The organism is Dehalobacter sp. MCB1, assembly GCF_003590275.1.
In the GTDB taxonomy this organism is placed as follows: Bacteria; Bacillota; Desulfitobacteriia; order Desulfitobacteriales; family Syntrophobotulaceae; genus Dehalobacter.
In genome coordinates this window covers 1-57671 of record NZ_LXPC01000006.1, presented here as the reverse complement: position 1 = coordinate 57671, position 57671 = coordinate 1, and the positions used below count along the sequence as shown (strand labels likewise).

Annotated in this window: 42 protein-coding genes, 1 tRNA gene, 2 rRNA genes and 2 riboswitches; of the genes, 14 read left to right on the top strand and 31 right to left on the bottom strand. The window is 44.5% G+C overall.

The window, feature by feature from the left end; all coding sequences use genetic code 11:
- Positions 1 to 186: 186 nt before the first annotated feature.
- The 7 genes from A7K50_RS03925 (at position 187) to A7K50_RS03895 (ending at position 8356) form a co-directional block, all read left to right on the top strand.
- Entirely contained in the window at positions 187 to 1557 is a 1371-nt protein-coding gene (locus A7K50_RS03925; protein ID WP_119774696.1) for a TrpB-like pyridoxal phosphate-dependent enzyme, read from the top strand.
- A gap of 152 nt (positions 1558 to 1709) precedes the next feature.
- Positions 1710 to 1842, top strand: a riboswitch (cyclic di-AMP (ydaO/yuaA leader).
- 3 nt (positions 1843 to 1845) lie between these two features.
- Complete coding sequence (locus tag A7K50_RS03920) at positions 1846 to 3042, top strand: NlpC/P60 family protein (protein WP_119774695.1); 1197 nt, start codon at positions 1846 to 1848, stop codon at positions 3040 to 3042.
- 116 nt (positions 3043 to 3158) lie between these two features.
- Positions 3159 to 3638 carry a DUF456 domain-containing protein gene (locus tag A7K50_RS03915; RefSeq protein ID WP_119774694.1) on the top strand — a complete coding sequence of 160 codons (480 nt, stop codon included), beginning with the start codon at positions 3159 to 3161 and terminating at the stop codon, positions 3636 to 3638.
- Between the two features lie 197 nt (positions 3639 to 3835).
- The gene (locus tag A7K50_RS03910; protein ID WP_119774693.1) at positions 3836 to 5584 is read left to right on the top strand and encodes an ABC transporter ATP-binding protein; all 1749 of its coding nucleotides are present in this window, start codon (positions 3836 to 3838) and stop codon (positions 5582 to 5584) included.
- 169 nt (positions 5585 to 5753) lie between these two features.
- The gene (locus A7K50_RS03905; protein WP_020492724.1) at positions 5754 to 6224 is read left to right on the top strand and encodes a hypothetical protein; all 471 of its coding nucleotides are present in this window, start codon (positions 5754 to 5756) and stop codon (positions 6222 to 6224) included.
- Between the two features lie 88 nt (positions 6225 to 6312).
- A complete protein-coding gene (locus A7K50_RS03900; protein WP_119774692.1) occupies positions 6313 to 7263 on the top strand; it encodes a DUF4474 domain-containing protein in 951 nt (316 codons plus the stop codon).
- A gap of 121 nt (positions 7264 to 7384) precedes the next feature.
- Positions 7385 to 8356 (top strand): DUF4474 domain-containing protein, encoded by a 972-nt coding sequence (locus A7K50_RS03895; RefSeq protein WP_119774691.1) that lies wholly within the window; start codon positions 7385 to 7387, stop codon positions 8354 to 8356.
- 68 nt (positions 8357 to 8424) lie between these two features.
- Here A7K50_RS03895 and A7K50_RS03890 read toward each other — a convergent pair whose 3' ends face one another.
- Together A7K50_RS03890 and A7K50_RS03885 are read right to left on the bottom strand one after the other, a co-directional pair.
- The gene (locus A7K50_RS03890) at positions 8425 to 9540 is read right to left on the bottom strand and encodes a DUF6765 family protein (protein ID WP_119774690.1); all 1116 of its coding nucleotides are present in this window, start codon (positions 9538 to 9540) and stop codon (positions 8425 to 8427) included.
- A 91-nt stretch (positions 9541 to 9631) separates the two neighbouring features.
- Entirely contained in the window at positions 9632 to 10396 is a 765-nt protein-coding gene (locus A7K50_RS03885; RefSeq protein ID WP_165904956.1) for a MerR family transcriptional regulator, read from the bottom strand.
- Between the two features lie 152 nt (positions 10397 to 10548).
- Here A7K50_RS03885 and A7K50_RS03880 point away from each other — a divergent pair, with 152 nt between their 5' ends.
- Positions 10549 to 11034, top strand: coding sequence for a rubrerythrin family protein (locus tag A7K50_RS03880; protein ID WP_119774688.1), 486 nt, complete (start codon positions 10549 to 10551; stop codon positions 11032 to 11034).
- 570 nt (positions 11035 to 11604) lie between these two features.
- Here A7K50_RS03880 and A7K50_RS03875 read toward each other — a convergent pair.
- The 18 genes from A7K50_RS03875 to A7K50_RS03790 form a co-directional block, all read right to left on the bottom strand.
- Positions 11605 to 13533, bottom strand: a complete 1929-nt coding sequence (locus A7K50_RS03875; protein ID WP_119774687.1) for an MFS transporter — start codon at positions 13531 to 13533, stop codon at positions 11605 to 11607.
- A gap of 36 nt (positions 13534 to 13569) precedes the next feature.
- Positions 13570 to 13995, bottom strand: coding sequence for a MarR family transcriptional regulator (locus tag A7K50_RS03870; protein ID WP_243103634.1), 426 nt, complete (start codon positions 13993 to 13995; stop codon positions 13570 to 13572).
- Positions 13996 to 14295: 300 nt separating this feature from the next.
- Positions 14296 to 15048, bottom strand: a complete 753-nt coding sequence (locus tag A7K50_RS03865) for an SDR family oxidoreductase (RefSeq protein WP_119774685.1) — start codon at positions 15046 to 15048, stop codon at positions 14296 to 14298.
- Between the two features lie 32 nt (positions 15049 to 15080).
- On the bottom strand, positions 15081 to 15959 hold the full coding sequence (hslO, locus tag A7K50_RS03860; protein WP_026156568.1) for an Hsp33 family molecular chaperone HslO: 879 nt from the start codon (positions 15957 to 15959) through the stop codon (positions 15081 to 15083).
- A gap of 145 nt (positions 15960 to 16104) precedes the next feature.
- The gene (locus tag A7K50_RS03855; RefSeq protein ID WP_020492734.1) at positions 16105 to 17673 is read right to left on the bottom strand and encodes a hypothetical protein; all 1569 of its coding nucleotides are present in this window, start codon (positions 17671 to 17673) and stop codon (positions 16105 to 16107) included.
- Complete coding sequence (locus tag A7K50_RS03850; protein ID WP_243103630.1) at positions 17673 to 19784, bottom strand: MMPL family transporter; 2112 nt, start codon at positions 19782 to 19784, stop codon at positions 17673 to 17675. Before A7K50_RS03850 ends, A7K50_RS03855 begins: the two co-directional genes overlap by 1 nt.
- A 4-nt stretch (positions 19785 to 19788) precedes the next feature.
- Positions 19789 to 20367 (bottom strand): TetR/AcrR family transcriptional regulator, encoded by a 579-nt coding sequence (locus A7K50_RS03845; protein ID WP_026156569.1) that lies wholly within the window; start codon positions 20365 to 20367, stop codon positions 19789 to 19791.
- 515 nt (positions 20368 to 20882) lie between these two features.
- Positions 20883 to 21848, bottom strand: coding sequence for a cytochrome b/b6 domain-containing protein (locus A7K50_RS03840; protein ID WP_020492737.1), 966 nt, complete (start codon positions 21846 to 21848; stop codon positions 20883 to 20885).
- 867 nt (positions 21849 to 22715) lie between these two features.
- On the bottom strand, positions 22716 to 23243 hold the full coding sequence (locus A7K50_RS03835; protein ID WP_020492738.1) for a cob(I)yrinic acid a,c-diamide adenosyltransferase: 528 nt from the start codon (positions 23241 to 23243) through the stop codon (positions 22716 to 22718).
- Between the two features lie 3 nt (positions 23244 to 23246).
- Positions 23247 to 24758: a cobyric acid synthase gene (locus A7K50_RS03830; RefSeq protein ID WP_020492739.1), complete on the bottom strand. Its 1512-nt coding sequence runs from the start codon at positions 24756 to 24758 to the stop codon at positions 23247 to 23249.
- A 37-nt stretch (positions 24759 to 24795) separates the two neighbouring features.
- Positions 24796 to 25917 carry an alkaline phosphatase family protein gene (locus A7K50_RS03825; protein WP_026156570.1) on the bottom strand — a complete coding sequence of 374 codons (1122 nt, stop codon included), beginning with the start codon at positions 25915 to 25917 and terminating at the stop codon, positions 24796 to 24798.
- The gene (cobD, locus tag A7K50_RS03820) at positions 25892 to 26977 is read right to left on the bottom strand and encodes a threonine-phosphate decarboxylase CobD (protein ID WP_119774684.1); all 1086 of its coding nucleotides are present in this window, start codon (positions 26975 to 26977) and stop codon (positions 25892 to 25894) included. The genes A7K50_RS03825 and cobD overlap by 26 nt, the downstream gene beginning before the upstream one ends.
- Before the next feature lie 732 nt (positions 26978 to 27709).
- Entirely contained in the window at positions 27710 to 28669 is a 960-nt protein-coding gene (cbiB, locus tag A7K50_RS03815) for an adenosylcobinamide-phosphate synthase CbiB (protein ID WP_020492742.1), read from the bottom strand.
- Positions 28670 to 28756: 87 nt separating this feature from the next.
- Entirely contained in the window at positions 28757 to 29359 is a 603-nt protein-coding gene (locus A7K50_RS03810; protein ID WP_020492743.1) for a histidine phosphatase family protein, read from the bottom strand.
- Complete coding sequence (locus tag A7K50_RS03805; protein ID WP_020492744.1) at positions 29352 to 29747, bottom strand: hypothetical protein; 396 nt, start codon at positions 29745 to 29747, stop codon at positions 29352 to 29354. The genes A7K50_RS03810 and A7K50_RS03805 overlap by 8 nt, the downstream gene beginning before the upstream one ends.
- Complete coding sequence (gene cobS / locus A7K50_RS03800; RefSeq protein WP_020492745.1) at positions 29744 to 30517, bottom strand: adenosylcobinamide-GDP ribazoletransferase; 774 nt, start codon at positions 30515 to 30517, stop codon at positions 29744 to 29746. The genes A7K50_RS03805 and cobS overlap by 4 nt, the downstream gene beginning before the upstream one ends.
- On the bottom strand, positions 30501 to 31055 hold the full coding sequence (locus A7K50_RS03795) for a bifunctional adenosylcobinamide kinase/adenosylcobinamide-phosphate guanylyltransferase (RefSeq protein WP_020492746.1): 555 nt from the start codon (positions 31053 to 31055) through the stop codon (positions 30501 to 30503). Before A7K50_RS03795 ends, cobS begins: the two co-directional genes overlap by 17 nt.
- 112 nt (positions 31056 to 31167) lie before the next feature.
- Positions 31168 to 32541 carry a cobyrinate a,c-diamide synthase gene (locus A7K50_RS03790; RefSeq protein WP_020492747.1) on the bottom strand — a complete coding sequence of 458 codons (1374 nt, stop codon included), beginning with the start codon at positions 32539 to 32541 and terminating at the stop codon, positions 31168 to 31170.
- Between the two features lie 147 nt (positions 32542 to 32688).
- Positions 32689 to 32865, bottom strand: a riboswitch (cobalamin riboswitch).
- Between the two features lie 162 nt (positions 32866 to 33027).
- Here A7K50_RS03790 and A7K50_RS03785 point away from each other — a divergent pair.
- Both A7K50_RS03785 and A7K50_RS03780 read left to right on the top strand, forming a co-directional pair.
- Positions 33028 to 33999 (top strand): ABC transporter ATP-binding protein, encoded by a 972-nt coding sequence (locus tag A7K50_RS03785; RefSeq protein WP_020492748.1) that lies wholly within the window; start codon positions 33028 to 33030, stop codon positions 33997 to 33999.
- Positions 34000 to 34033: 34 nt separating this feature from the next.
- The gene (locus A7K50_RS03780; protein WP_020492749.1) at positions 34034 to 34813 is read left to right on the top strand and encodes an ABC transporter permease; all 780 of its coding nucleotides are present in this window, start codon (positions 34034 to 34036) and stop codon (positions 34811 to 34813) included.
- A 25-nt stretch (positions 34814 to 34838) separates the two neighbouring features.
- Here the strand turns inward: A7K50_RS03780 and A7K50_RS03775 are convergent, their stop codons facing one another.
- Positions 34839 to 35738 (bottom strand): class I SAM-dependent methyltransferase, encoded by a 900-nt coding sequence (locus A7K50_RS03775; RefSeq protein WP_243103629.1) that lies wholly within the window; start codon positions 35736 to 35738, stop codon positions 34839 to 34841.
- A gap of 235 nt (positions 35739 to 35973) precedes the next feature.
- Between A7K50_RS03775 and A7K50_RS03770 the strand changes: the two genes are divergently transcribed.
- Entirely contained in the window at positions 35974 to 37530 is a 1557-nt protein-coding gene (locus A7K50_RS03770; RefSeq protein WP_020492751.1) for an ABC-F family ATP-binding cassette domain-containing protein, read from the top strand.
- A gap of 89 nt (positions 37531 to 37619) precedes the next feature.
- Here the strand turns inward: A7K50_RS03770 and A7K50_RS03765 are convergent, their stop codons facing one another.
- The 3 genes from A7K50_RS03765 to A7K50_RS03755 all read right to left on the bottom strand — a co-directional run bounded on the left by A7K50_RS03765 (position 37620) and on the right by A7K50_RS03755 (position 41023).
- Positions 37620 to 38504: an ion transporter gene (locus A7K50_RS03765; RefSeq protein ID WP_020492752.1), complete on the bottom strand. Its 885-nt coding sequence runs from the start codon at positions 38502 to 38504 to the stop codon at positions 37620 to 37622.
- 327 nt (positions 38505 to 38831) lie between these two features.
- Entirely contained in the window at positions 38832 to 40037 is a 1206-nt protein-coding gene (locus tag A7K50_RS03760; protein ID WP_020492753.1) for a lactate utilization protein B, read from the bottom strand.
- A complete protein-coding gene (locus tag A7K50_RS03755; protein ID WP_020492754.1) occupies positions 40037 to 41023 on the bottom strand; it encodes a (Fe-S)-binding protein in 987 nt (328 codons plus the stop codon). The genes A7K50_RS03760 and A7K50_RS03755 overlap by 1 nt, the downstream gene beginning before the upstream one ends.
- A gap of 237 nt (positions 41024 to 41260) precedes the next feature.
- Between A7K50_RS03755 and A7K50_RS03750 the strand changes: the two genes are divergently transcribed.
- Positions 41261 to 42103 (top strand): prohibitin family protein, encoded by an 843-nt coding sequence (locus tag A7K50_RS03750; RefSeq protein WP_020492755.1) that lies wholly within the window; start codon positions 41261 to 41263, stop codon positions 42101 to 42103.
- Between the two features lie 152 nt (positions 42104 to 42255).
- Here the strand turns inward: A7K50_RS03750 and A7K50_RS03745 are convergent, their stop codons facing one another.
- The 4 genes from A7K50_RS03745 to A7K50_RS03730 form a co-directional block, all read right to left on the bottom strand.
- The gene (locus A7K50_RS03745) at positions 42256 to 43059 is read right to left on the bottom strand and encodes a TIGR00266 family protein (RefSeq protein WP_020492756.1); all 804 of its coding nucleotides are present in this window, start codon (positions 43057 to 43059) and stop codon (positions 42256 to 42258) included.
- Between the two features lie 159 nt (positions 43060 to 43218).
- The gene (locus tag A7K50_RS03740) at positions 43219 to 51831 is read right to left on the bottom strand and encodes a glucoamylase family protein (RefSeq protein WP_020492757.1); all 8613 of its coding nucleotides are present in this window, start codon (positions 51829 to 51831) and stop codon (positions 43219 to 43221) included.
- Between the two features lie 286 nt (positions 51832 to 52117).
- Positions 52118 to 54388: a DNA translocase FtsK gene (locus A7K50_RS03735; protein ID WP_020492758.1), complete on the bottom strand. Its 2271-nt coding sequence runs from the start codon at positions 54386 to 54388 to the stop codon at positions 52118 to 52120.
- Positions 54389 to 54425: 37 nt separating this feature from the next.
- The gene (locus A7K50_RS03730) at positions 54426 to 55262 is read right to left on the bottom strand and encodes a PHP domain-containing protein (RefSeq protein ID WP_020492759.1); all 837 of its coding nucleotides are present in this window, start codon (positions 55260 to 55262) and stop codon (positions 54426 to 54428) included.
- A gap of 208 nt (positions 55263 to 55470) precedes the next feature.
- Here A7K50_RS03730 and A7K50_RS03725 point away from each other — a divergent pair.
- Positions 55471 to 55544: transfer RNA gene (locus A7K50_RS03725), tRNA-Trp, on the top strand.
- Positions 55545 to 55821: 277 nt separating this feature from the next.
- Here A7K50_RS03725 and A7K50_RS03720 read toward each other — a convergent pair.
- Positions 55822 to 56049: a DUF4405 domain-containing protein gene (locus tag A7K50_RS03720; RefSeq protein ID WP_083916809.1), complete on the bottom strand. Its 228-nt coding sequence runs from the start codon at positions 56047 to 56049 to the stop codon at positions 55822 to 55824.
- Positions 56050 to 56542: 493 nt separating this feature from the next.
- On the opposite strand from A7K50_RS03720, the gene A7K50_RS03710 reads away from it, so the two are divergent.
- Positions 56543 to 57055, top strand: coding sequence for a DoxX family membrane protein (locus A7K50_RS03710; RefSeq protein ID WP_026156572.1), 513 nt, complete (start codon positions 56543 to 56545; stop codon positions 57053 to 57055).
- Positions 57056 to 57282: 227 nt separating this feature from the next.
- On the opposite strand, the gene rrf is transcribed toward A7K50_RS03710, so the two are convergent.
- Positions 57283 to 57387, bottom strand: a 5S ribosomal RNA gene (rrf, locus tag A7K50_RS03705).
- Between the two features lie 159 nt (positions 57388 to 57546).
- Positions 57547 to 57671: ribosomal RNA gene (locus tag A7K50_RS03700) — 23S ribosomal RNA — on the bottom strand; the annotation flags it as partial.

The window sequence follows — 57671 nt, the reverse complement described above, 5'->3', positions numbered from 1 at the left end:
GCCCGTTATAAATGGAGCGTATGTCCATCATACGTTTTAAGCGGCGTGTAAACGCAAGTTGGGTGGTACCGCAGAGATCAAAGTCTTTGTCCGATAGTTTGGACAAGGCTTTTTTTATAGATTTTTGTTTATTCATCAAAGATTAATCAAAAAATAGTACGAATCATTTGGAAAGGAATGAAGACCATGACAAGCATACCTTACAAAATCTATTTACCTGAAGAAGAGATGCCCAAGTACTGGTATAATGTAAAAGCTGTTATGAAAGAGCTCCCGCCGCCCTTTATCCATCCAGGCACCATGAAGCCCTGCACCGCAGATGATCTTCGGCCGATCTTCTGTGACGAACTGATTGAACAGGAACTAAACAATACGGACGAATATATTGAAATTCCTGAGGAAGTTCGCGAATACTACAGGATGTACCGTCCTTCCCCGCTTGTAAGAGCCTATAATCTTGAAAAACTGCTGGGTACACCTGCCGAGATCTATTTCAAATTTGAAGGCACAAATACTTCTGGTTCCCACAAATTAAACTCCGCAGCTGCCCAGGTTTATTACGCCAAAAAACAGGGTTTGACTTCCCTGACAACGGAAACCGGTGCTGGGCAATGGGGTACGGCCTTATCGATGGCCTGTGCATTTTACAATATTCCATTAACCGTCTATATGGTAAAGGTGTCTTCAGAACAGAAGCCTTACAGGAAAGCCGTCATTGAAACTTATGGTGGAAAAGTTATTCCTTCTCCTTCCGATACGACCGAAATCGGACGGAGGATTCTGGCTGAAAACCCCGGCACCGGCGGCTCACTCGGCTGCGCGATTTCGGAAGCGATTGAAACAGCTGTCAAAACCCAAAACTGCCGTTATGTACTTGGCAGCGTACTCGACCATGTCCTGCTGCACCAGTCCGTGATCGGCGAAGAAACCAAGCTTGCTTGTGACAAGTACGGCATTGAGCCTGAAATGATCATCGGTTGTGTCGGCGGCGGATCGAACTTTGGCGGTCTGGTTGCACCCTTCATGGGTGACAAAATCCGCGGCAAGAACAATATCGAGTTTATTGGCGTTGAACCAGCTTCCTGTCCTTCTCTGACCCGCGGCAAATATGCATTTGATTTTGGGGATACCGGAAAAACAACGCCGCTGATCAAAATGTACACGCTCGGATCAGGGTTCATTCCCTCCCCGAACCACGCCGGAGGCCTCAGATATCACGGCATGAGCGGAATCATTTCCAAGCTGTACAATGACGGCTATATGACAGCCCGAGCAGTTGAACAGTCCAAAGTATTTGAAGCAGCTACAGCCTTCGCGCGCTGCGAAGGCATCCTGCCTGCTCCCGAATCCGCACACGCTTTGCGGGTTGCGATGGATGAAGCGCTCAAGTGCAAAGAAACTGGTCAAAAGAAGACCATCCTGTTCGGCCTGACCGGCACCGGATATTTTGATATGGCTGCTTATATGAGCTATAATGCCGGCACAATGACAGACTATATTCCGACCGATGATGATTTGGAAAAAGGCTTTGCTACACTGCCAACAGTGGATCTGTAGAACCACTGTTATAACAGATTTCGTAAAAAGCTGCTGATAATTTTGTCGGCAGCTTTTTACTTGACAGTCATCATAACCAAGAATTTTTCATTCCGCGGCAGGACATTTTAATTATGTGTCGAATTGTACTAGAATTGTGTATAATAATATAACTAAATGTACAGCTGAATCCAGGTTAGCCTGGAGCGGGGGAACTTTTTTTCTGGGGTGAATCGCATTTGCGTAGGGCCTATACCTTTGGTCCGAATCCGTCAACTAACCTCGTAAGCTAAGAAAGGTGAAAATTTGATGCATTTTAAGCAGATCATTTGCGTGACCTTGACCTGCCTTAAAAAAATATCATGGAAATCACCGCGCCTGCTCGGTGGTTTATTTATTACTATGATATTGATCGGGTCATTTGCCTGTTACCTTGCTGCCCCAATGAATGCCATCGCTGTCTCTGTCAACGGAAAACAACTTGGACTGGTCTTCAGCCAAAATACCGCAGATACACTTATGATGTCTGCGACCAAAGAAGAACCTTACACAGTTACTTATGCCCATGTTACCGTAAGTAATGCCGATTACCTTCGTTCTACGCTGCGGCCGAACAATATTGAAGAAAAAATTAATCAACCCTACGCTGCCTATCAGTTCACCATCAATGGTACTGTGATTGCCGTTTTACCGGATGCTGGAGATATTGATCAGGTCTTAAAAGAGTTTCAGGCCTATTACGTGAAACCCACGAAAGATAATGTTGTGATATCTGCGACGATCGCCGAAGATGTCACATCCTCCAAAACGACTACTCAACTGTCCCAAATTCAATCGCCTGAACAGGTTTTAAAATCTTTAATTGACAATCATTCCCTTACTGTCATCTGTCAGGGAACATATACGGAAACCCAGAAAATCCAATATGATACCATCACCAAGAAGGATTATTCGCTCGGCTTTGGCAAAAAAGAAGTGATTACGGCAGGAAGTGACGGATCAAAGTCCGTAACCTATTCTTATGTCCAGAGCAACGGTAAATATTTAAAAAAGCAGGTTGTGAAGGAAACAATCCTCCAGGCCGCTGTGACTAAAGTGATTGCCGAAGGACCGACTGCCAAGCCAATCCTGGTTGCTTCCAGATCCGGCAGCTATTCAAATGTCGTGGATTATGCACTGGGCTATGTCGGATGCCCATATGTTTATGGCGGAATAAGCCCCGGCGGGTTTGACTGTTCCGGATTTACCCGCTATGTATACGCTGCGGCCGGTGTCTCCCTTCCCCATTCCTCTTTCGCGCAGTATGCTTCCGGTACCCCGGTTGGTAGAAATGAGCTGCAGCCGGGAGACCTTGTCTTTTTCTCGACCTATGCCCGGGGCGCCTCACACGTCGGTATTTATATCGGCGGAGGACAATATGTGCACGCCTTTAATTATTCAGCCGGCGTCGTGGTATCCAATCTAAGCGCTCATTCTTCCAGTTATCTTGGTGCACGAAGATATTAAAGGCTTTGTATCAATGTTTTTTCTTTCAATCCAGTATATTTATACGAGTAAGCAGCAAACATATGATTATCAGATGACGTATGGATGATCCTATCGGAAAATGGAGGGAAGGAAGAATGGATACGCTTGCTTTAATCATCGCGATTATTCTCTTTATTGTTGGTATTGTTGGAACCATTCTTCCCGTTTTGCCCGGCATCATTTTGATCTACGCAGGTATGCTGGTCTATGGCTTTATGACAGGCTTCACAACGTTAAATGCCTACTTTTTTATCCTGCAGGCCCTGGTCGTAATCCTGCTGTTCTTTGTGGATTATTTTGCCTCGGCTATCGGAACGAAACGCTTCGGCGGAAGCAAGCAAGCAGCCTGGGGCGCAGTGATTGGTACTATTCTGGGTTTGATCGTTCTTGGACCGCTTGGTATTATTCTCGGTCCGTTTTTGGGGGCGATTGTAGCCGAACTGATCCGCGGTACGGAATTAAAGAAGACAATCCGAATTGGTTTAGGTACACTGCTCGGTGTCCTTGGCGGTACAGCTGTTAAGATCGGTGCTGAAATCATTATGATTATCTATTTTTTCGTGCGCATCTATTAATGACTTTGCATAAATATTCTATAGAAAGCGCATTTCCCCTTGATTTTCTGACAGAAATATTAATTTCATTGTTTCCGCAGAATGGAATTTATCCGCTGATTTTTTCTTTTAATGAAATATGATATACTGTCCAAGAAAAGAATGAGATTCCTGCAAGTATTTGCAGGCTTTATTTTTAGAAAGCGTGGCTCTGCAGCATGAATATCCTGAACCGTTTTATTCGTTATTATAAGCCTTACCGCCTGTTGTTTTATACGGATATGCTTTGTGCAGTGATTGTCTCCGTCGTCGATCTGTCCTTTCCTCAAATCCTAAATCACTTAAACAAAAATGTTTTTACTCAAGGCAGAGAGGTGATCCTGCACAGCATCGGCTTTTTCGGCGCAGCATTGCTGACACTCTACATAATCCGCTACTTTTGCCAGTATTTCATCACTTGCTGGGGCCATATCATGGGAGCCCGAATGGAAGCCGACATGCGCAGGGATTTATTCACGCAGTTTCAACGGCTGTCTTTCTCTTACTACGACCAGAACAATACCGGTGAGCTGATGTCCAGACTAGTTAACGACCTTTTTGACATTTCCGAACTGGCTCACCACGGACCCGAGAATATATTTATTTCCCTCCTGAAGATTATTGGGTCATTTGTTTTGCTGATGCTGCTGAATGTGCCAATGACTCTTATCCTGCTCGCTGTCACAGCAATTATGGTGATTTTCAGTATTCAGCGTAACCTCAAGATGAAAGCGGTCTTCTTGGATAACCGAGTCAAAATTGCCAAGGTCAACGCAAGCCTTCAGGATAGTCTGGCTGGAATCCGGGTGGTCAAGTCCTTTGCCAACGAAGAAGCAGAAAAAATGAAATTCCAGAAAAGCAACCAGGACTTTTTGGTATCCAAAGCTAGCAGTTATAAAATGATGGGAGGTTATCATGCCTGGAATTCCTTCTTTTCCGGGCTTCTTTATATCGTCGTCATTGTCTCCGGCGGTTTGTCCATTGCCAACGGATCACTAACACTAACGGAACTTGTCATTTACCTGCTTTACATCAATATCTTTGTTCAACCCCTGGAAGTCTTGATTAATTTTACCGAACAGTTTCAAAAGGGTTTTGCCGGGTTTAAACGCTTTGTGGAAATTATGGAGACAAAACCTGATATTATTGAAAAAACAAACGCCCTGCCGCTGGAAAACGTCAAAGGCGAAATAGAATTTTCCAATGTTTCTTTTCGATACAACCTGGGTGATGATGTCCTCCAGAATGTCAGCATCCGAATTTCTACCGGGAAAAAAGTTGCTCTGGTGGGTCCCTCTGGCGGTGGAAAGACAACATTATGCTCCCTGCTCCCCCGTTTTTATGACGTTACTGAAGGGACCATTACGATTGACGGCATCGATATCCGGGATATCACACTGGAATCCTTAAGAAATGTGATCGGGATCGTGCAGCAGGATGTCTATATGTTCAGCGGTACGATCAAGGAAAATATTGCCTACGGCAAAGCGAATGCCTCCGACCTGGAAATCATTGAGGCTGCCCGCAGTGCTAACATTCATGAATTCATTATGTCTTTGGAACTTGGTTATGACACGTTCGTCGGTGAACGGGGCGTCCGGCTTTCGGGAGGACAAAAACAGCGTCTGTCGATAGCTAGGGTGTTTTTGAAGAACCCGCCGATATTAATCCTAGATGAAGCGACATCGGCATTGGACAATGAAAGCGAACGCTATATCCAGGAGTCTCTGTCCAAACTATCACATAAGCGAACGACGATCATTATTGCCCATCGTCTGAGTACCATTAAAAATGCTGACGAAATCATTGTCATTACAGATGAGGGCATCCAAGAAAGAGGCACTCACCGCCAGTTGATTAATCTTGACGGGATCTATGCCCGGTATTACAACATGCAGTTTGAAGGAAACGATACACAAGAACCTTAGCCGAAGTAAAGCAGATCAACGTAAACGATTCAACGTAATTATTGTCCATAAGCACTAATGATCGGTATGTTTTGCCGAAAAATTTTTGCAGAAAAATTTAACTTAATAATATTTTTGTTATTTGACAAAAATAAATTAGGTCATAATTGCTTATGGAGGTAAAGATAAAATGGATGAAAAAAACAAGATCATCTTAGCTTCTGCCAAAAAAGACATGGAAGTCAGTGAAGAAATCGGCGATCTAAGAAGTCAATTATCCGCAATGGAAAACACTATGAATCAGTTGAAACAAGTATCATTCAGTAACTTTTCTTCTCAGGGTAGTACAGTAAATCAGAACGAAATCATTCAGCAGAGCCAGCAGGCAGCTAATCAGCTGCAGCAGCAAATTCAGGGCTTCCGTAACCAGACCCAGCAGCAGAAACAGCAGGCAGATCAACAACTGCGACAAGCTATTCAAACGGCGATGACCGCTTTGACACAGGCCAATCAGCAAATCCAGGCTCACCAGGTACTGGAACAAATGGGTCAACTTATTGATCAGACTCAGGGCCAGTTATTTCAAATGAGCCAGCAGAGTCAGCAGGGTCAACAGCAGTATGGCCAGAGTATGCAGGGCCAGAGCAGACCGAGTCATTGATCTCAATTTATCAATACCCAGTATTTGCATACTGGGTATTTTTACATATTATATCCATATATTGGTATTTTATTAAGGAGGAAGTAAGATGTTATTATTTAACAGAAATGACTCATATTCCTATCACCAAAGCATGCAGCAATCAACCTGGGATAAGTCAGTAGTTGATACTGAGATAGGGTCTGATACAGTTGGCACCGGTAACGAAGACCTTGATGAAATCATTGAAATTGCCGGTTATTCTTATGATGTGAGTCAGGATATTTTTATCTCAAATATGAAGCCCTGGCAAAGGTATATCGGTTATTGCCGGCTTTTTGATGAGGCTGCCGCGCCGCTTGGCATGATTATCGACTGTGAACCCATAACCTTTGATTACCTGAACGAAAAGTGGATGATTGGCCTTTGGAAAGGTCAATATGATTTGGTCAGCGGCGGCGAAATTGGCCTGTATAAGTCAAACGGTCTAATTTATCAGTCAGTCGACGATAAAGAGCTTCTGAATATGTCATATACCATCAAAAAGAATGGTAAAGAACTATTCTCTAGAAAAGCAAAACATTGGTGGCTGACCGGATTCAAGCTCGGAGAATTTGCTGAGCCGGAGGAGTTGACAATGGATATCTGTCTCACATTGAAAGACGTTAATATGAGGAATGCTTTTCTGGCAGGAATGCGTAAAGCCGGCTACAATGAGTACGAATTAGCTGTACAAGATAACAGCGTAAGCTTCACGTTCGATATCCCCAAGACAGCCCAGCCCTGGACACGCACGCGATTGACCGATCAGCTGATTCAGCGCAAAAATAGATTCTTATGTGAAAAATTTCATGAAATAACCGGCTCTGAGGGCACCGTTCAGGAAAAACTCAAACTACTGGAAAAACAAAACCCTGGAATGTACAAAAAAGTAAAGAAAATTGGCAAACGTATCCCTTCGCTTGAATCTTGGATGGTAATTTTGATGACGACTCTGATTATTATCCTCTTCTTAAGAGCCAGTGCAGTCAGATTACAACGTTTAAGCATTGAATCTTAAAATTCTATTATCCTAAAAATCTTATCAATTACGGACAAACCTGTTCCAGAGTTTGTCCTTTTTACATAAAATGTCATTGTCAAATATTCTAAATAATTAATCTGTTTAAGGGGCGAATCCGATGTTATTTCACAAATTCAACGGTTCCATCCGCTATTCTATTCAAACCGGAATCTTCAACCCTGAAAACATGAAGAGTCTTACGGTTCCCGCTCAAGGTACCGGTGACCCAGATTTGGATCAGGTGATTGAAAATGCCGGTTATCGTTATGATCCGGAACAGGATATTTTTTACTCGACTTTAAATCCATGGCAAAGAAATGCCGGGTATTGCCGTATTTATGATGAGGTATCCGCTCCGACAGGTATGATTATTGATTGTGAACCGGTTTATTTTGAATATGACGGCAAGAAATGGATGATTTGTTTCTGGAAAGGTCAGTACGATCTGGTAACCGGCGGAGAGATCGGGATTTATACCGGGGCATTCCATTTTACGCTTCCGGGGATTTTCAGCGGAATGTTTTATAAATCTGCAGACAATGATGAATTGCTGCCGATGTCTTTCGTGTTAAGGAAGAATGGAAGTGTGCTCTTTACCCGATCGGAAAAACACTGGTGGCTGACCGGTTTTAAACTAGGCGAATTTTCCGATCCTTCAGAATTAACAATGAATATTAACCTTACTTTTCCAAATACAGCAATGCGGGACGCTTTTTTAAATGGTTTAAGAGATGCCGGATACAATGATCAGGAATTGTATTTTTTGGGGAATAACGTATCTTTTACTTTTGACAAGTCGCATACTGCCCAGCCAAGAACGCGTAAACCTATAACAGACCGGCTCATTCAGGCTAAAAATAAATTATTGTGCGACAAATATCAGGAAATCACGGGTCCCTACAATACAATCCAGGATAAAATGAAGGCGATCGAGAACCTGGCCCCGCAGTTGTATCAAACTGTATTAAGACTTGGAAAGAGCAAGGAATTCTATAAATTGTGGCTGAAGGTTTTAATCCTGGGTTTAGTTAGTCTTTTTGGTTACAGAAGAAGCAGAGAACTTTTCCAGCATCAAAAGATCAGTGGATAGGGACAGAAGGTCCCTTTTTTTTGCCCATTTTTAACCTCCTCCCCAACCTACCGCTTTTTATCTTTTCGTTATTTAGGAATAAACAGTCCGTATTGATGGCAGCATTCAAAGAATCTTTTTTTATACCATTTGACAGCCTGATAAAAATGGTGCCAGTCGGATTCAGCAAAATGATCGGCAAGAATCACATTGTTTACTCTCCTATTATTAAAGGTTTTGGGATCAAAATTTTGAAAAGCTTTTCTCAGCCATTCACTCTCCTGATAGACAATCCCCGACCATTCATTTTCCTGGAACATCCCGTGTTCAAGCATAAAGGCGATCCAGCCTTCCTCCCTATTTTTATCCGATGCTTTATTAATCGCCTGACTCATAAGTTTAGAGATATCGCCGAATTGATAATTTGGATCTCTGAATTCAGGATGTTTTTTTAAATAGATCTCAAGATATCTTTTAATTTTGGCCAAAGCCCGCTGATACCTTTCTTTGTTGTCAATCTCTACAACGGTGTACCTGCCCTCAAAAGCACCACTGCTATCATACTGGTATGACCAAACAAGGTAAGGGAGATCAGGAAAGGTCAAAGCCTGACCGTGTCCATACGCAGGGATAATACGGTCAAACATTTCATCATATTTTTCTCCGCACAACTGTTTAAATAAATACAGAATCAGGTCAGGTATTCCTAAGTAAACTTCATTGCGCGCTCCGCAATGATTAATATCATTCACTTTGCTGAGCATGCCGCTGAAACCCTGATGCGAAAAAGTATCGGCATAAGCATGCAGAACAATCCCAAGCTTGATCAGATTATTGTCGTCCAGGGCCTCATTTAAAAGTGCCAGGATCACCGGCGACTCCTCTTTACAGCGGAGTTTCTTCGTGAAGTTTTCTCCTTTGCAGCCAGGAACAAAATGAAAGGCACAGGTATTGTTGATCATTGCCTCGTAATTAAACGTTTTTATTTTAAAATAGGAATGACAGGTTGCCATATTTAAAAAAACGGCACGGTTATCAGAGCGATCAACGCTGACTTCCGGTGCCGGATTTTGAATCGTCATCAGATTAATTTTCGCGTCATCGACATATTGCGAAGCATAGGCAATTTTTCTGGAACTTTCCTTGTTGAACCCACATGACCTGCAAAAGGCCAAAAGCGCATAATAATGAATATCTCTTTTCAATAGAAGGCTCCTCCTTTGCCATGTCCATCTTGATCTTATACAAACCTTCAAGATAATATATGGAAATGGCAAAATGGAAGTGAACCTTTTTCTATTCCTTCATCCCGGTATAGATAAGAATCGCATCCCGTAAAAAGGCTGCCGTCCCAGGCTGCTTCTTATCATAGTAGGCTGTAAACCTTGGGTCATCAACATACATCTGTCCTAGACCGGCATGTGCTTCTTTGCTATATTCCTTCCAAAAATAGCTCAGCCAGTTACGGTGCAGCTCTGCGGCTTCCCGAGCAAGCCCGGAGCCAGGATCACCTGTTTGGTAAGCTGCTTCAAGCTTTTCTGTAATCATGACAGAAAGCCTAGTCATTTCTTCATACTCCTCAGGTTTCATGCCCTGAAATTTTTGATTGGACTGATCGATAACATCATCTCCATATTTTTGGCGGATTTCCTCGCCATAAGCTGCTTCATTTTCCTGAATCATCTTTTTCTTGAATCCTTCAAATTTTTCTTGGTCAGACATGGTCATTCTCCCTTCATAAGACGCAATTGTTTTCTCAATATTCACGATCAGACTTTCAAGCCGCGCTTTTTTTTGCAGCAGCTGTGAAAGGTGCTCCCGGAAGGCTTTTAGTTCATTAAAAGACGATGAATTGATCACTTCCTTAATCATTTCCAGCCCCATGCCCAGTTCACGATAAAACAAAATCTGCTGCAGCCTGTTTACTTCCGCCTGTCCGTATAGGCGATAGCCTGAAGAATTAATCCTGGCCGGCTTTAGAAGCTCCATTTGATCATAATACCTGATTGTTCTGGGGCTAATGCCTGCCAACCGGCTAAGTTTCCGTACCGAATATTCCACACCGCTCACCTCAAAGTTAGGATACACCTTGACGCTGCGTCAATGTCAAGGAAAATATTTTCGATACTTTTTGACAAATTAGGATATAACATTACAATTATAAGCTATTTATGGTAATATTATGAAAGCGAGAATAATAAGGAGGGATTTATATGACATCGCAAGACAATATGAAAGAATCTTTTGCAGGCGAATCTCAAGCTAACCGAAAATATACCGCTTTCGCTCAGAAAGCTGAAGAAGAAGGATATAACGGCGCTGCCAAGCTATTTCGGGCAGCAGCTGAAGCTGAAGCCCTGCATGCGTTAAGCCAGATGAAAGTGCTGGGTATGCTAAAATCAACAGAAGAGAATCTCAAAGCTGGAATTGATGGCGAAACTTTTGAATTTACAAAAATGTATCCGCGTTTTCTGGAAAATGCAAAAGACGAAGGCAATTCTGAAGCACAAAGAGTTTTTCACTTAGCCAACGAGGCTGAGAAATCGCATGCCGCCTTATACAAAGACGCACTTAAAGATTTAACCGCAGACAATGACTACTATTACTGCCAGGTCTGCGGCTATATCCATAAAAACGAAGCACCGGAAAAATGCCCCGTTTGCGGTGCACCTTCTTCAAGATTCAAGAATGTGCAATAAAAAGCCCAATCAAGAGCACTGCTACAACGCTGCCGACAATTTTGCCGGCAGCGTTTTTATTGTTTAATAGTAAACTCTGGGTTTACATCATGTAACCTAACTGCTCTTCGGCTATTGCGCCATCCATGGCGCAATAGCCGCGCTCCGCATCGTGCTCCGCTTGGCCGCAGATAGACTACATGACGTTATATTTCGGGTCCATTAAGCCATTATATAAAGGTCTCTCGTCGCTTATTTGCTGTTCTGAATGCTTTAAAATGGAATTAATGTTTTTTATATCAATGCCAGACACTTCATACTGCTGAATTCTCCAAATATTGTAGCCTTACACAGATATGGAGTCGAGCGTTAAGTGTCAGTGGCGTTAAGTGAGCAAAAAACGCAGCGTCAAGACATGCCAACAGTGAACATTCAAAAAAGCCCAGAGGTTTTGGCATGTTAGCGAGGATTTGTGCGAGTAGCCACGAAAACGTGCGAGCGGAATATCTGTGTAAGGCTACAATTACCCAAGAATATAAAAAGAAGCAACTCAAAATATTAATTCTATACATTTGCGGCTTGTGTTTAGCTCTATCCTTGCTTATTGACCGGTTTTCTTCGATAGAAACACAGGATGATCAAGCCAATCAGAGAAGAAATCGTAACTGTCAGATACACCTGCTTAAATCCAGTGTTTAAGGTTTTTTGGAATTCTGCTTCAATGACTGTGCTTCTCTGATCGATTTCCGTGAGATAATTTTGTTTGGCAGTCTCCAATGCTCCCGGGACAGCATTTTTTAAGACCGTCATTTTTGTTATCGTATCCTGAAAGGATACGTTTGACTGGGGCATCGATTCTACAGACGTAAGCGCATCAATTCCATTTTGTATCCCGGCCTGTATATTCGCAACCATATCCGGGGTCTTATCTGCAAAGAAGCTTTCTGCAAGCAGTTTGCTGTTCTCCGTGATGGTTGTTACATCAGAAGCTTTTACCTTATCCATTAGTTCATCGGAAATCTGATCGTTGCTGTTGCTGCTGTCCATATCTATTTCAATTTTTTCCGGAAATGAGAGGCTGGGCATAGCCATGCCTGCTAAATATTTCTTCATCATCGGGTTGCTTTTCATCCCATTGATTTCTGTTGTAAGTTCCTGTGCATAAGGTAGTTTTGGTATTGAGACTTCTTTGGGCAGCAGGTTCATCACATTATCTTGGACCGCGGCTCCGGCATGTGCCAGAAAACCAACCATGATTGCAGGCGCAATCGCCGTTCCAATCGAACGGACAAGTGACAAGGCCGCGAGTGCGGAATTGGACTCTTCATCTTTGGTATTTTCCAGCATCATATAGTTTAGTGGTGTTCCCATCGTAAAGCCCATACCAAGGCCCATGAGAACCAGACTGATGTTTACCGTCAACATACTGGGATGGTCAACTGTGACAAAGATTAGGAATAACGAGCCAACCACAGAGATCAAAAAACCGAGACCTAAAATCAGTTTAGGTCCGTATTGGTCAATCAGCTTTCCGGATACAGGAGCGCCAACTCCTGCAAACAAACCAAGAATGATGACAAAATAGCCGCCGCTTCCGGAAGCGATTTTCAATGAGTTTTCGGCAAACTGAGGTACAAAAATCATCCCCATCAACACAATTCCGGTAATAAAGGCAATGATAAAGGTGATAATGATCCGTGAGTTTGTAAAATACGATAAGTTCATCACCGGATCCTCTGCTTTTTTCTCAGCCAGGATAAAGAAAGGAATAAGAAGCACAAACAGGATCAGGAAAGGATAAACACTCATACTGATTAAAGTTGACTTGAAATCAAAGAAGTCAATATTCTTGAGTCCATACATTAAAGCGAGAATCATCACGGTCAGAATCAGGATTCCGCCGATATCAATTTTTTTGACATTGTCATTTCTGTTGTTTGGCAGATAGAGGAAGCCGACGATCAGGATAAACAGCGTGATCGGCAGATTCACATAAAAGATAAACCGCCAGTTACTGCTACCGAAGATATCCAGAATTGCACTGCCTGCCGAAGCACCGAAAATATTGGCAATCCCGTAGACTCCCCCAACCAGTCCCAGGGCCATCCCCCGTTTTTCCGGAGGAAAAGTCGTACCAAATTCAGCAGTCGCAACCGGAAGGATTCCCCCTCCGCCAAGCGCCTGGACAATTCTGGCTGCGAGCAGGACCGTAAAGCTGTTAAACTCCTGGGCTAAACCACAGAACAAAGAACCCAGACCAAAGAGAAAGATACTGGCAAGATAAATGTACTTGCGTCCGAACATATCGGCAAGTTTACCCATGATCGGGATACTGGCCGCATAAGCCAGGGTATAAATCGTAATCATCCAGATCCCGGTTTTCTCATCGACCAGCAAATTATTTTGAATAACTGTTCTGGCCGGTGTGACAATTCCCGTGTCAATCGCGCCCATAAAAATACCGAGCAGATATAGAATCATAATGAGAACGAAGCTGTTTTTTGTATTTGATTTGTTCAATTTTGCTTAACTCCCATCTTTAGATTTTTAATTGGTCTAAATTCTCTCGCATTCGTTGACGGCTTTCATGCTATTGGCGGCAATGACCGACATTATTTTTTGGAACTGTACGATGTCTTCTTCGTTAAGTCCTTCATAGATGGCTGTATGCCAGTCAGTCAGGATTTCCTGCATGTTGTCCATGATTTCCAATCCCCTTGGCGTTAGGGTTATCATTTTCTCGCGGTGGTTTTCAGGGTTTATCGTTCGATTCACATACCCTTTTTCTTCGAGCTTGCTTAAACTTTTGGCAACCGCACCCTTGTCAATGACGAAAAAAGTGGCAATCATATCTTGATTTACCTGACCGTTTTTAGATAAAAACATCAGAATTTCTTGTTCAGAATGCCCCAAATGATATTTACTCAACCTTCTCATTGAATAAATGCGATTAAACCGAAATATGACCGACAGGTCTTTCATTAGCAACACGAATCACCTCCCTATGTATAGTTGTCCTTGCAACTGTTGTGCTAACAACTATCTTATTCGTTTTTTTTATGTCTGTCAACAGACGCTCATCAATCCATCCATATAAAAATATTTGATAGCGTAGATAAGTACAATCTAAAGAATAAGAATAAAAAATAAGAATAACAAAATAACAAAAAATCCGTTGAAACAATATTTCAACGGCGGTGCATCAGTCAATATATTCAGTAAATATATTCAGTAAATATATTCAGTAAATATATTCGGTAAATATACTTGAAGCAAGGGTTTCTAAACAAATTTTTCTTTTTGCAGTTTATAGAGAAAATGCAATAGTATTTTTTGTGGCAGGATCTTCGTAAAGATAAAGGCAGCCTTCATCAATATCCCGGGAATAATCACCCTTTTATGTTTGAGCATTCGGTCAACCGTATACCTGGCTACATAAGGGCTGTTCAGCGCTTTTACCCCAAACGTGATCTTGGCGTTTTGTTCGAACTCGGTATGGACCGGCCCTGGACACAGTGCTCCTACATACACTTTGCTGTCCGTTTTTTGCAGCTCTTTATGTACAGCTTCCGTCAGTCTTAGTACATAGGCTTTCGAAGCATAATAAGTAGCCATCAAAGGCCCGGGTAAAAAGGCAGCCGAAGAAGCCACATTTAATATATACCCCCGGTTACGCTGCTTAAAGTCCTGCAGAAACAGCTTCATTAAGATATGAACTGCTTTGATATTGGTATGGATCAATTCCAATTCCTTGGCAAGGTCCGTCTGATCAAATTCGCCGTAGACAGCAAATCCCGCATTATTGATCAGCATATCGATCTCCTGATCCTTGACCAGATCGTAAAGACGGAAACAGGATTCCTCCTGGGCAAGATCGAGGCTGATCGTCTGGACATCACAGGAAAGCTCCTTCTTTAATTCTTCCAGCCTGTCAAGACGCCGTGCAACCAGGATTAAATCATACCCTTTCGTGCTCAGCACTCTGGCAATATCCCGGCCAATACCTGAACTGGCCCCTGTAATTAAGGCTTTCATATTCTTGATGTGTTCCTTTCTAGCGCTATGGTTTACTTTGCGGCATCCCTCAGCTTCTCAAGCTCCTCTTGCGAAAACAGATACATCTCATTGCAGAAATGGCACTGGGCTTCCGCCTGACCATCGGTTTGGATGATCTCCTCGATTTCCTCTTTGCCTAAACTGATCATCGCGTTGCCGATCCGCTCCTTGGAACACTGGCATCGAAATTTCACCGGCATTTTCTCAAGTACCTGAACATTATTTTTGCCTAAGATTTCTTCCAGCATTTCCTCCGGCGTAAACCCATGCTGAATCATCGTTGAGACCGGGGTAATTGTCTTAAGATGTTCTTCAATTTCAGAAATAGTCTCTTCAGCTGTTCCGGGCAATAGCTGGATAATAAAACCGCCGGAAGCCTGAATTGTATTATCGGGTGCAACCAAGACACCGAGTCCGACCGAAGAAGGAATCTGTTCGGATTTGACGAGATAATAGGTAAAGTCTTCCCCGATTTCTCCGGAGTATAACGGGACCTGCCCGGTAAAGTAATCCCGCATACCCAGGTCCTTAACAACAGACAATGTACCTTCAGAACCTACAGCTCCGCTGACATCTAATTTTCCTATTTGATTTAGATCCAAATGCGTTTGAGGATTGGTGACATAGCCCCTGACTTCCCCGTGCGCATTGGCGTCAACCAGGATAATACCCAACGGGCCGTTGCCTTCAATTTTGACAGTCAGTTGTTCATCGCCTTTGAGCATCGCCCCGAGCATTAGACCGGCGGTCAGAGTCCGGCCGAGTGCCGCCGATGCTGTCGGCCAGGTCTGATGCCTGCGCTGGGCTTCACCGACGGTTTCCGTCGTCAAAGCTGCGTAAGCGCGTACCTTGCCGTCATAACCCAAAGCCTTAACCAAATAATCGTTCATTTCAATCTCCTTATCCATCGTTAAATTAATCTTCAAGGACAAACAAAAGGCTGAAGAAATTGTCATCAGCCTTAGAAAAAGCTTTTTTAACACCGTCACTATTAGATCATAATTAGCACGAAAGTTCAATATTCTTCGAAAAAAATCAACGAAATAGATTGATAAAACGCTCCCAGAACGATAGCCTTTCTGGCTCCGTGACTGTGGCTTTTTCATCTGCTGCAGCTTTCAAATCCGGGGTCCGGATAACAAACTGAATACTTCGCGGGGAAATCTGCGAGGACACAAAAGATACCGGTTTTATCTCATTCCCGCTGGCAAATGAAAGTGTTTCCAGCAATCCGGAAGCTTCGTCAATACCGTTTTTAAATTGCTTTTGCCCGTCTATCAATTTTTGAACCTGATCAGGCAAAACCGCTGAACTGGATACTAGCTGATTGAAGCCGCCGGTTATCGCAGCTGTACTGTTGGCCAGTGCCACAGCACCTGTTTTTAATTCCGCCCCCTGCTGGGCAAATTGATCCAAACCTGTTGAGAAATCAGTCATTCCCTTGGCGGACTGGGTTACACCTGCTGTATAGCCGGACAGGCCGGCACCATATTGGGATAATTGAGCCTTCATGGTTCCTATCTGCTGAAGATAAGCCTGCTTTTGTTCAGCGGGCAGAGCATTCAGCAATGGCGTTAATTGATCCATTATGGCAGTTACACCGGAGGAAAGGTTGGTATACTGGGCTGCAAGTTCCTGTCCCTGCTGGGAAAGCTGAACCGTACCGCTGCTGATCTGCTTAAACTGCGCCGCAAGACTCGATGCTCCGGCTGAATATTCTTCAATCCCTTGACGCATCATGCCGGCTCCCTGCTGAAGTTGGGCAGAGCCCAAAGCAATACTTGCCATGCCTTTATTCAATTCGATTAAACCGGCCTTCAGTTTCTCCGTACCGGAAACAATTTGCCCGGCTCCGCGTGACATTTGCGTTATACTTCCGGTATCCATGTTAAGATTCAGGAAATTGGAACTGTCAAAATAGGAACAGGTCATCGTCATGGACGCCATCTGGAATTTTTCAGTATCATAAACCACTGTATATTGAGCAGTTTTCTGCGGAAGCACCATATAGGCCAACGTCAGGGTCTTGCCGGAAATCATGGCGGAAGTGCCTGATGAAGAAAGAATCGTATTTTCATCCAGATCCAGCGGCAGCTGGATCTGACAAAGATAGTTTTCTCTGTAATACGCTTTGGCTTCAGCATTTGGCTGAACTTTGAGCGTGATTTCAATCCTTCCTTCTTTGCCGACAATGTCTTCGGGCTTAACCTCATGGCCGTTCAGCCGATAGGTAATACGAAACGTAAACGGCAGTTCCCCCTTCGTCAGTTTGCCCTGATAGTAGAAGCCTTTGTCCCGCGCCGGCAGCTGCCAGGAAATTTTGCCATCGGCGAGTACAGGAGCTTCACTGCCGGAAAGGTTGGTAATCGAATCGTAGACACCGTAGTCCAGGTAAATGCCGGACTCAGGCGTTTCGATCCTATTGACGACTGTAATACCGGAAATACTCCCATCCATTTTCAGGTCCGCATAAACGGTCTCATCTTTGACAACGGCCATATTGCGGTTGCTTGCCGTGCTCTCCGTATCTGAAGCAGATGCGGATAAAGAGAATACAGGAATCAGCAGCATTACAGTCAGAAAGCATGCGATCGGTTTTTTCATCAGATTGTCTCCTCTCTCTCACTTTCTTTCACAGAGAAAGTGGTCTTCATGATGATTTTATCAAACGTCATCAGCAGCACCGGCAGCAAAACAAGAACCATCAGTCCCGACAGTGCAGCTCCTCTGCCCAGCAAAATTCCAATATCGCTGATTGCTTTAATCTGGGAGAGCAGTCCTTCCGCAAAACCCGCCACGGCAAGAATCAGAGCTGAGATCATCACTGTGTTCCCGGCAGTATTCAACGCAGACAGCACCGCATCTCTGGGTTTTTGCGTCTTCCTGAATTCGAGATAGCGGTTGGACATCAGGATCCCATAATCGATTGTTGCGCCAAGCTGGATGGAACTCACCACCAGATAGCCGATAAACACCAAGCTTGATCCCTGAAAATAGGGGATACCCATGTTGATCCAAATCGAAGACTCAATAACGCTGATCAGCAGAATCGGAACAGAGATGGAACGGAAGGTCAGTAGAATAATCAGACCCACGGAAAGAATTGAAAAAAGGTTAACTGTACGCGTATCATGTTCAACCGTATTCTTAATATCGGCAATACTGGTGGCATTCCCCGCGGCATACCATTCGTCAGGGTAATACTTCTGCACCGACTGCTCGAGTTCGGCAACGGCTTTGGAAGTCTCGGGCTTTTCACCGGTAATGTTCATCAGAACGATCATCCGGGTATAATGTTCTGACAGGAACATATCCTTAACGCTTTGCGGCAGTAAAGAACGTGGTACAGCAGGATCTGCCAGCGTAACCAGGGTCTGAACATCGCGGATATATTTCTGTTTCTTCAGTTCCTCGGCCAGCTGAATTTCCGAGGAAATATCATCATTTGGTATAAGTACAACGACAGGATTATAGACGCCGAAGCGGCTTTCAATGTTCTTTCTTTCCTCGGCAATGGTTCCCTCACTGGAACTTCCGGAAGTATTGCCATATAAAAAGTCGGTATTCTTTTGTGCCAGGAAAGACGGAATAATAACGATCACAGCCAGGGCAAACAGCAGATATTTTACTTTAATTGCACCAAGTCCTATCTTCTTAAAAGGGGGAACGAGTGGTCTATGCCGGGTTTTATCAATCGTTTTGTGGAAGATCGCAATCAGAACCGGCAGCAAAATGATCACACTGATATAGCTCAGACAGATTCCTTTAATCAGTACCAGTCCAAGATCTTTCCCGATCCCGTACTGCATAAACAGCAAGGCTAAAAAACCTGCTACAATCGTCAGTGCGCTCGCCGAAATAGACGATAATGTATTTTTTACTGCTTTGATAATTGCAGGAACAAACGCTGCCCCGGCATCCCTTTCCTCTAGATAGCGGTGGCAAAGAAACAATGAAAAATCCATCGAAATGGCGAATTGCAGCACCGCGGCAATTGAATTCGTGATAAAGGATATGTCAGGGAAAAAAGCATTCGTTCCGGCATTGATAATCACGGAAATACCAATGACGGTTAAATAGAGCAGCGGTTCTATCCAGGAGTAACATGCCAACATCAGGATGAGGACGCAGAGCGGAATAACGATGATCATGATCTTGGACATTTCCGAGGCCAGTACTTCCCGCATATGGCTTGAATCTTCAGCTTCCCCCGTGATACTAGCCTTTTCGCCTAAGGAACCCCGGATCGTCTTCAGGGCATCCCCTGTTTCCGAGGCATAATCCCCCTGCGCAAATTCAACCTGGAATAAGGCCGCACCATCTTTGTAGTAACTATCCAGATAATCCTGGGAAATAAAGGATTCAGGGACTGTGATATCTGTGACATCGTCCAGCCAGATTACGTTTTTTACACCCGGAACCTCTTTGATTTTTTCCTTGGCAAGCGCGGCCTCTTGGATAGAAACATTTTCTACCATGACCTGAGCAGTTCCCGGATAACCAAATTCCTTGTCCACAAGTGTAATCGCCTGCTTGGTCATGGAGTGACCCGGCAGATATTCCGCCAAATCATAGTTGACTTTAATACTGGGTACAAGCGCAATGCTAACGATGATAATAGCCAGATAGGTCAATAAAACCGCCCGTTTATGGGCAATAAGAAACTTCACAAGCTTTTCTATAAGCAGCTGCATACCCGTACCATCCTTTACCATTCTTTTAAATCCTCTTTTGAATATCCCCAATAATCAATAAAAGGAACTTGTTCAGCAGATTGGCCAGACGTACTTCATCCCCGCCATACTTATTAAAAATATTGATGATACCTTCAATAAGCGCCACGGCCAGGGAATCGGCAAGCAACATATCGCTGCCGGGCTTGGAACTGCTTAGGAACAAATCGTTTTCCAGACGCTGCTTGACAAGCTCAATCAGTTCCGCCTTTATATTTTCGTATTTGGAACCTGCAACATTCTTCATCAGAATCAAAAACTGCGTTCTGTTATCCAGAAACACCTTGGTCATCGCTTCCGTGACATAAGTAATGCTTTGCGTCGACAGGTTGCTCTTATCGGATATGTTAATGAATACCAATTTCCGAAGCTGTTCTATGGTAGACTGAAGAATATTATCGAGCAGGTCATCCTTGCCGGAAAAATAGGAGTAAATATTCCCTACGGTAATCCCGGCTTGCTGCGCAATATTCCGCATTGAGGAATGACGGTAGCCTGAGACGAGAAACTCCTCTTCCGCAGCCTCAATGATCCTTTTTTTGATTTCTTCTTTCGGCACTTGCATAAATAAACACCCATTCATTATTCTTTTTTCTAGTATACCGCGCTCAAAATTCAGTTGTCAATATTAAACATAAGTTCATTTATACTGCGCTGTTCTTATTCTATGTTGCCGTATCCCGGATATGTATTTGTTTGCTCATCATGTTTTCTTCAGATTCAGCCTCTAAGTTAAATAAAAAGCCAGCTAAATTATTATGGTTTGAGCTTGCGCTGGTTAGACATTGCATAGCCTAATCTTTACGGGCTCTTTGAGCCTGCATTTGCTATATTTCGGGTATGAAAATAGGGCTGTTGCTCACGAATGATTACGTTCGTTTGCAACGGCCCCTTACTTCGTTTTGCTTAGTTTCGCTTCGTTCTTGTTTAGTCTTCCTTCTTTAGCTATGGCAGTTTTTCAGTTAAAAGTTTTTTCCTGAATCAAAGGATCAAAAAAACCAGGATTTTCTCCTGGCTTTTAACGGTTGAATTCAATCCCTGAATTCAATCTATATTTTTCCCTTCAGCGTTATTGTTCGCTTATATCCCATAAAGTTCCTGATAGTCCTGTTCTGCCACCCTTATCTCCCGTTGGGCCTTATCGCATTGCGGATACAAAAGAGAGCAGTTTTTATGGCAACCGTTACAGTGCAGCTGGGACAAGTATTCATCAAGACTGATTTTTTCTTCCGGACCGGTAGTATCACCAACAGTTGCATCCGTAGCGGCATCATTTGCCGAACCAATAGCATCAGCGTCTTCTGATTTATCATTGCCAATCGTCATATCCCCGGTAATACTGCCTCCATTATCACGATTGTCAGAAACTGAATCCCCCGAATAGGTTCTGTTTTCATTATATTGACTTTCCATTGGGGAGTCCGTCCTGTTTTGGGATGTACTTGGCGATGTCGTGATCTGGGTCTCTGCAATTTTGCCTAATTGATTCTCATCGCTTGTCGAAACTGTTGAAAGAACCCGGGTATACAACATGACGATTAGCAGGCACGCCGCACCAAGGCGAACCAGTGTTTTCCTGACATTACGCTCTTTTAGGCATATGATGATCCTGCCGACTGATTTCACAAAATAGCTGGCATGAATCGCCAGATGCGTGATCAAGAAGCCCAGACAGATGTACGATGTCCATTTATGGATCAAATAGATCCATTCACCATGCGTCGTATCCGAAGGAAACAAAACCTTCGATATCAATACCCCCGTAGTCACGATGATCAAAATACTGATGAAGATTGCAAGGTTTAAAGCATATTTCATCTTTACGGAAACTGCGGTCCTGTTTCTAAGCTTGTTTTGCCATAGATTCAACGTTGTATTTTTGACCCAGGCCCAGTTTAACAGAATATGGATACCAAAAAGAGCAAAAATAAATAGCCCTGCAATCTCATGAAAAGCTAATCCGGTTCCAAAAGCATCCAACAGAAACACAAAAAGTATGCTCATCGCAATATCCAATACAATCTTTGTTACTAATTTGCTGCTCATTCAACCCTCACCTAACTGTTATGTATTCGTATCATTTCTAATCCTATAATTCTTATCTTGCTATGTATTCTATACGGCTCCTGTGTTGATTTTATGGCAAAAATATGACAATTTCATGAACAATCTGCATAGGAATAATACCGCCGAAAGGCGGTATCGTAATAAATGATGCAAATTGCATTTTAAATTGATTCTACCCACTAAATTCTATATTACTCGAGGCCAATAATGGCTTTAATAACCACAAATTTTTTTACGTAGAAATCTTGAATGACAGTTTTTTGCCCGTGAGGTCCTTTCTTAAACGTACGCTCTTGTTGACACACAAAATAAACGGCCTCTTCGCATTGATCGAAGAGGCCTTAAGTGTATAACCCGCAAAATTCCTCATGAACACAAACAGTCGATTTTACTCGAGTCACCTACTTTAACCTAAACACGTGGAATCATAAATCGGGACTTATGCTACTTCCTCTACACCTTTCTCAAGAATCACCCGGATAATGGGGTCTAGAAATGGAGCCTGGTGAAAACCTAAGGTCAAGGCAACACAATCATTTACCGGAACAACATACTTGTGAACCTGAAACGTTAACTGGAAATCGATGGACCTTAAACACGAATCTCAACGGAAACTGAGGAATTTTGCGAGAAACTAATCTGAATAAATAAAGCCAACCCTGAAGGTGGCTTTGAATCCGTCCGGCAACATCCCATACATCCCTCTGACCTGTGCCACGAATTCCAACCTGACCTGTCAGCAAAAGGTAACACTGTATGTTTTTAACCATCATGTATTATATTTTCTGATTTTAGTATAAAGCGGAGACCGGATTCTTGTCAAGATGGAATCGAGGCTGTAAAATATTACCGTTCAATGCCGAGACGCGCTTTGATCCCTTTATCATAAGGATGTTTAACCTTCTTGATCTCAGAGACATAGTCGGCTAGATCAAGAAGCTCCTCCGCAGGCCCCCGTCCGGTCAGCACAACCTCAAGCCCTTCAGGTTTCGTCCGCAAAAATTCAAGCAGAAACACACGGTCAATCAGGTCATAATTATAGGAGGCTACTGCTTCATCAAGAATCAGCAAATCGGCTTGGCCCTCACGGCACGCTGAAACCGCCTGCTGCAGGATCTTATTATAAACGGTCCTGCGTTGCTCCTTCTGCTCATTTGTTTCCTGATTATAGAAACTGAAGGATTCTTCACCGCGCAAAAATGTTATCCCCGGAATTTTCTCCAGGGTATGTAGTTCTCCAGTATCCTGGCTTTTTAAGAACTGGACGATCAATACCCTGCGCCCTCTGCCTGCACACCTCACTGCCAGACCGAGAGAAGCGGTCGTTTTTCCTTTGCCATCCCCGCAGTAAATATGAATAAGACCTTTTTTCATCGATTATACACCTGCCTCCAAAATATTTACGATCGCAGCCATGTCGACGTGTTTCCGGATTTCATCCGCCAATCGGTCATACTGCTGCTCTTTATACTGTTTATAGCTTAACCGTTTAAGACTGGTTGAATCCAACCCCTTTTTATTTAACAGACATTTGGCAATCGCTACAGCGACCCCTTCTTCATCAAAGATGCCATGAACATAGCTGCCCATAATATTCCGTTTCCGGACGCCTTCTGTCTTTTGTACCTGAAGGCCTGACTCGATGTCGATATGCGTCAGAGGCTCGGTATCCCCAGTTTCTGTCACGCCCATATGAATTTCATAACCGTGAAAACGGATCGCGGATAATCCGGCAAGAACACCGTCAAGCTGACTGAACTTGCCTTCTACCTGCGTCCTGGTCTTCTGTTTGGAGAATATTGTTTTCATATCCAACAAACCCATTCCTGCGAGACTTCCACCCTCTTCTACGCCAAAAGGATCTTCCAGCGTTTCGCCAAGCATTTGGTAGCCTCCGCATACCCCAAATACAATGGTTTCCCCGTCAGCAGCCTGCTTTTTAATCTTTGCTTCCAGACCGCTCTGACGCAGCCACAACAAGTCAGCCATCGTATTTTTTGTCCCTGGCAGGATGATCATATCCGGATTCTTCAGCTCGGCCATGGATTTCACATAGCGCAGGGAAACTCCGGGAATCAGTTCAAAAACGTTAAAATCGGTAAAATTGGACATCCTTGGCAGCCGGATCACTGCAATATCTACTGCTTGCACTGTTTTGTCCACAGCAATTCTTTCGGATAAACTATCTTCATCTTCAATGTCGATATTCAGATATGGAACGACACCGATGACCGGAATATTGACTTTTTCTTCAATCATCCGCAGCCCGGGCCTTAAGATTTCTACATCTCCGCGAAATTTATTAATCACAATGCCTTTGATCATTTTCCTTTCATCTTCACTTAAAAGCATCACCGTACCGTAAATGGATGCAAAAACGCCGCCCCTGTCAATATCGGCGACAAGCAGCACCGGAGCTTTAGCCATTTTGGCCATCCCCATATTGACGATATCATCCTCCTGCAAATTAATCTCTGCAGGACTGCCTGCTCCTTCAATGACAATAACGTCATTGTTCTGGTCAAGCGTCTGGTAGGACGCCATAATGTTGGGAATAAGCTTCGTCTTATATTTAAAATAATCTGCTGCATTCATATTGCCCAACACTTCACCGTTGACAATAACCTGCGAGCCCTGATCATTTGTCGGTTTCAAAAGGATCGGATTCATCAGGACACTGGGCTCCTGCCCGGCAGCTTCTGCCTGGACGACCTGCGCTCTGCCCATCTCCAGCCCTTCTTTGGTTATGTAGGAGTTCAACGCCATATTTTGGGATTTGAAGGGGGCTACCTTATAACCTGCCTGTTTAAAAACACGGCACAGACCTGCCGTGAACAAGCTTTTTCCGGCATTGGACATTGTTCCCTGAACCATGATTGATTTGGCCATCGTGTGACACCCGCTTTCCTGTTTGTTATGTTATTATTTACTCTGAAATCAAATACTTTAAGACCTTATTCGCTTCCAAATCCCCCGGCGGAAAGGTTTCCCCGGCTTTTCGGAGGATATACGGAACGTCCAAGGCCGAATGCTTCCCGCTGACAGGGCTGGTCGCATGATCGGCACAGATCAGAATCCCGGTATCATCTGTCAGGTTCTGACGCAGAAAGGCAAAAAACTCCCGGTCGATTCTTTCGATAAATTCAATTTTTTCCCGATAATCATGCCGGTGAGCGGCTTCATCTGTGCCATTGATATGCACAAGCACAAAATCATGACCGGACAACAGACGGCAGGCTGTTTGAGCCTTAAGGGCCAGATCCGTATCCGTGTCTCCGGTAGCTTCTGCTAGATCAGGAACATCCATCTTCAAGGCCAAAGCAATCCCTTTGGCAATTTCCGTACCGCAGACTGCCGCTGCTTTTTTGCCATACAATTCTGCGAATGCAGGTAAACGGCTTTTCCCGGATATTCCCCACGGATAAAACATCATTTGCTGCTCTTGGCTGCTTAGGTATTTTAACCTGTTTCTCCCCTCCGAAACAAATTCTTGGAGTATGGGGGCCGAAGCGCAGATATCCGCTAATAAATCATCCGAATCACCGCCCAAAAATTCATGCGGCGGATAAGTCTTACAATCCAGTGTTTTAAAGTATTGTGCTTTGACAATGATCAGGTTCCTATACCCGGATAAATGCAATATCTTGATATTCGAATCGATATCAGCCGCTATTTTCGCTGCTTTTTGCATTTCCGCTCCGGTTAAGTTCCCGCCGTTGAAGGAAGCTAATCTTCCGTGACTGTCAAGGGCGGCAAGGTTGCAGCGAAGAACAACTTCATCCTGCTCCAGGCAGTAGCCGTTAGCAAGCAGTTCGAGTGATGCCCTGCTTTGCGGAAAATAGGCAGGCTTAACGCCTAAAAGATTCAGGATACACGGCATGCTCTCCGGCAGGTAACCCTGCGGGCAGGAATCAAACCAGCCGGTATAACCCTCGGCGGCAATTTGATCAAGTTCAGGATGACAGGCAGCCTCAAATGTGGTTTGCCAGCCTAATTCTTCAATTTTTTCATCTGCAAGTCCGTCAACAATGACCATGACTGCTTTCATCACATATCACATCCCTGAGTACGGTGCTGAGTTTCAAATTATCTTCATGGTTTTTCACAGCAACCCTGAAATATTCACCGTTTAAATTGACATAGTTGGCGCATGGACGGATCATAATCCCTTTCGCAATCAGCTTTTCGGATAGGTCTGTACGCTGAGTCCGGAAAAATATGTAGTTTGCTCTGGAGCCGATGACCTTCAGTCCAAGACCCAAAAGCGCATCAATCAAAAATCTTCTTTCTGTTTCAATCAGCTGTTTCGTCTGCTGCAGATAGGCAGTTTCTTTTAAGGCAGCGATACCGGCCGTTTGGGCCGGCGTTGAAACACTCCAGTCCTGACCGGCGGACCTCATTTGTTCGAGCAATGTTTTGTTGGCTGTCAAAGCGTAGCCAAGTCTAAAACCCGGCATCGCAAATATCTTGGTAAAAGCTTTCAGGATGACGAGATTTTCATACTGTTCAATACAGTTTTGCACAGAAAATTGTTCTTTATTTTCGACAAAATCCATAAAGCATTCATCAATCATCACGATTGCACCGATTTCCTGGCTCTTGGCAAGCACTTTCTGTAAAAATGCACGTGAACACAATTGACCGGTAGGATTATTGGGGTTACAAAGAATCATGATGTCCAGGCCTGGACGCATCTGATCCAACAGGTCCTCACGGGCTGCAAAATCGTGCTCCGGCCGTAAAAAATAATATTCTATCGAGCAATCCACCGTATGCAGCGCCTTTTCATAGTCTGCAAACGTCGGAGCAAAGATCAGCGCCTTTTTCGGTTTCAGAGCCAGCGCGAGTCTGAAAATAATCTCTGCAGCCCCATTGGCGGCAAGGATATATTCAGGATCCGTACACTCATAGTTCGCCAGAGCCGCAACAAGATCCCGGCAAAACGGGTCAGGATAATTCGTACATTCGTCAAGCGAACGGATTACGGCTTCTTTCACGGACTCCGGCAGCCCGAGTGGATTGACATTGGAAGAAAAATCAAGAATTTCCTGTCTGCCTGTCAGTTTTTTTACCGAATAAATGTCTCCCCCGTGGATATATTGATACATCTGCTCTCACCTGTCTCTGTCGTATTTGTAGCCTAAGCTTGTTTAAAGTTTGGGATTATTCTTGGGGTGAATATGTAGGTTCTAATCTATAGATTCTTTTCTGCGGTTGGCGCCTCTTCGTAACCGCCTTTTCGGCTATTGCGCCATCCATGGCGCAAATAGCCGCGCTCCACATCCTTGTTCCGCTTGTCAGGTCGGTTACGAAGAGACGCTAATCTGTAGAAAGTTTTGTAGAAAATTCAGGAAGGATAGCAAATACATTAAGTCCCCTTATTCTGTCTCAGCCGGTATTCCTCACTTTGTTGGCAAGCACAAGTCTAAAATCCTAATTACCGCCATGTGAAGCACGATGTAGAGCGTTGCGCTCAGAAGCAACAATGCTTAGAAGGTAATGATACAAGGAGCAAGTCATAAAAAAGTTAGTTACGGAAGGCAAAGTAAACCTGCTTATTAAGCTTGATAGTGCTTCTTGAGCCGCTAAAGTCTCCCACCCTTAAGACCAGTCTGGGAGTCACAGTTCCGCGCTAAGCGGAGCACGAGGCGGAGCGCGGCTTTTTGTGCCACGGAGGGCACAACAGCCGAAAAGCGGTATTGTGACTCCCAGACCTACCCCATAGAGTGTTTCTTCAAAGATAATCCCCAAAGAGCTGATAACTACAGGCTTACCTTAATAAGTCTTAATAACTACACTGCTTGTACTCTCCTGCTCCGTAGAATTTACAAAGCTGCTACTTACTGAACAATAAGCGCTCTGACAGCGGACCCCAGAATCAAGCCGACAAGCGACGTCGCAACCATGAGCTTGTTGGCGCGGCGGATATCTTCAGCCTCGATCTCCCGGATCGGGTCACCAATCGTTGGTTTGACCACCAGCTTGCCAAAGTAAGAATTGCTTCCGGCAAGCTGAATATTAAGGGCTCCGGCACAAACGGCTTCAGTGTGGGCGGAATTCGGACTGGTATGATTATGACGGTCACGCCGGTAGATTCTGAAGGCATCTTTGAAATCATAACGGGTCAAAAAAACAGCCAGGAGCATCAAATAGGCAGAAATTCTGGCCGGAAGATAATTGGCGACATCATCCAGTTTGGCAGCAAACCGGCCAAAATAAAGATATTTGTCATTTTTATAGCCAATCATCGAGTCCAGGGTATTGACCGCTTTATACAAAAAGCCCAAAGGGGCTCCGCCAACTAGAATGAAAAGCATCGGCGCGATGACGCCGTCGGAAAGATTTTCGGCCACGGTTTCCACAGCGCCTTTCGCTACCTGGGAGCTGTTCAAATTCTCCGTGTCCCGGCCGACAATCCAGGATAATTGATAACGGGCTTCCATGATATCGTTCTTCTGCAGGGCATCATAGACCTTCATGCTCTCAGCTTGCAGCGACTTCGTAGCCAGAATCTGATAACACATCAAAGCCTCGGCCATAAATCCCAGCAGCGGGCTAATGCTATTCAGCAAATACAATAGGCCCAACGGCACGAGAAATGTCACCGTAACAATGGTAACAGTCAGCAGTACCCCGCACCAATACTGGCCTCGGTCCGTCCTGCAACTGATCCGGTGCAGATATTTGTCTCCTCCGGCAATCAGCGAACCGATCCAGCGAACCGGATGAGGCAGCCAGGAAGGATCACCAAAAATCAAATCCAAAATATAACCTGTCATTAAAGCATAAAGTGTAATCATTCCATACCAACTTCTTTATCATTTCGTCGATTTCGTCATTCCCAAAAACAAGCAGCGATCAACTTTGGATCTTTATATTCTTATCCTCTAGATCTTCGCTATCGCCGCCAGCTTCTTCTTTTCGGTCCATAAAGCCTGATCAATCGTCAGCTGATAGCCTTCGCCGTTCTTTATCTGCCAATGGTAAAAATCAAATACTTCGGGAGAAAATGCCTCAAGCAGCATCATGATCGTACCGCCGTGAATAACCAGCGCGGCCTTTTCGATTCCGGCTTCATCTACTTCCTGCATAACGCGGTTAAAACCGTCCAGGCAGCGGGACCTGAATATTTCCGGCTGTTCTCCGCCCGGGACTTGCTGTTTTCCGCCGCCGTCAATCCAACTTTTGTACTCGGCAAGGTCCTTCAGCTGTTCATACGATTTGTTTTCGAATATACCGAAGCTGCACTCCGCAAGTTCAGGCATTATACTGTAAGGAATATCCGGATAGATCAGCTCCCTGGTCTGAAGGCAGCGGAGCCTTGGACTGACAAAGACGTGCTCAACCGCCGTATAGCGACCGGCAGCAATATGCTCACGGATTTCGGAAATCCCCTGTTCACATAAAGGCTCATCCGTAATTCCGATATACTTGCGTCTCAGATTCCCTTCCGTCTTGCCATGCCGGACCAGGTATAGGAACTTATTCATGCTCTTCACCTTTAATCAGAACCGGAACGGAGTAGAAAACACGATAGACCTTAGCCGCTTTCTGGGCGGCCGTGCAAAGGACCCTCCCGGTAACTTCCTGCATTTCCCGGTCATCTTTTAAAACCGGTACCACGGCTGAACTTAATTCATCACAAATCAGAATCATATCGGGGTGCTGCCCAATTCCGTCAGTGACAAACCTTCGGACATCATGACCGGCTTCCTGCAAGCGCCTAATCAACAGATGCAGATGGTCAAGCACCGGACGCTGAAAAGCCTCTTCGAAGCTGCACGTCCCGCCATCCGTAATGTTGGCCGAAGCGATATCCCACGTACTCCTGACAAATTCCAATTTTCCCTGACTAGCGCCTCCGATCACCAAAATCATAGTCTAACGCCTCCTGCTATTACCGAAATCAGAAGTATTCCTGTTTCGCTTACTACAATATAAAAGCCTGCCAGATCGCCGGTTATGCCCCCAAAATGTTTTTGAACCATGCGGTTAAATAAGTAAAAGGACAGCATAATAAATAGAACTGCAGTGATCCCGACAATCATACTCACGTACAACATTGCTGCAACACATAATAAAACAATCAAGCAACTAATGATTCTTACCGTTTTTTTCGAGGCATAACCTGCAAAGATTGAAGCAAGTCCTGTTTTTCTGACACACGGAAAGCAGACGACTGCCAAAGCGGCCATCGACCGTGACAGGACAAACGAAACAAGAACGAGAAAGAAAAAGTCCGGTTTCAGATAGGTCTCATACCACGCCGCAAATTGTAGCAGCAGGATAACTGACGTATAGATGAGCGCGAAGGCTCCAACATTGGGATCCTTAAGGATTCGAAGCTTTTCCTCTTGGTCCTTATGGGAATTCAAGGCATCTGTCGTGTCACAATAACCGTCGAGGTGAACTCCGCCAGTGATCATGACGTTAATAAACACAGCTGCAGCAGCAAAAAAGACGGGACTGAACCTGAAATATTCCAATAATAGAAACAAGAAATAGAGAACAAAGGCAATGACAGCCCCGACCACAGGAAAGAAGATAAAAGAATAACGCATATTCTTCTCGTTCCAGTCAATTTGAGGCATTGGAATTTTAGAAAACATCGAAAAGGCTGCAACAAACGATTCATACAAGGTTTTCATAACCGGAAAGCTCCTTCATTCCTTTATGGATAAGCGGAATCGCGCAGACGGATTCAATCACGACATCTGCAGCCGCGGCAATTGCCGAATTTATTTCAGCCAGTACACGGATATAGCCGGTCGTAAAATCATCATAGGCTTTGAAATCCTCAAATATCGTGCTGGTTACGATGACGGTATTCGGTACAGTCGCCGCTAGCAGCCGAATATCATTACTGATGCAATCAATGGCATCCTGCGGGCTGCGCTTCTGCAGATACATTTCATTGGCAATCAGGTTGCCCATACACTCGAGTAAAGCGGTATCGCAGCCGCTTAAAATAGGGATTTTCTCGGAAAGTCCGTAAGAAAACTCGAAGGTGTCGAACCCTTTGCCGTCCCGCATCCGACGGTGCTTGACAACCCGGTTGCGGCATTCTTCGTCTGAGGCAGTCATCGTTGCGATATAGGCCATCTTTCCTGTATTCAGGCTGACAGCCAAATTTTCCGCTATTTCAGACTTTCCACTGGCAACGCCTCCGCTAACCAAAGCCAACATTACTTACCGCCTCTTTCCTTTCACAAAAATATCCCTTCATATCAGTTGTCGTTTTATATCAGCTATCGTTCCGTTCAGCAAATGATTCAAATTTTTCCTGTTTACGCACACCTTACGAACCCATCCTGGCAGCCTGAAAGTCGCTGCATCTCCGGATAAACGAACGTGCAAACTCAGGGTTTCCCCAGAGATGAAGGTGGGGATAGCCGGCAACGAGGTTCTCATCGGCATGGATGCAGTCCCACATTTTGCTCCCTGATGAATTGACTGCCGTAAAACCGCCGCCATTGGCTGTTGAATCCGAATAATGAAATTCATGCGCGTTGATCTTGCCGCCTTTGCCGCACAGCAGGTTATCCTTTTGCGCCGTCAGCGTGATATAACCGAAACGGTTCAGTTTATCCGTCAGTACAGCGTCCCCTTCTAAATATCCTGCCATCGGATAAGGTTTGCCGTCCTTGTCAGCAATACGGTTCAATAAATACATAAACCCGCCGCACTCGGCTATGCAGGGAGTATTTTTAGCAAGAACCTGCCTGATACTTGACAGCATTGATGTATTCCCAGCCAGTTGTTCGGTATATAATTCCGGGTAACCGCCGCCGAGAATCAGTCCGTCGCATTCAGGTACGGCTTGATCCTCAAGCGGGCTAAAATACTGCAGTTCAGCTCCCAATGTTTCCAAAAGTTCGAGGCTGTCCTGGTAATAAAAACAGAAAGCTTTATCTCTGGCTACGGCGACTTTGACAGCAGAGATTTTCTCAATCGCGGCCTCATAATAGTCTATTTCCGCGGCCCCGCCTGCAATACGCAGCAGCTGGTTCAAATCAATGGATTCTCTGGCCTGTATGGCCAGAAATTTCATTTTTTGCTGAAGGTCTTTCACTTCTGATGCTGTAATTAATCCAAGATGTCTGCTTTCCAGTGCACATTCTTTGAGTTTCGGAAAGTAACCGACCACCTGGATATCCGTCTCTTTTTCGATCATTTCCTTATATTGCGGATATAGGGAAGGTGTAAGATTATTTAGAATAACGCCCTTGATCCCGTTGTCCGGTCTGAAACGGCAAAATCCCTGAATCAAGGCTGCAATTGAGATTGCTGAACCGGCACAATTGACAATCAGGATCACCGGCGTTTGCGTTGCTACCGCCAAATGGTAAGAGCTTGCCACGGTACTGCCAATGCCAAGCCCGTCATAATAGCCCATTACCCCTTCTAAAACAGCGACTTGGGCCTGCTCGGAATTCTTGACCAGCAAATACCGGCAAACCTCTTCCGATAACATAAATAGATCCAGATTTCGTGAGTTTGTCCCGATGACTTCGGTGTGAAACATCGGATCAATATAGTCCGGCCCGCATTTAAACGCAGCAGGATGAACCCCTTGCTCCAAAAGCGCTTGTAATACCGCGCAGGTAATTGTCGTCTTGCCGCTGCTGCTGCCTGCAGCCGCAAACATAATACGTGGAATAACGGCTTTCATGACTTGTTCTCCATTTCTATCGAAGCTCCATGGACATCAAAAAACCTCTCTAACCGGCGGTTGGAAGAGGTTTTACTTACAAAATCTGCAAACAGTCTCAAACACTTCTGCACGATTCGTATGCTACACCTTTCATCCTCCGTGAAAACAGTGCAAAACGGCTCAGGCAGGTCTTCCGACTCGGTTTCAAAGCAAATTCAGCCTTCCCATTGTAAACAGTGGCAACTTTGAATCTGCTCCACCTTACGGCGGCGGGACCGTACAGGTATTTCACCTGTTTCCCTATTATTGCAAAATAATGCAACCTAAGCGATTACATTATATCAGAAGACGCACAACGTGTCCACCCGCAATCTACTGGACAGTATATAGCCTTCTCTTCCCAGCCTTCTCCTACATGATATTTTCACAGATGCGGCCTTGCCCTTCTGCCCTCCTTTTGATACGCTAGGGAAAAAGAACAGCAATCCACGGAGGTACCCTCTCATGTCTTATTCTCTTCCAGCCGATATCATTTCAGCCCAAAATCTAACGAAACGGTTCGGAGATTTCACTGCCGTTGACACGATCTCTTTTACTGTCCGGCAAGGAGAGTGTTTTGGACTTCTTGGCCCAAACGGCGCCGGCAAAACATCCCTGGCCAGGATGGTCTTTGGCTTGTCACCCCGAACTGAGGGCCGCCTGACGGTTTTCAGCCAGGATATTTCGGAGCATTCCCGGGAAATTAAAGCACGTCTCGGTGTTGTTGCTCAGGAAGACAACCTTGACCCGGAACTGACGATTCTGGAAAACCTGCTGGTCTACGCCTCCTATTACCGACTGCCGAGAAGTATTGCCAGGGAACGGGCTTTGGAAATCCTGGACTTTATGGATCTTCGAAGTAAAGCCAATGCGGTCGTCGACGAGCTGTCCGGCGGCATGAAACGACGTCTGACAATCGGCCGTGCGTTGATCAACCGTCCGGAGCTATTGATTCTCGATGAGCCAACCACCGGGCTTGATCCGTACGCCCGTCATATGGTCTGGCAGCGTCTGCGGCAGTTAAAAGAAAGCGGTACGACCATGCTCCTGACAACACACTATCTTGAAGAAGCCAGTCATCTCTGTGACCGACTGATCATCATCAATCAGGGCAAAATCCTTGAGCAAGGTGTACCGAAAGATCTTATTGATAAGCATGTCGGTGCATATGCGCTGGAACTCGGAGTGAGTCCGGATATGCAAAATAAGCTCCTGAACTGGAGCGCTGAGTGGCTGAAATCTTATCAGCAAATTGGTGATGATCTGGTTCTCTATTCTGATCTCGGACCAGCTATGGCTGACAACCTGAATCAAAGAATTGCCGGTGAACACCTTCCTGTCAGCTATCAGCGCCTGAGACCTACAAATCTCGAAGATGTTTTTCTAAAACTGACCGGCGAAACGCTGCATGGTGTCCGCGGCGGTTTTGAGAAATAATCTCAAAACCGTTAATGATATGGAGGATAATAGGATGAAAATAATTAAGCTCGATCTTAACCCCGTGCTGACCTTTAAGGTATTCGTACGGAATCTGAAGGTTTTCGGTAAAACATGGAAAGCTAATATCATGTTTAACTTTCTGGAGCCGCTGCTTTATCTCTGGGCCATGGGCTTTGGTCTGGGTGTTTATATTACGCAGATCAACGGGCTTTCCTACCTTGATTTTCTGGCTCCGGGGCTGATCGCTTCTTCAGCGATGTTTGCTGTAACTTATGAGATGACCTACAACAGCTATACCCGGATGTCCAAGGAGAAAATATTTCACAGCATGGTGGTTACGCCGGTAAGCATGGACGACATCATCCTCGGCGAAATCCTGTACGGCACGTTCAAAGGTGCTCTTTACGGTGCGGTTTTCTTTATTGTCGTCGCTTTATTCGGCATTGTCCACTCCCTGTATGCCCTGCTCATCTTTGTCCCACTGATCCTCATGTCCGTCATTTTTTCCAATCTCTCTTTAATTTGGACGAGTCTCGCTCCCAATTACGACTCTTTCGGCTATTTTTTCACGCTGTTGATTTCTCCAATGTTTCTGTTTGCCGGAATCTTTTTTCCGATTGAAAGCTTGCCCGCCGCCATTCGTTTTCTTCCGTGGCTGACGCCGCTGTACCATACGGTTGAAACGGTGCGTCCACTGGTTCTGGGACAGGTTACTCCAGCAATCACCGGCCATATCATCTGGCTCTTAGCCGTTACGCTGCTGACATTGCCTTTCCCGCTGGTCATGGTAAAAAAGAAACTTATTCAATAATGAACTCTTTTTCGTTTCTGGGAATCTAGACGGCTGCAACTTTCCAACATATACAGGCAATCTTCCCTATGATCGTTTCTCTGATCAGCCCGTTCTCTGCTTTGCTTTGAAGATAATTCCTGATGTCCGCTTTTTGCTCATCAGTCAAATCTGTCTTCATGCCAAGTCTGCTGATGTAATGACGGTTCGCTTCATCCAATGTGCGGACACTTTCCCTTGCTGTCTCGATATACGTAATTTCAGGACAAAGTTTTTTGAGCCAGAGAATATTGAAACAGCAGTACAATCCTTTGTTGCCGTATACATCTTCCATATGGGGCGGAAGAAACCGTCTTTTCAGTTCGTCACTAATGGAATCATGCCGTTCAACAAAATGACTTAAAAAACAATATTCACTGCTGACTGCGATCATCTTCTCAAGGCTTTCCCTGCTCCCAATAGCGGGAGACATAATGGCAGTTACCAGGCTGAATTTTTGCTTCCACTGTTTTGCGAACAAGTCGTCTTGCCGCCAGTCCATCTCCATGAAATCAATATTTTGAAGCTCCCGGGCCGCCGCGTAGTCTCTGGCGGTTCGCACCATTTTCGGCGAAATATCCACACCGGTTACGTTTTTCGCTCTTCGGGCAAATTCTGCTGCAAAACGGCCGGGTCCGCAGCCGATATCCAGAACAGTGCTGTCTTCCCGGAGCATTCTTTTTGCGGTAAGCAGTTCTGTAATATTTACAATTCTCTCATCAGGTTCGATGCCTGTGAATTCTTCGACCCTGTTGTCCCAGGAATCCGCGCTTCCTTCTTTATAACTGCTTTTGGAATCTTTAGTTCGCCAAATTTGATCAAAATAATCAATACCCATCGCTTCCACCTTTATATTTTTGATCCGCTCAAACGGATCAAAAATGCATCTTTCATCTAATATTACCATCAACTCAGTCCCAAGCAAATATCATCATGGAGGCTGCCCTTCTTATCAATAAAGCATGATACGAATTAGTTTCTGCGCTGTCATATTTCTGACTTGCTCTCCTTAGACAGATTTGATAATCTAATAAAGATATTTCCTGCTATCACCTTGTTGACTCTAAAATACGTCAACTCTAAAATGCATGGTAACCGTTGAAGATTTTTACTAATTTATGTAAAAAGGAAGATAAGAAAACATGAGTATTCTGACTGTTAAAAACTTGAGTCATGGCTTTGGCGACCGAGCCATATTTCAAAATGTTTCTTTCCGCCTGCTGAAGGGCGAGCATATCGGCTTGATCGGGGCGAATGGCGAGGGAAAATCTACGTTTATGAACATCATTACGCGCCAACTCGAGCCTGATGAAGGCCAGATCGAATGGTCTAAACGGGTCAGGGTCGGTTATCTCGACCAGCACACGGTTCTGGCCAAAGGAGCAACGATCCGCGATGTTCTTAAGGATGCTTTTCAGTATCTTTTTGCACTGGAAGCTGAGATGCTCGCGATTTGTGATAAAATGGGCGACGCTTCACCTGAGGAACTGGAAGTGCTGCTCGAAGAGATGGGATTGATTCAGGAAACCTTGAACAACAATGATTTCTATATTGTCGATGCTAAGGTTGAGGAGACCGCCCGCGGTTTAGGTCTGCAGGATATCGGTCTCGATAAGGACGTGGATGACTTAAGCGGCGGTCAGAGGACCAAAGTACTTTTGGCCAAACTTCTGCTGGAAAAGCCGGATATTCTGCTTTTGGATGAGCCGACAAACTATCTCGATGAACAGCACATTGAATGGCTGAAACGCTACCTGCTGGCCTATGAAAATGCATTTATCCTGATCTCACACGACATGGAATTCTTAAACAGCGTAATCAATCTGATTTATCATATGGACAACCTGCAACTGAACCGCTATGTCGGAGACTATCAGAATTTCCTGAATGTCTACGAGACAAAAAAGCAGCAGCTCGAAGCGGCCTATAAAAAACAGCAGCAGGAAATTTCCGACCTGGAGGATTTTGTCGCGCGCAACAAAGCCAGAGTCTCTACCCGAAATATGGCGATGTCCCGCCAGAAAAAGCTCGATAAAATGGACCGGATCGAACTGGCCAAGGACAAACCCAAACCGGTATTCAACTTTAAAGAAGCCAGGACTTCCGGCAAGCTCGTGTTTCAAACCTCTAATCTGGTGATCGGCTATAACGAACCGCTCTCCCGTCCGATCAATATTTCCCTGGAGCGCGGCCAGAAGGTTGCATTAACCGGCGCTAACGGGATCGGCAAAACCACGCTCTTAAAGAGCATCCTCAGTGAAATCCCTTCCCTTTCAGGCCAGGCTGAACTTGGAGACTATCTCTTCCCCGGCTACTTTGAACAGGAAATCAAGGATGCCAATTATAAGACTTGCATTGAAGAATTCTGGTCGGACTTCCCCGGCTATACGCAGTACGAAGTGCGGGCAGCGCTGGCCAAATGCGGTTTAACAACGAAGCACATCGAAAGCAAAATCCTGGTCTTAAGCGGCGGTGAGCAGGCCAAAGTACGACTCTGCAAGCTGATTAATAAAGAAACAAATTTTCTGCTGCTCGACGAACCAACCAACCATCTCGATGTCGAAGCCAAACAGGAGCTGAAACGCGCGCTTCAGGCCTATAAAGGCAGCCTGCTCCTCATTTGCCATGAGCCTGATTTTTACCAGGATGTCGTTACGGAAGTTTGGAATTGTGAGAATTGGACGACCAAGGTCGTCTAAGGCGGTAAACTTCCATAGATTTTGCTTCATTTGCTCTATTTTTAATTGTAGATTGTTTAAAAACTTGAACAATAAAGTATCCTATACATTTATACTTTATTGTTTTCTTTTTTTTCTAGTTGAAGGCCGCAATTTTTGCAGTAGTTGTCCCCTTCGTCCTGAATAACTAGGCGGCAGTTCGGACAAGTTCGTGTAGATGCTTTTATGTTTCTGTTTTTTGCTAGCTCTGCTGAGACAATGCCAGTAGGTACGGCAATTACGCCATAACCAAGAAGCATCAGCATGGAGGCAACAATCCTTCCCAAAGGTGTGACCGGTGTAATGTCGCCAAATCCGACGGTCGTAAGGGTCACAATCGCCCAGTAGATTGAGGCCGGAATACTGTCAAATCCGCTGGTTTCCCCTTCAATTAAATACATCATTGTCCCAACGATTACAACCACAACGAGGACCCCCTGCAGAAAGACAATAATTTTATAGCGGCTGGCCTTCAGCGCATTGATCAGCGAATATGATTCACCGACGTACCGGCCGAGCTTTAAGATCCGAAAGATCCTCAGTAGACGAAAGACCCTAAAAATCAAAGCAAACTGGCTACCGGCGATAAAGATACTCAGATACGTTGGCAAGATTGCCAGTAAATCGGTTACGCCAAAGAAACTTTTCAGATATCTTAGTTTATTTCTTACGACCCAGATTCTGATGATATATTCAATTGTAAAGAGAAGCGTGATCACCCATTCCGTACCAGAGAGAATTGTGCGGTAATCCTGATTCAAATTGGGCAGCGATTCCAAACAGACAACGAGAATACTCAGCAGGATCAGCCAGAGCAGCGCAATATCAAAAGACCTCCCCGCATGGGTATCGTTCTCGAATACGATCGTAAATAATCTGTCTTTGAGCGAAAGATTTTTATTATTTTCCCCAGTCTTCACTTTTTCTGTCTTGTCTCTATGCGATTCTTTTACCATTTTTTATTCTCCAGTTATAATAAAATTAACCTATAATTTAAAAGAATAATTTTTTTTGTATTATAGCATATTATTTTCCAAAATACGTCTTCCGTAGCTCTGTATGAATCTCTATTGTCCAAAATTAATCGAGGAAAGAATTTGGTCTACTTCTGCCAATCCTGCGCTATCCGAATAAGCAAACTACTTTATATAACTCAAGGAAATTTTTACTGCTTACCACTATAAAAGAGTAAGGTTTATCTAAGCCTTACTCTTAAACTATTCCATATTCTAATTTTTACAATACTCTCGTAATCGGATTTACTTTTTAAAACAATCCGTCCGTTATTCTTCCGATGATACGACCCTGCTTCGCAGTTCCCCGACCATGCTCGGTACGTCAATCTGCATCGGGCAGCGCTCCACACAACGTCCGCAGCGCAGACAGGTGTACAGCATCGGAGCAGCAGCATCTGCTCCGCCTTCAACGAAGGCCGTCCAGACGGATCCTATGCCGCTTAAGTAGGTCTTGCCATAATGCCCTGCTGTGACCTGGAAAACAGGGCACTCATACATGCAGCCGCCGCAGCGCAGGCAGTGCGAAGCCTGGCTGAAATGTTCCTCCGCCATCATTTTGCTCCGGCCGTTATCAACAAAAATCACATAAAATTCTTTCGGTCCATGAGCGCCGTAAGTCGTAACCTTCTCGATATCCCCGGTTTTGCTCGGACCACTGATAATATTGACATAGCTCGGTGCTCCGTACTGGGCGTATCTCCAGGTTACCTCGGCCGTCATCATAGCCTCTAGGAAAGACGGTACGAGTTTTTCGATCCCCACAATGACAATATGTACCGGCGGCGCACCTGTACAAAGCCGGACATTGCCTTCATTTTCAATAATAACAACTTGACCGGTATCGGCAGCAACCACATTGGCGCCGCTGATTCCAATATCGGCAGTGAAATATTTCTCTCTTAAAAATTCCCGTACGACCCCAACTTCCTGGGCAATATCGGGAGGCACTTCCTTCTTAAAGAAATCGGAAAAGATCTCGGCAACCTGTTCCCTGGGTACGTGGATTGCCGGAGACAGAATATGCATGGGGCGGTCATCCTTCAGCTGAAGAATGAATTCCCCAAGATCGGTTTCCCAAACTTCGTTCCCGGCTTTCTCCAGCCCGTGCCTGAGTTTGAGTTCTTCACCCAGCATGCTCTTGCCTTTCACAATGACTTTGCCGGTACCGACAATCTCATCGAGAATACGGAAAACTTCATCCTTGTCTTTAGCAAAGAAAGCCTTGCCATGATTTTTTTCAATGGCATCCATGGCCTGTTCCATAAGCGCTTTATTATGCTGCATCGAATATGTTTTAATTTCCCGGACTTCCTCGGCAAGCTTTTCCGTGTGCGGATAGCGATCCATGGTTGAAGATACCGTCTCCCTGTAGGATTTTACAGCTCTGGTGATCGCCCGGTTAATATTATGGTCTTTACTTGCTTTATTCAAATTCTTGGTGTAGGCGCCTATTTCTTTATTTAAGTCAGACATTACCCTTTAAACCCCCTAAATAAGAATTCAACCATATCATCCATGATCATCGGATGATTCTTATCGACACCGCTTTCCAGTGAAGATAAGCAGTACGGGCAGGAAATCAAAGCCCGCTTCGCTCCGGTATCCGCTAGTTCAACCACTCTGCGTTTAGAAATTGTCTTGGATATCTCGGGAAACAGCATTTTACTCGGACCTCCGCAGCAGGTCGTCCACTCCCTGCACCGCAGCGGTTCAATATATTTTACACCGACTGCATCCAGAACATCTCTGATCTCCTGGGATATGCCAAGTTCCCTGGCCATCCGGCAGGAATCATGGATAACCACCGGATCCTTTTCATCAACAGCAGGAAGCAAATGCCTTTTTTCCCAGACCAATTCGATAAAAGTCTTTACCTGAATATCCGGAAAATCAACCAGTTTTGGATAAACGAGCTTGAACATTTCCGCCGCATGCGGCGAAGTACAGACGACGACTTTTGCTTCGGTCTTTCTAATGCGTTCAGCCAAGACTGCAGCATAGGACTTTAATTCTTGCCAAAAACCAAGTTCATCCAGCAAAGCACCGGTATACATATCTGCCTGAGGGTCATAGCAAAGATCATAACCAAGCTTTTGCAAAATGATTGCGGCTTTATAATTGATAGAACAGAATCTTTCTTTGTCTTTAGCTAAAACAGAAGCATAGATCTTCTCCGCATTAATACCGGTTTTATTCACAATCTTTCTTGCTCCCATCAACCAGGAGAAGAGGTTGCTGGACGAATCGACATAGATCAGCGTCTTTACAAGTGAATCAATATACGGTAAAAGCTGATATTCACTGCCTGTATAAAACAGGATCTCACCTTTTTTAGGCAGCTTTAAATCTTTTACCCAGGAAGCTATCTCCTTTGGTTTCAAGGCCAATGGGTTCTGATATTCAACAATATTATCTCTGATTAACGCCAAAACAGGCGGCAGTTTTTTCTTCTCAGGCAAAATCTCACAGCCCTTCTAATGAAATGGAACTATCAATTATTTAATACAAAAAAAGCATAATAGTAAATGCCCAATAAAAATGTATTATGTATTCATAATTCGGATAATACAATGATCTGTTGTTTTAAATCATTTTAAATCATTTGAAGAAATAATAATTCTGCATTCTGGCTTTAAATCCCTTCTTATGATAAGATAGAATTAGTTTCCAGGCGAAACCAGAAAGAGGAGAATTCTATGGAAGAAAACATCACTCCGGTCAGACCCAGAAGAAGATTCTGGATAAAAATTATTCCAATTGTGCTTATTATTGCGCTCATTGCCGCCATGATCGGTTTCAAAGGCTACGTAATCGTTGAACCTGGCCACCGAGGCGTTATCGTCCAGCTCGGTAAAGTTAATTCATACGTTTTAGACGAAGGATTCCACATCATTGTACCATTCATCCAGGATGTTATTCCAGTTGAAGTCCGGCTACAGAAAGACCAGTCTGACCAAACTACCTCTTCCAAGGACCTTCAGGTCGTGAATACAACGATCGCTGTAAATTACCGGCTTAATCCGGAGAATGTCAACAAGCTCTTCCAGGATGTTGGCCTGGAATATAAAGAAAAGGTTGTCGACCCGGCTGTTAGTGAATCGCTCAAGGCTGTAACCGCTCAGTATACAGCGGAAGAACTGATCTCTAAACGTTCGGAAGTCAGCGCCAAAGTCAAAGAGATGCTTGGTAAGAAGCTTGCAGTTTATTATATGGGACTGGACGATATCAATATCACTGAATTTAATTTCAGTGATCAATTCAATCAGGCCATTGAGGAAAAGCAAATTGCCGAACAGCAGGCCTTAAAAGCAAATCTTGATCTGCAGAGAATCCAAGTCGAAGCCCAGCAGCAGATTGAACAGGCCAAGGCTGAAGCAGAGGCCCTTAAGCTCCAGAAGGATGTTATTACCCCTGAACTGGTAGAACTGCGTAAAATTGAGGCTCAACTTGAAGCGATCAAGAAATGGGACGGCAAACTCCCGACCGTGACAGGCAGCGGCGCTGTTCCGTTTATCGATATCAATAATCTGAACAAATAATTATATGGAATAATTAACTCAGTATATTTAGATATTTAGGGATTTAAATATCATTAGGTAATTCATTAGGTAATGATGAAACAGCCCGCATTCTTTCAAAGGAATACGAGCTGTTTTTCTATTGGAAATTCCAATGATCCCATCAAATCATTTTATCTATCTCCATCCAGTAGGTTCCCAAGCCCTCCAAGGATACTCCCCTCGCCCTTCTGGGCCCCACCAAGCCTCGGCGCGGAAGCTATGATTCTGTCGGCGAGACGGCTGAACGGCAGAGACTGCAGCCAAACTTTGCCGGGGCCGGAAACAGTCGCAAAAAACAGTCCTTCTCCGCCAAAGAAAGCAGTTTTGATGCCTCCGACAAATTGAATATCATAGCAAACACTACCGGTCATCCCGACAAGACAGCCGGTATCGACCCTGAGGGTTTCTCCCGGCCGAAGTTCCTTCTCGATAATCGTCCCGCCGGCATGCAGGAAAGCCAGGCCGTCTCCCTCGAGCTTCTGCATAATAAATCCTTCACCGCCAAAGAATCCGGTTCCGAGTCTCTTGTTAAATTCAATTCCAATAGCAACACCCTTTGCGGCACATAAAAAGGCATCTTTTTGACAGATTACCTTACCATTATACGCAGTCAAATCAACGGGGATGATTTTCCCGGGATAAGGGGCCGCAAAAGAAGCATGCGCTTTGCCTGCCCCGCTGTTGGTAAATAGGGTCATAAAAAGGCTTTCTCCTGTCAGCAACCTTTTTCCTGCTCCAAATAGTTTCCCGGTAAGTCCCCTGTTTTCTCCCTGTCCGGATCCGTCCCCGAAAATGGTTTCCATCTGAATGCCCGGTTCCATAAACATTAAAGCTCCTGCTTCCGCAATCACACTTTCAGCCGGGTCCAATTCAACCTCAACGAACTGCATATCATCCCCGTAGACCTTATATTCGATTTCGTGAGCTTTTCCCATGTAAACTCCTCTCTTTCCTGATTCTCTTTTAACTATCTTTTGTTCATCTACATATTTATTTGGTTTTACCAATCAATTTCCATACAAAACGCTAAAATCCTGCTTTCACTTTTCTTTTCCTAAGAAAATCTCGACCATTCACAAGAAAGTCTTTATGATTTACAGGGAAATCTCAACGACATGGTTTTTTCCGTCGTCGCTTAAAGCAATTGGAAAATAGTCCTGAACTTTATCATCGACTTTAATCTTAGTAGACGTCCTACTTTCACCAGTTTCAGCACCTGCTGACTGCCGGCAGTTTACCATAATTTGATACGTTGAATTTTTATGCCGGTAGGTCAGGGAATAGGTTTCCCAGTTGGACGGAACACACGGGGTTAACGATAGTTTGTCCCCTGTAATCTGCAACCCGAGAATGCCCTCAAGGGCCGCCTGATACATCCATCCGGCGGCGCCGGTATACCATGTCCATCCGCCTCTTCCGACATTTGGCTGAACCGCATAGACATCGGCAGCGATTACATAGGGCTCTGCCTTATATTGACTGACTTCAATACCGGTACGGGCATGGTTGACCGGATTCAGCATCTGAAATAGCTCCATCGCCTTATCCCTGCTGCCAAGTTTACTAAATGCCAAAACCGCCCAGGCAGCCGCATGTGTATATTGTCCGCCATTCTCTCTGACTCCGGGAATATAGGCTTTGATATACCCGGGGTTTTTTTCTGTTTTATCAAACGGCGGCGTCAGCAGTTTTAACAAGGCTGCCTCCTTATCCCAAAGATATCTTTCTACCGCCAGCATGGCATCCGCTGCTCTGCTTTTTAAAGCACTGCCGGACAGTATAGACCAGGACTGGGCAATCGCATCAATTTGACACTCGGAGCTTGTGATTGAACCTACCGGAGACCCATCATCATAATAAGCGCGCCTGTACCAGGAGCCGTCCCAGCCATATTTCTCCATATTTTCCTGCAGCTCATTGAGGATCTCGGTATATTTTTCAACTCTTTTGTTGTCATCTTTTCTGGCACAAACTGGGATAAACCTTTTAAGAACTGCTAGGATAAACCAGCCAAGCCAGACACTTTCTCCGTTTCCTTCCCTACCAATCGCGCTAAAGCCGTCATTCCAGTCCCCGGTCCCGATCAGAGGCAAACCGTGCCCGCCAAACCGCAGACTGCGGTCTATCGCCCGTACACAGTGTTCATATACTGAACCACTCTGCTCCGAAGTCTCCGGAACGGCATAACGTTCATCTTCATTTTCTCCAAGGGCTTCAAGCTTTAGAAAGCTTGTTTTCTCTTCTAAAATACTGAAATCTTCGGTATGCTCCAGATAGTCTGCTGTTACGTAAGGCAGCCACAATAGGTCATCCGAGAATTTTGTTCTGGTCCCTTTGCCGGTCTCCGGATGCCACCAGTGCTGTACATCCCCCTCTGGAAACTGTCTGGAACTGTGTAGGATAATCTGTTTGCGGGTTATTTCCGGTTTGATGACGGCCAGGGGCATGACATCCTGAAGCTGGTCTCTGTAGCCGTAAGCCCCGCCTGTTTGATAGAATCCTGACCTGGCCCAAATTCTGCAGACAATGGTCTGATAGAGCAGCCAACGGTTTACCAGCAGATCAAAGGATGGCTCCGGAGTCGAGATCTGGATACGGGACAAAACATCATCCCAATAGTGGCTCACATCCTGGAAAGCCTCTTCAATTCTGTCCGCACTACGAAAAGCTTGAATCAGAGAAAGCGCCGTTTCTTTATTTTGTTCATCCCCAAGCAGCAAATAGACCGTTTTTTCTTCTTCAGGATCCAGAGTTACTTGAAGCTGCAGGACTGCACAAGGATCAATGTCCGTACCCACCTTGCCTGAAAGACAAGAGAATATTCCTGCCGGTTTTGCCAGGCTGCCGCCTGCACCCAAAAATTCGATACGGTCTGACGTTGACGCTAGATAATCCGCACCTGAACTGGTAATAAAGGCTGCTCTTCCGGCAAACTCTTCCTGGTAGACATTCCGGCAGAAGATGGTTTTATCGTGTAGTTCAGTGAGCAAATACGGCATGCTTTGTTCCCTGTTTACCCCCAGTACCCATTCCAGATAATAATAGACAGAGAGATGCTTCGGCATCGTATTTTTATTGGTCAGCCTTAACGCTGTGATTTTCAGATTCTGCCCTAGCGGGATAAACACCCTCGTTTCCTGTTTAATTCCAAAGCTGAAATGTTCAAAGACAGTGTACCCCTGGCCATGCCTGATAAGATAAGGCTGACTGTCCCTGGCCGGCTGCGGCAGAGGTGACCAGTAGTCTTGGGAATCTTCATCCTTGATAAAGACTGCCTCCCCGCTCACATCGAGCAGTGGATCGTTTGACCACGGGGAAAGTTTGTATTCCCTGCTGTTTTGAGACCAGGTATAGCCCGCCCCTGCTTCAGAAATGATTGTCCCAAATTTTTCATTCGCGATAACATTAACCCAGGGCAACGGGGTTGGCTGATTTTCCTCGTTAATGATCACATATTCTTTTCCGTTGTCCGTAAATCCGCCATAGCCATTAAAGAACTTAAAGCCTTCTGTCTTTTTACTCTCCAAGACAGTGCGATATGTTTGATTCACATTCTGTACAGGCAGGCTGCCTTTTTCTGACCGTCCGTTGATAATACGGTTGCCTACGATCTGTTCTATCTTGATTCTTTCGCTAGAAGTTTGTTCACTCGCAACCGACTCGTCTATAATCTTTTCACCAGCGCGCAGACACTTCATGATCTGGTGGTTTAAAGACCCGTTTTCTCCGGAAAATATGACACTTGCGACGGTATGAAGCAAAACGTCATCCTCCGTGGAAAGCTGATCTTTTTTTAGAAGAAATACGCCTCCGGGTTTGTTGACAAGTTTCCGAACATGGCTGATGCTGATTTTCTCCATAATAACTTCCTGGATCGCCTGAAAGTATCCCGTTTCGTCCTCATTAAAAATAACCAAGTCGATGTAGATGCCTTTGATTTTCCAATATTCATGAATGGTCAATATTTGATCGACCAGCTTGAGTTGGCTGTTGTCCTGAATCTTCAGCATGACAACCGGCAAATCACCTGATATGCCATGAGACCAGAGAGAGGTTTGTCCAAGCTGATTAGATGCTGCAGGGCTTTTCCGAATTGGGCAGCCATAGATGACCTGCCCGGCCAGACTGGAAATCATATTGGCTTCTCCAAAAGACAGTTGAAGGTTCGTTAATTCCATCAGATTTTGCGACCATGCCAATTCCCTGGCTTGCGTGATCACATAGCCGCTGCGGTATTTCTGTGCAAGCTGAAGGACAGATTCCAGCTTATTGCCATATCCGGTTAGGAAATAGACAGATACTGTTTTTCCCGGATCAATTCTCACTCTCGCCCGCAGACTTAAGATAGGATCAAGAACCGCTCCTACCGAATTGGACAAAGGCTGGTTAATATCCATGACCCTGGGATCAGCCAACGTTCGTCCACGTCCAATAAATTTGACTCTGTCTGTCTCATACTCGGTTTCTCCAAACATATTTCCTTCACTGAACAAGGTATGCATCATATAATGTTCAGCGTTGTGCAAATGTCGCGGCCGCCGAAAAGCGACAAGGGTATTATTTTCATACTTTGTCTGGATGAACAATTTACTGAAGGTGGGATGAGCCAGATCCGCCGAGAGTTCATCTAAAGCAACTTCCACATAACTTGTCAGCTGGAGATCCCTGGAATAACTGCTTTGATTGGTCAACGTGATTCTTCTGATCTCCACAGGATCCTCAGGAGCGACGAATACATCTGTCTGTGTGATGATATTTCCGTCTTTACGAACATACTTAACGGTATTCGGAAAACAGGTCACCTTATATTCCTCAGGCTGTGTCTGAACTGGTTTGGCTGTAGCCGACCAAAGATTTCCTGAATTAAGATTTTGAACATAGAGAAATGTTCCATACCTGTCCATGGCGGGATCTTTACGCCAGCGGGTCAGGAAAAGATGATTATACTGACTGTAGCCTGTACCAGAAAGCGTAAGCATAATGGCATATTCCCGATTCGAAATGAAACTGCAGCGCGGAACCTGGGTATTCGGACTCAGGTAGACCACAGGTTTCTCTCCGAGCTTGCATGAAATAGCACGGACTTCCTTTTCCCCGGTTTCTTCGATCATCGGATTAAATGTATATTCTTTCAGCGGCACCTGCTCCTGCAGCAGCATTTCAATTGATTTGATGACCGGTTCCTGGTGGAAGCGCTCCTGCATCCTGTTTGCTCCAAGGACATTCCCTAAAGCAATCAGGCTCATCCCCTGATGGTGAGACATATAGCTCTTGACGATGCTGGATTCCTCATTATACGGAACTCTGCTTTTGGTATAGTCAATCGCTTCAAACAATCCGAATACACCGTTATAACCTTTGTTTTTCATCAAACGGAGGTTTTCCATACTTGCTTTAAAATCAACCGGCAGAGCCATAAATGTGGAATACGGGGATATGACCATATCCTTGGACAATCCTCTTTTCAGGCCTAATCCCGGAACGCCAAAAGCTTTATATTGGTAATTGTTCTGGATATCAAAACAGAAAAATCCCGATTCAGATATCCCCCACGGCATTTTGGCCTTTTTTGAATGCGCCTGTTGGATCTTTACCACAGAGTTATAGGATTCATCAAGGAGCGTTCCACGATAGTTTTTTAACAGAATAGAAGGCATTAAAAACTCGAACATGGTTCCACTCCACGATACCAAACAGCGTCTGCCGTGTATTCTGGTCAGCGGCCGGGCCATCTTAAACCAGTGGCTTTGAGGCACATCCCCTTTGGCAATTGCCAACAGGCTAGTCTGCCGGGCTTCCGAGGCCAGCAGGTCATAATAGGATTTATCCAGTTTTTGCTCTGTTAAATTGTAGCCGATTGTAAACAGCTTGATCTGATCGTCAAACAAGGGCTTAAAATTCATTCCATACACAAGATGATGAAGATCTTTCTGTAGCTTCCCAGCCCGAAGTAAAGCCAAAACAGCTCGTTTAAGCCCGAGATAGAGATAGGGCTGTAATTCCTTACCGTTGGTTTCCGGATTATTCAGCAAGTCCAGGTATTCCCGGATAAGAGATTTGGCTGGGTATTGTCCGAGCTTCCGTAAAGGATCAGGCAGGTCAGGTAGGGTCAGGAACGGAAAAAAATATTCCAGCGCATTTTTTCCATCCTGAAGCATCCGGAGCAGAGCCTCCGGCCAAAAATCTTTTGTCGTATTCTCATTTTGATCTGCCGGGTTTCTGAAATGATTACGCGTCGGCTTTCCCCATTTGTCTACAAATGCATAACAAGTTTGAAGGTCTGTTATTCCTGCGAACGCTCCAGCTTTTTCAGCTCGCTCACTTGCTATAATGGCTTTCAGCTCTGTTCCGAAAGATCCCCAGACATCAGGATTAACCATGCTGGCATTTTCCTCACTCAGCAGAAAGGTGTCCATGAATCCCTGCAGCATGTTTTGGCCGATCAGTGGTTTCCCTGGAATCTCGGCCAGGCCGTTTTTTAGTGCAATCATATAGCCTGCCAAGTTGCCGCTGTCAACCGTTGAAATATAGATTGGGTGAAGTGGTTCCAGCGTCTGCGTATTGTACCAGTTATAGATATGCCCGTTCCATTTTGGCATTCTTTGAATGGTCCGGAGCGTATTCCTGACCCGGCTCAGCATTCTCTCCGTGGTCACATAGCCGAGATCTCCGGCTGTAAGGTTGGCCAGTAGCGCCAGCCCGATGTTGGTAGGTGATGTCCTGCAGGCCTCTCCTTTGTACGGTTTTAGCTGGATATTATCCGGAGGCAGATAATTGTTTTCGGCATTGACAAAAAGATCAAAATAGGCCCAGACCTGCCTGGAGAACATACGAAGCTCCCTGCGGTCTTCGGAAGATATCTCTGTGATAGAACCGGCATAAGGCAGACTCATTCGATAGGCAAGCCATGGCGACGCCAGCCAGCTGATCAGCAGGATTGTCAGGATTATCCCGGTAAGCAGGCCTACATAAAAATAACCAGATAGAAAGAAAAGGCTCATCACAATGCCGCGCGCCATTCTATGATAAAAATTCAAAGGGTCTAACTGAAGATGCATTTCAGAATCTGCCGCCGTCTCCCATTCCAGTAAATTGCGTTTGGTGATGATTTGTCTCCCAAGACTCCTAAATACGGCGTCGAGTTGATTATACGCTTGATACGGCAGCACCGCGATGCTGAACAGGATCTGGCTGATTCCTAGTTTCAGCTCAAACTTAAAGATCCTGAAGGTTATACTGCGGTCGATAAGGCGCCCGCCAATGTTCAGAAGCAGTGGTAAACTCAAACTCAGTAGGACTAAAATTGCCAGCTGGCTGAAGAACTGATGCAGCGCGGTAATGGCTAGAAAAAGAATAATTATCTGAAAAGGCGTTTCCAGGCTCCGCCTGAGATTGTCAAAAATCTTCCAGCGGGATACAACGGAAAAGTCCTGCTGAAACATATAACGCGCAATTTGCCAGTCTCCCCTTATCCAACGGTGAGTCCTTTTGGTATGTGACAAATATTTTGTCGGATAGCCGTCAAAAAATTCAATATCCGTCGCTAAGGCTGTACGGGCGTAGAGCCCTTCAATCAAATCATGACTAAGGATCCTATTATCCGGAAAGGCATTTTTTGTCACAGCATGAAATACTTTCAGATCATAGATACCTTTTCCTGTGAATATCCCTTCTCCAAAGAGATCCTGATAGATATCTGAAATCGCGCACGTATAGGGATCAATGCCTGCTGTTCCGGTGGATACCCTGGCAAAAGGCGAAGCAAACGCACTAGCTGCCGTAAGACCAATCCGTGGCTGAATAATGCCATAGCCATAGGCAATATTTTTACCGTTGTCAGCCAGTCTTGCTTCATTCATTGGATGCGCAATTGTACCAATCAGCTTGCGTGCAGAATCTCTGGGCAATATGGTATCGGCATCCAGCGTGATGACATAGCGGAGTCCTCGCATGGCTTCCGGATTTCCTGTCTGGACAAAGTAACTCGTCTCCCCCTCGTGCAGAAGCAGCCTGTTAAATTCAATTAGCTTTCCCCTTTTTCTTTCCCATCCCATCCAGATTTTATCTTTTTCGTTCCATTTTCTTTCTCTGTGAAAATAGAAAAAACGCTCTTCTCCATATTTGTCATTCAGTTTTGCCGCCGCTTTGACACCTGCCTGAATGATTTCATCATCGCCAGGTTGTTTGGCCGCAGGGGCATCTGCAAAATCACCGAGAACGGCAAAACACAGGTTTTGATCCCGGTTACTTAAATAGTGGGTTTCCAGTTGCTTCATTTGCTGCCGGACTTTAGACGGATGATTGAAAATTGCTGGGATCACAACAATTGTTTTGTATTGTTCCGGTATCCCGTTATCCAAGTACAATTTTGGCAAGAAGTTCGGAGACAACATTCTGCAGAACAGACGATTAATGAAACAGACAGCCATGCCATTGATCAAGATCAGCGCTCCGATCAGGCTCAGAAGCATACTTCCTGACAATACATTGCCAGAATTATTTTTTGTCAGATCCATAAAAATAAGAAAAGGTATCAGTGTCGCCAGAAATATTAACCCGAGGTAGGACAAGGCCGGTTTTAATTTCAGATAGCAGTATATGCCATGAAAAGATTTTTTTACCCTTCCCCAACCGTCGGCCAACTCCTTTTCCAGGCGTACCTTGCCGGAACCAAACAAGTAATAGCCAACATGGTTAAAAGGTGCAGACTGGTTTTGGGCAGCTAAATTTTCCAATGTTCTGGCCACAATAATTTCTGTAACTTTATATTTTCCTGCCAGACCCTCGATTTCGTGCCTGTATTTGTCCCGGGAATCAAAATCCATCTTATCAAATATTCCGGCAGGATCTTTTTGAAGGGTTTGCTGTACCAGACTGACATCTTCGAAAAAAGCAGACCAGTTCTCAGCGTTAATCTGTTTTATATCCGTAACAAGTTTGCCCATGGCTGCTCCCTGGGCTGTCAGAAAATGATGTTCTGAATTTACGGCCTTCTCCACCGTTGTATTTTGTCTGCTGGCCGCATTATCAAGCCAGTTGTACAGTATTTTAGCTTCTGGGCCATGTTCCTTGAGCTTTCTAGCGATTCTTTCCATAAAAATTGCTGTTAACACGTCTTCCAAATCATGCCCTGATACAGGAGCCATTTCAGCCAGAGGCGTTTCAGTGTCCGTGCATCCGTCAAATACTTTTTTCAGCCAATCATCAGCTTTTCTTCTTTCGGTCTGGATATAAAGAATGCGCTCAACCTGATAGTAGACTTTTTCCAGAAGCAGTACTTTAAGCATCATTGGAACAGCCCATATCTCAGCAGATGAAAGCGGCGCCTCTTCTTGGTACCCGGCAATAAATGCTTTTAACCGATCAAAATTCAATTCATGTTCGGACTGTTTTAGAAATTCAGCTATAATCAGATAAATTCTAGGATATCCGGCGTTATCCCCCCCTTTTAAATACTGCAGCTTGCTTTCATATTCTTTTGAGATATCCTTAGTCAGTCCTGTAATTAATTCGCTGATAATGTAGTAGTTGTCAAGATACCATTCTGATGCGGGAATGACGTCTTCCGTCTCATAGTAATATTCGTTAATTAGAGAATAAGCTTCACGGATATAGGCACTTTGTCTTTTAATAACCGGCAGTAGGCTCCGACCTTTAGGGGTAAGCCCCAGCCAGTTATGGAATTGAGCAAGTTCCGAGATCTTCATATTTCAACCCCAACATATTTTTTTCTTTACTCATTATGTCCATTTCTGCTGGCATAATTCGTAATTTGCAGCCTGCCGGGGCAAATTGCCGCTCCTCACCATCCATGGTACCGTAGCATTAGGCCATCCGTAGGCGTCAAAAGGCCGTGTTCCGCGCTGTACAAGGCTACACTGCCCGAGCAAAAAGGAAAGACGCTTCAATTTGAAGCGCCTTGCTGAGCTAAGCTTTGATACAGTCCTTTTTTTGAATTTACTGAGTATATTGTATTAGAAGAAAATAGTCATCTTAAGAAAAATAACCTTGAAAATCTTCGAGGGACATAAGGATCTCCCTCGGTTTATTGCCCTCACTGCGGGCAACAACGCCGGCGTCCTCCAGCATATCCATCAAGCGAGCTGCCCGGGAATACCCAACTCTCAGCCGCCTTTGCAGATAAGATACCGAAGCGATCCCGGATGCAATCACCAGCTCGCCGGCTTCAGCAAAACGCTCGTCAAGATCTTCATCAGGTTTTTCTGAGGCTGTGGTTTCCACGAGCAGATTTTCATCGAGCTCATAAGCTGATCGACCCTGTTTTTTCCAATGTTCAATGACATTTTTTGTTTCTTGCTCGTCAATAAAGCAGCCGTGAACTCTTTGGGGTTTATTCAGGCCAATCGGGGAATACAACATGTCCCCTTTGCCCAATAATTTCTCGGCACCGCCCCCATCAAGGATTGTTCTGGAATCAATCTGCGAGGAAACGGCAAAAGAAATCCGGCTTGGAATATTCGCTTTAATAAGTCCAGTAATAACATTCACCGACGGACGCTGCGTGGCGATGACCAGATGAATCCCTGCCGCTCTCGCCATTTGAGCAAGTCGACAAATAGCCTCTTCGATTTCATTGGCAGCTACCATCATAAGATCGGCCAGCTCGTCAATCACGACGACAATGTAAGGCAACGGCTTATCCATATTCTTATTAAAGTGGTCAATGTCACGAACACCGCTGGAGGCAAACAGTTCATATCGGTCTTCCATTTCCCTGACAATGAATTTAAGGTATTTGGATGCTTTCTTCGGATCCGTAACGACCGGTGAGAGCAGATGGGGGATGCCGTTATACTGGTTAAGTTCAACCATTTTCGGGTCGATCAAAAGCAGTTTGACCTGATCCGGTGTATAGGAAAACAGCAGAGAATTCAAAAGACAATTAATAAAAATACTTTTCCCGGAGCCGGTAGCGCCGGCAACAAGCAAATGCGGCATTTTTCCGAGCTCACCGATAACAGGCTGATCCGCAATATCCTTACCGAGCGCAATTTTCAGCTTACCACCGGAGCCCGTAAATGATTCAGATCCGATCACTTCTCTGAAATAGACGGTCCTGGACTTTTGACACGGCACCTCAATCCCTATAGCCGCTTTGCCCGGGATTGGTGCTTCAATCCGGATATCTCTCGAAGCCATGGCCAGGGCAATATCATCTGCCAAATTGACAATTTTGCTGATTTTTGTTCCCGGAGCAGGTGAAAGTTCATAACGTGTGATGACCGGGCCGACGGTAATATTAGTAACTTTTGCAGTCACTCCGAATGTGCTTAAGACATCCTCCAGAAGCTCCGGGTTTGTGCGTTCTGCCGCTGCGGTACTGTTTTCCCTGTGCCGTAATAATTCGATCCGCGGCAGCATCCAGGCTTTCGTTTTGATATCATCGTAATCGTATTCCGCAGATATATCTGCAGATATATTAATCAATGGTTTTGATTGAATTTTCTCTTCAGTCACGGGAGCAGCTGCAGTCACTTGGGTTACGGGAGTTACTTGCTGCCTTTCCTGGAAATAATTGTTTCTCTGAAACAGAGTATCCTGTTTCTTTTCCTTATCTGCGCTTTCCAGCGGAAATGTATTGTTTTTTCTGACATCTTTCTTACCCTCTTTGAAATAGTCTTTAAATCCATTCATACTGACCGTATTTTCCGAAATATAGAAGCTTTTGTCTCCTTCGCCAAAATACGTAGAGAAATTCGCTCCCAAATGTTCCAGGTGATCCGTAGTTGCGACCGGTTCGTCATTCACAAATAATCGCTCGGCAAAATAAGATGAAAAACCATTTTCGCGCGCCAAACTTACCGGTATGCCTGTCTCATGTTCAGAAACTGCCTTATTCGCCAACCGGTTGGCCTGAGCTTCTCTGGACCTGGCGGCACTGATCCTTTTCGACAATTCGGCTGTTTTTACTTGTTCTGTTGATCTGGCGTTGTTAACTGGTCGGTCTTTCATAGTATCCTTTTTACGTTTATATTCCTCATATCTGTTATCATATTCGTCATCATCGTCATCATCGTCATCATCCTGTTCGCGTTTTGTTCCGGAGATTAGCCAGCAAACAACTGCGAAAATCAAACAAATTACCGGCAAGCCAAGCGCGTAATTTCCAAGAAGTTCTTTAAAAAAACTAAAAACATTGGTCGAAAACTCCTCGACCTCGAAATAGCCCAGAATCCCAATCAAAAACATAAAAAAATACAGCAGCGAAAGTGCTTTTATAAGTATTTTTCCAACCAGCTTCAAGGTTTACCACTCCTAACATTTATCAATATCATTAATCTCAGTCGATTTGCAGGTATTCCATAAGATCAAGTACGCATTTTTCCGGAACCGGGACCTCTCCAATTTCGACCGGACTGAAAAAGCCATGATAGTCGCTGCCACCCGTTGAGAGAGTCTTATATTTTCGCGACAGTTCCTCAAAATAGGCAATCTTCTCTTCGCGCTGAACCCAGTAACCGTAATAGACTTCAATTCCAATCGGCTTGTAACTCAAGAGATCTTTAGTCAGGGACTGGTCCACGATTAGTCCTGGATGAGCTAAGACAGGAAGTCCGCCTGTTTCGAAAATCAGATCAACCGCATCAGGAAAGGGGTTGCCTTCATAAGGTATATAAGCTGTTCCGCCGGGCCTGAGGCAGGACGCAAGATTATCCCAATTAATGGTGAGATTTTGATCACGTTCAGTTTTATTCCAAATCGTGTAAATAATATGAGACTTGCTGACGACGCCTTCGTAGCTTGCTGTATTTTTAATCTCCTGCCATTCGAGCATCAGTCCCAAATCTTTTAGTTTTCCGAGCATTAATTTTGTAACAGCAGTTCTCTCTTTACGGATTTGCTCAAGCTTTGCCTGAAGATAGTCATTATTGATGTCTCGATAATAGCCCAGCAAGTGAATCTCATGATTCTTGTAATAGGTATTCAGCTCAAGTCCGGGTATAATCCGGATTCCGTAATCCAGCGCAATGTTTTGCGCTTTGGTGACACTGGAGGTTGTCTCATGATCGGTAATGGCGACAATATCCATCCCTTTTAAAGAAGAAATTTGCAAAATCTCTTCAACCTTGAGACTTCCGTCAGACTGATTGGTGTGGATATGAAGGTCAGTTTTCAATCGTAACGATCCTCTCGCCAAGATTTGCTATAATGTTTTCTTTTATACTATTTTATTCGTTTTTTACGGCAAAAATCCTTCAACATAATTTGAATGATTATTATATGTATGATCTGCCATAGATTTTAATGCAGTCTGAAATGTTATCGTTGACACAACCAAGTAATTTCGATATAATAGCTTTCGTCGTCAAGTGTAAGAAACACTTAGGGGATTAGTTTAATGGTAGAACAGCGGTCTCCAAAACCGTCAGTGAGGGTTCGACTCCTTCATCCCCTGCCACAGTGATATCAAGGCTTTCAGCCTTTTTTATTTTGTATTTATACTTTGGGCAGATTTTGAGCAGATTTATTCCACGTCACGATGGACACACCCTTGCCCTCTGCTAACAGTTCCTACTGCCAAGCCTGTAGCGGACTTTCACCGCCTAGTTATCGCCCATGCCGGGCGCATAACAATAAGGGAATCGGAATTATCCGACTCCCTTATTGTTATTTCTCTTTCTAAGGTTATGATCTCTTACAATTGCTGATTTCATTAAATCAATTTAAGAAATCGATCATTTTGAAGGATATGTATCACTTGATTCATTGCTTTTCTTTAAGCTTTTACGATTAAGTCTAAGATGAAATAGCACTAAAACTACTAATAAGAAACCGGGAATAACATGGACGGTTTCAAACATTTCTTTGGGAATTATTTCATTTATTAGCGCAGTAATCACCAAGATCAGAAGATCAAAACAAAGCAATATATTAATAATTCTATTTCCTTTATTCGTATCCAATTCAATTACTCCTTTCATTAACAATATGTAATATATTAACAATCAATTATGTCAATTATGTGAAATATAGTTGACAATTTTGTGAAATTTGAAAAAGGGAGAAAATCCCATCCAAAAGAATCTTTTTCTTCCCTCTCTTTACGTTTTGGAGTAAACAAAAATAGTATGCCAATCATCATTGCAGGAAGATCGATAATCACCTGCAGAATGAATATTCTAACATCCGGTGCATATATCTGCTGCACAATATAGCTTCTGACAATGAATGAACCCCGGTTGCTATAAAAAATTCCAGTAAATTTTCAGTGAATTTTGGGTAATTATTAATAATGTAATTTTAAATTTTTTAATATTTCATTGATGATTTATATGTTGATTTGATTTGATTTAATTTGATTTGTTTCTGTGCTCTTAATTATTTGGGAACATCTACAAGAGTGAAACGGAATAAAAAGATTTTGTGATCCCATACTAAAATTAAAGGAGGGTTAGTATGAGCTGGAGAGAATCACGATTTATGCAGGTTGTGTGGACTGTTATTCGCGTATATATTGGCTGGGAGTGGCTAAATGCCGGTATCGGCAAAACTTTTGGGGCTAGTGCTGCAGCCTGGGTAGGCCCGAACGCTGGAGCGGCCGTTACAGGTTTTTTACAAGGAGCCCTCACTAAAACTGGCGGCCAGCATCCTGATGTATCCTGGTGGTATGCATCATTTATTCAAAATATTGCTCTCCCAAATGCCAAACTGTTTGGTTATGTGGTTGCCTGGGGAGAACTGCTGGTTGGTTTGGGATTAATCCTCGGATGCTTCACGACCATCGCTTTACTCGCAGCAGTCTTACTAAACATGAGTTACCTACTAGCTGGTGCAGTCAGCACCAATCCGATGCTATTATTCTGGGAAGCTGTACTACTTTGGGCCGGTGCAGCTGCCTACTACTGGGGAGTAGACAGGATACTTATACCCCAGTGGAAAAAACGACGACTCAAGCAAGGTATTGCGTAACTTTGAATTGAAAAAGACACGGGACAAAACCCGTGTCTTTAACATTTTCTCCTTATATTTTCTCGTTTATAACAGAAACAAAGATTTTCCAAATTCTTTTTTCGCAGGGATATTTATCATTCAATTCCCCGCCTTTTTTAGCGTCCGCCAGTACGGGGTAACATCCTAATTGAACACCCTCTGTACATAAGAAACAGAGCACCATAATAGATGCTCTGTCCTTCATTACCTGGCAACGTCTTATCTTCCCTTGCAGTATTTTCAGCCCAGGAGGTCTTAACTTCCGTGTTCGGGATGGGAACGGGTGGTACCCCTCCGGTATAGTCACCAGATCTTTTCGAGGTTCGAAGTTCGAAGCTCGAGGTTCGATCTTGTTGGAATCAACTTACCGATTCCTTCTTTAATCTTTCCCGTGCTTCTAGCTCGTTCTCTCAAAACTGCACAACAATTCAGCTTCCTGCATTCATTCATCTCTAAGTCTAGAGGAATCAAAGGTCAAGACCTCGACCTATTAGTACCGGTCCGCTCCACATGTCGCCATGCTTCCACTCCCGGCCTATCAACCTGATCATCTTTCAGGGGTCTTACCAGATTACTCTGTGGGAAATCTCATCTT

Bases quoted from the DNA above. Each gene is read 5' to 3' on its own strand.
- A7K50_RS03925 (WP_119774696.1), top strand. From the start codon at position 187: ATGACAAGCATACCTTACAAAATCTATTTACCTGAAGAAGAGATGCCC.
- A7K50_RS03920 (WP_119774695.1), top strand. From the start codon at position 1,846: ATGCATTTTAAGCAGATCATTTGCGTGACCTTGACCTGCCTTAAAAAA.
- A7K50_RS03915 (WP_119774694.1), top strand. From the start codon at position 3,159: ATGGATACGCTTGCTTTAATCATCGCGATTATTCTCTTTATTGTTGGT.
- A7K50_RS03910 (WP_119774693.1), top strand. From the start codon at position 3,836: ATGAATATCCTGAACCGTTTTATTCGTTATTATAAGCCTTACCGCCTG.
- A7K50_RS03905 (WP_020492724.1), top strand. From the start codon at position 5,754: ATGGATGAAAAAAACAAGATCATCTTAGCTTCTGCCAAAAAAGACATG.
- A7K50_RS03900 (WP_119774692.1), top strand. From the start codon at position 6,313: ATGTTATTATTTAACAGAAATGACTCATATTCCTATCACCAAAGCATG.
- A7K50_RS03895 (WP_119774691.1), top strand. From the start codon at position 7,385: ATGTTATTTCACAAATTCAACGGTTCCATCCGCTATTCTATTCAAACC.
- A7K50_RS03880 (WP_119774688.1), top strand. From the start codon at position 10,549: ATGACATCGCAAGACAATATGAAAGAATCTTTTGCAGGCGAATCTCAA.
- A7K50_RS03870 (WP_243103634.1), bottom strand. From the start codon at position 13,995: ATGAAAGACCTGTCGGTCATATTTCGGTTTAATCGCATTTATTCAATG.
- A7K50_RS03865 (WP_119774685.1), bottom strand. From the start codon at position 15,048: ATGAAAGCCTTAATTACAGGGGCCAGTTCAGGTATTGGCCGGGATATT.
- hslO (WP_026156568.1), bottom strand. From the start codon at position 15,959: ATGAACGATTATTTGGTTAAGGCTTTGGGTTATGACGGCAAGGTACGC.
- A7K50_RS03855 (WP_020492734.1), bottom strand. From the start codon at position 17,673: ATGAAAAAACCGATCGCATGCTTTCTGACTGTAATGCTGCTGATTCCT.
- A7K50_RS03850 (WP_243103630.1), bottom strand. From the start codon at position 19,784: ATGGTAAAGGATGGTACGGGTATGCAGCTGCTTATAGAAAAGCTTGTG.
- A7K50_RS03845 (WP_026156569.1), bottom strand. From the start codon at position 20,367: ATGCAAGTGCCGAAAGAAGAAATCAAAAAAAGGATCATTGAGGCTGCG.
- A7K50_RS03840 (WP_020492737.1), bottom strand. From the start codon at position 21,848: ATGAGCAGCAAATTAGTAACAAAGATTGTATTGGATATTGCGATGAGC.
- A7K50_RS03835 (WP_020492738.1), bottom strand. From the start codon at position 23,243: ATGAAAAAAGGTCTTATTCATATTTACTGCGGGGATGGCAAAGGAAAA.
- A7K50_RS03830 (WP_020492739.1), bottom strand. From the start codon at position 24,758: ATGGCCAAATCAATCATGGTTCAGGGAACAATGTCCAATGCCGGAAAA.
- A7K50_RS03825 (WP_026156570.1), bottom strand. From the start codon at position 25,917: ATGAAAGCAGTCATGGTCATTGTTGACGGACTTGCAGATGAAAAAATT.
- cobD (WP_119774684.1), bottom strand. From the start codon at position 26,977: ATGTATCAATATATCCACGGGGGAGACATTTATTCGGTAAAAAAACTG.
- cbiB (WP_020492742.1), bottom strand. From the start codon at position 28,669: ATGATTACACTTTATGCTTTAATGACAGGTTATATTTTGGATTTGATT.
- A7K50_RS03810 (WP_020492743.1), bottom strand. From the start codon at position 29,359: ATGAATAAGTTCCTATACCTGGTCCGGCATGGCAAGACGGAAGGGAAT.
- A7K50_RS03805 (WP_020492744.1), bottom strand. From the start codon at position 29,747: ATGATTTTGGTGATCGGAGGCGCTAGTCAGGGAAAATTGGAATTTGTC.
- cobS (WP_020492745.1), bottom strand. From the start codon at position 30,517: ATGAAAACCTTGTATGAATCGTTTGTTGCAGCCTTTTCGATGTTTTCT.
- A7K50_RS03795 (WP_020492746.1), bottom strand. From the start codon at position 31,055: ATGTTGGCTTTGGTTAGCGGAGGCGTTGCCAGTGGAAAGTCTGAAATA.
- A7K50_RS03790 (WP_020492747.1), bottom strand. From the start codon at position 32,541: ATGAAAGCCGTTATTCCACGTATTATGTTTGCGGCTGCAGGCAGCAGC.
- A7K50_RS03785 (WP_020492748.1), top strand. From the start codon at position 33,028: ATGTCTTATTCTCTTCCAGCCGATATCATTTCAGCCCAAAATCTAACG.
- A7K50_RS03780 (WP_020492749.1), top strand. From the start codon at position 34,034: ATGAAAATAATTAAGCTCGATCTTAACCCCGTGCTGACCTTTAAGGTA.
- A7K50_RS03775 (WP_243103629.1), bottom strand. From the start codon at position 35,738: ATGGTAATATTAGATGAAAGATGCATTTTTGATCCGTTTGAGCGGATC.
- A7K50_RS03770 (WP_020492751.1), top strand. From the start codon at position 35,974: ATGAGTATTCTGACTGTTAAAAACTTGAGTCATGGCTTTGGCGACCGA.
- A7K50_RS03765 (WP_020492752.1), bottom strand. From the start codon at position 38,504: ATGGTAAAAGAATCGCATAGAGACAAGACAGAAAAAGTGAAGACTGGG.
- A7K50_RS03760 (WP_020492753.1), bottom strand. From the start codon at position 40,037: ATGTCTGACTTAAATAAAGAAATAGGCGCCTACACCAAGAATTTGAAT.
- A7K50_RS03750 (WP_020492755.1), top strand. From the start codon at position 41,261: ATGGAAGAAAACATCACTCCGGTCAGACCCAGAAGAAGATTCTGGATA.
- A7K50_RS03745 (WP_020492756.1), bottom strand. From the start codon at position 43,059: ATGGGAAAAGCTCACGAAATCGAATATAAGGTCTACGGGGATGATATG.
- A7K50_RS03740 (WP_020492757.1), bottom strand. From the start codon at position 51,831: ATGAAGATCTCGGAACTTGCTCAATTCCATAACTGGCTGGGGCTTACC.
- A7K50_RS03710 (WP_026156572.1), top strand. From the start codon at position 56,543: ATGAGCTGGAGAGAATCACGATTTATGCAGGTTGTGTGGACTGTTATT.